Origin of the sequence: Burkholderia sp. BCC1977, from assembly GCF_905339595.1 — a bacterium.
Lineage (GTDB): Bacteria > Pseudomonadota > Gammaproteobacteria > Burkholderiales > Burkholderiaceae > Burkholderia.
This window is the reverse complement of record NZ_CAJPGQ010000001.1, coordinates 1-57,671: the sequence shown is the minus strand read 5'-3', so window position 1 is coordinate 57,671 and position 57,671 is coordinate 1. Positions and strand designations below refer to the sequence as shown.

45 protein-coding genes (1 of these 45 running past the window's edge) are annotated in these 57,671 nt (G+C 68.8%); 22 read left to right on the top strand and 23 right to left on the bottom strand.

What is annotated here, in order from left to right:
* Positions 1–1,018 carry the 3' portion of an autotransporter assembly complex family protein gene (locus U5771_RS00225; RefSeq protein ID WP_322022110.1) on the top strand. 797 nt of this gene lie to the left of the window's left edge, so 1,018 of the gene's 1,815 nt are visible here — the last part of the coding sequence; its start codon lies beyond the left edge, outside the window; it ends in the stop codon at positions 1,016–1,018.
* Between the two features lie 28 nt (positions 1,019–1,046).
* Entirely contained in the window at positions 1,047–5,099 is a 4,053-nt protein-coding gene (locus tag U5771_RS00220) for a translocation/assembly module TamB domain-containing protein (protein ID WP_322022109.1), read from the top strand.
* Positions 5,100–5,192: 93 nt separating this feature from the next.
* Here U5771_RS00220 and metG read toward each other — a convergent pair whose 3' ends face one another.
* The gene (metG, locus tag U5771_RS00215; protein WP_322022108.1) at positions 5,193–7,346 is read right to left on the bottom strand and encodes a methionine--tRNA ligase; all 2,154 of its coding nucleotides are present in this window, start codon (positions 7,344–7,346) and stop codon (positions 5,193–5,195) included.
* Positions 7,347–7,722: 376 nt separating this feature from the next.
* The gene (locus tag U5771_RS00210; protein ID WP_044847722.1) at positions 7,723–8,364 is read right to left on the bottom strand and encodes an OmpA family protein; all 642 of its coding nucleotides are present in this window, start codon (positions 8,362–8,364) and stop codon (positions 7,723–7,725) included.
* Positions 8,365–8,716: 352 nt separating this feature from the next.
* Between U5771_RS00210 and apbC the strand changes: the two genes are divergently transcribed.
* The 5 genes from apbC (at position 8,717) to U5771_RS00185 (ending at position 14,443) form a co-directional block, all read left to right on the top strand.
* Positions 8,717–9,808, top strand: a complete 1,092-nt coding sequence (apbC, locus tag U5771_RS00205; RefSeq protein ID WP_322022107.1) for an iron-sulfur cluster carrier protein ApbC — start codon at positions 8,717–8,719, stop codon at positions 9,806–9,808.
* 132 nt (positions 9,809–9,940) lie between these two features.
* Entirely contained in the window at positions 9,941–10,477 is a 537-nt protein-coding gene (sodC, locus tag U5771_RS00200; RefSeq protein ID WP_322022106.1) for a superoxide dismutase [Cu-Zn], read from the top strand.
* 193 nt (positions 10,478–10,670) lie between these two features.
* Complete coding sequence (gene dcd / locus U5771_RS00195; RefSeq protein WP_006398615.1) at positions 10,671–11,240, top strand: dCTP deaminase; 570 nt, start codon at positions 10,671–10,673, stop codon at positions 11,238–11,240.
* A gap of 81 nt (positions 11,241–11,321) precedes the next feature.
* Positions 11,322–13,601, top strand: a complete 2,280-nt coding sequence (locus tag U5771_RS00190) for an arginine/lysine/ornithine decarboxylase (protein WP_124613500.1) — start codon at positions 11,322–11,324, stop codon at positions 13,599–13,601.
* Positions 13,601–14,443 carry a lysozyme inhibitor LprI family protein gene (locus tag U5771_RS00185; protein ID WP_322022105.1) on the top strand — a complete coding sequence of 281 codons (843 nt, stop codon included), beginning with the start codon at positions 13,601–13,603 and terminating at the stop codon, positions 14,441–14,443. The genes U5771_RS00190 and U5771_RS00185 overlap by 1 nt, the downstream gene beginning before the upstream one ends.
* 87 nt (positions 14,444–14,530) lie before the next feature.
* On the opposite strand, the gene U5771_RS00180 is transcribed toward U5771_RS00185, so the two are convergent.
* The 5 genes from U5771_RS00180 to U5771_RS00160 form a co-directional block, all read right to left on the bottom strand.
* Complete coding sequence (locus U5771_RS00180; protein ID WP_322022104.1) at positions 14,531–15,214, bottom strand: HAD family phosphatase; 684 nt, start codon at positions 15,212–15,214, stop codon at positions 14,531–14,533.
* A gap of 86 nt (positions 15,215–15,300) precedes the next feature.
* A complete protein-coding gene (gene argH, locus U5771_RS00175) occupies positions 15,301–16,710 on the bottom strand; it encodes an argininosuccinate lyase (protein WP_059701917.1) in 1,410 nt (469 codons plus the stop codon).
* A 109-nt stretch (positions 16,711–16,819) separates the two neighbouring features.
* Positions 16,820–19,156: a fimbria/pilus outer membrane usher protein gene (locus tag U5771_RS00170; protein ID WP_322022103.1), complete on the bottom strand. Its 2,337-nt coding sequence runs from the start codon at positions 19,154–19,156 to the stop codon at positions 16,820–16,822.
* Between the two features lie 96 nt (positions 19,157–19,252).
* The gene (locus U5771_RS00165) at positions 19,253–19,966 is read right to left on the bottom strand and encodes a molecular chaperone (protein ID WP_322022102.1); all 714 of its coding nucleotides are present in this window, start codon (positions 19,964–19,966) and stop codon (positions 19,253–19,255) included.
* A gap of 6 nt (positions 19,967–19,972) precedes the next feature.
* Entirely contained in the window at positions 19,973–20,509 is a 537-nt protein-coding gene (locus U5771_RS00160; protein ID WP_322022101.1) for a spore coat U domain-containing protein, read from the bottom strand.
* Between the two features lie 299 nt (positions 20,510–20,808).
* Between U5771_RS00160 and U5771_RS00155 the strand changes: the two genes are divergently transcribed.
* Entirely contained in the window at positions 20,809–21,804 is a 996-nt protein-coding gene (locus tag U5771_RS00155) for a spore coat protein U domain-containing protein (RefSeq protein WP_322022100.1), read from the top strand.
* Between the two features lie 6 nt (positions 21,805–21,810).
* Here the strand turns inward: U5771_RS00155 and U5771_RS00150 are convergent, their stop codons facing one another.
* Positions 21,811–22,620 (bottom strand): helix-turn-helix transcriptional regulator, encoded by an 810-nt coding sequence (locus U5771_RS00150; protein WP_011657642.1) that lies wholly within the window; start codon positions 22,618–22,620, stop codon positions 21,811–21,813.
* 191 nt (positions 22,621–22,811) lie between these two features.
* On the opposite strand from U5771_RS00150, the gene U5771_RS00145 reads away from it, so the two are divergent.
* Complete coding sequence (locus U5771_RS00145) at positions 22,812–23,570, top strand: class I SAM-dependent methyltransferase (RefSeq protein ID WP_322022099.1); 759 nt, start codon at positions 22,812–22,814, stop codon at positions 23,568–23,570.
* A gap of 128 nt (positions 23,571–23,698) precedes the next feature.
* Here U5771_RS00145 and ppc read toward each other — a convergent pair whose 3' ends face one another.
* Positions 23,699–26,704 carry a phosphoenolpyruvate carboxylase gene (gene ppc, locus U5771_RS00140; protein WP_322022098.1) on the bottom strand — a complete coding sequence of 1,002 codons (3,006 nt, stop codon included), beginning with the start codon at positions 26,702–26,704 and terminating at the stop codon, positions 23,699–23,701.
* A 217-nt stretch (positions 26,705–26,921) separates the two neighbouring features.
* Between ppc and hemC the strand changes: the two genes are divergently transcribed.
* From hemC to U5771_RS00125, 3 genes are read left to right on the top strand one after another with little or no spacing between them, the layout of a single operon-like run.
* Positions 26,922–27,908 carry a hydroxymethylbilane synthase gene (hemC, locus tag U5771_RS00135; protein WP_322022097.1) on the top strand — a complete coding sequence of 329 codons (987 nt, stop codon included), beginning with the start codon at positions 26,922–26,924 and terminating at the stop codon, positions 27,906–27,908.
* On the top strand, positions 27,908–29,878 hold the full coding sequence (hemDX, locus tag U5771_RS00130) for a fused uroporphyrinogen-III synthase HemD/membrane protein HemX (RefSeq protein WP_322022096.1): 1,971 nt from the start codon (positions 27,908–27,910) through the stop codon (positions 29,876–29,878). Before hemC ends, hemDX begins: the two co-directional genes overlap by 1 nt.
* Positions 29,879–29,880: 2 nt before the next feature.
* Positions 29,881–31,068: a heme biosynthesis protein HemY gene (locus U5771_RS00125; RefSeq protein WP_322022095.1), complete on the top strand. Its 1,188-nt coding sequence runs from the start codon at positions 29,881–29,883 to the stop codon at positions 31,066–31,068.
* 162 nt (positions 31,069–31,230) lie between these two features.
* Here the strand turns inward: U5771_RS00125 and U5771_RS00120 are convergent, their stop codons facing one another.
* The 3 genes from U5771_RS00120 to U5771_RS00110 form a co-directional block, all read right to left on the bottom strand.
* Positions 31,231–32,535: an MFS transporter gene (locus U5771_RS00120; protein ID WP_322022094.1), complete on the bottom strand. Its 1,305-nt coding sequence runs from the start codon at positions 32,533–32,535 to the stop codon at positions 31,231–31,233.
* 130 nt (positions 32,536–32,665) lie between these two features.
* Complete coding sequence (locus tag U5771_RS00115; protein ID WP_322022093.1) at positions 32,666–33,424, bottom strand: SDR family oxidoreductase; 759 nt, start codon at positions 33,422–33,424, stop codon at positions 32,666–32,668.
* A 75-nt stretch (positions 33,425–33,499) separates the two neighbouring features.
* A complete protein-coding gene (locus U5771_RS00110) occupies positions 33,500–34,939 on the bottom strand; it encodes an aldehyde dehydrogenase family protein (RefSeq protein ID WP_322022092.1) in 1,440 nt (479 codons plus the stop codon).
* 636 nt (positions 34,940–35,575) lie between these two features.
* On the opposite strand from U5771_RS00110, the gene ppa reads away from it, so the two are divergent.
* On the top strand, positions 35,576–36,103 hold the full coding sequence (ppa, locus tag U5771_RS00105; protein ID WP_321804760.1) for an inorganic diphosphatase: 528 nt from the start codon (positions 35,576–35,578) through the stop codon (positions 36,101–36,103).
* Between the two features lie 56 nt (positions 36,104–36,159).
* Here the strand turns inward: ppa and U5771_RS00100 are convergent, their stop codons facing one another.
* Together U5771_RS00100 and U5771_RS00095 are read right to left on the bottom strand one after the other, a co-directional pair.
* Positions 36,160–37,104 carry a GIY-YIG nuclease family protein gene (locus U5771_RS00100; RefSeq protein WP_322022091.1) on the bottom strand — a complete coding sequence of 315 codons (945 nt, stop codon included), beginning with the start codon at positions 37,102–37,104 and terminating at the stop codon, positions 36,160–36,162.
* 49 nt (positions 37,105–37,153) lie between these two features.
* Complete coding sequence (locus U5771_RS00095; protein ID WP_322022090.1) at positions 37,154–38,188, bottom strand: helix-turn-helix transcriptional regulator; 1,035 nt, start codon at positions 38,186–38,188, stop codon at positions 37,154–37,156.
* Positions 38,189–38,339: 151 nt separating this feature from the next.
* Here U5771_RS00095 and U5771_RS00090 point away from each other — a divergent pair, with 151 nt between their 5' ends.
* The gene (locus tag U5771_RS00090; protein WP_322022089.1) at positions 38,340–40,598 is read left to right on the top strand and encodes a glycoside hydrolase family 3 C-terminal domain-containing protein; all 2,259 of its coding nucleotides are present in this window, start codon (positions 38,340–38,342) and stop codon (positions 40,596–40,598) included.
* 106 nt (positions 40,599–40,704) lie between these two features.
* Here the strand turns inward: U5771_RS00090 and U5771_RS00085 are convergent, their stop codons facing one another.
* A complete protein-coding gene (locus tag U5771_RS00085; protein WP_322022088.1) occupies positions 40,705–41,883 on the bottom strand; it encodes a GNAT family N-acetyltransferase in 1,179 nt (392 codons plus the stop codon).
* Between the two features lie 109 nt (positions 41,884–41,992).
* Here U5771_RS00085 and U5771_RS00080 point away from each other — a divergent pair, with 109 nt between their 5' ends.
* Both U5771_RS00080 and U5771_RS00075 read left to right on the top strand, forming a co-directional pair.
* Entirely contained in the window at positions 41,993–43,699 is a 1,707-nt protein-coding gene (locus tag U5771_RS00080; RefSeq protein WP_322022087.1) for an NAD+ synthase, read from the top strand.
* 109 nt (positions 43,700–43,808) lie between these two features.
* Entirely contained in the window at positions 43,809–44,147 is a 339-nt protein-coding gene (locus tag U5771_RS00075; RefSeq protein ID WP_006398637.1) for a P-II family nitrogen regulator, read from the top strand.
* A 168-nt stretch (positions 44,148–44,315) separates the two neighbouring features.
* On the opposite strand, the gene U5771_RS00070 is transcribed toward U5771_RS00075, so the two are convergent.
* Together U5771_RS00070 and U5771_RS00065 are read right to left on the bottom strand one after the other, a co-directional pair.
* Entirely contained in the window at positions 44,316–45,395 is a 1,080-nt protein-coding gene (locus U5771_RS00070; RefSeq protein WP_044847749.1) for a porin, read from the bottom strand.
* A gap of 566 nt (positions 45,396–45,961) precedes the next feature.
* Positions 45,962–46,888: a LysR family transcriptional regulator gene (locus U5771_RS00065; protein ID WP_322022086.1), complete on the bottom strand. Its 927-nt coding sequence runs from the start codon at positions 46,886–46,888 to the stop codon at positions 45,962–45,964.
* A gap of 136 nt (positions 46,889–47,024) precedes the next feature.
* Here U5771_RS00065 and U5771_RS00060 point away from each other — a divergent pair, with 136 nt between their 5' ends.
* On the top strand, positions 47,025–47,522 hold the full coding sequence (locus tag U5771_RS00060) for a GNAT family N-acetyltransferase (protein WP_322022085.1): 498 nt from the start codon (positions 47,025–47,027) through the stop codon (positions 47,520–47,522).
* 48 nt (positions 47,523–47,570) lie between these two features.
* On the opposite strand, the gene U5771_RS00055 is transcribed toward U5771_RS00060, so the two are convergent.
* From U5771_RS00055 to U5771_RS00040, 4 genes are all read right to left on the bottom strand, one after another.
* Positions 47,571–48,350: an ABC transporter ATP-binding protein gene (locus tag U5771_RS00055; protein ID WP_057925998.1), complete on the bottom strand. Its 780-nt coding sequence runs from the start codon at positions 48,348–48,350 to the stop codon at positions 47,571–47,573.
* A gap of 18 nt (positions 48,351–48,368) precedes the next feature.
* On the bottom strand, positions 48,369–49,082 hold the full coding sequence (locus U5771_RS00050; protein ID WP_322022084.1) for an ABC transporter permease: 714 nt from the start codon (positions 49,080–49,082) through the stop codon (positions 48,369–48,371).
* Positions 49,079–49,768, bottom strand: coding sequence for a histidine ABC transporter permease HisQ (locus U5771_RS00045; protein WP_322022083.1), 690 nt, complete (start codon positions 49,766–49,768; stop codon positions 49,079–49,081). The genes U5771_RS00050 and U5771_RS00045 overlap by 4 nt, the downstream gene beginning before the upstream one ends.
* 228 nt (positions 49,769–49,996) lie before the next feature.
* On the bottom strand, positions 49,997–50,773 hold the full coding sequence (locus U5771_RS00040) for an ABC transporter substrate-binding protein (protein WP_322022082.1): 777 nt from the start codon (positions 50,771–50,773) through the stop codon (positions 49,997–49,999).
* A gap of 368 nt (positions 50,774–51,141) precedes the next feature.
* Here U5771_RS00040 and U5771_RS00035 point away from each other — a divergent pair, with 368 nt between their 5' ends.
* Positions 51,142–51,840 carry a pirin family protein gene (locus tag U5771_RS00035; protein ID WP_322022081.1) on the top strand — a complete coding sequence of 233 codons (699 nt, stop codon included), beginning with the start codon at positions 51,142–51,144 and terminating at the stop codon, positions 51,838–51,840.
* A 75-nt stretch (positions 51,841–51,915) separates the two neighbouring features.
* Here the strand turns inward: U5771_RS00035 and U5771_RS00030 are convergent, their stop codons facing one another.
* A complete protein-coding gene (locus U5771_RS00030; protein ID WP_124613477.1) occupies positions 51,916–52,467 on the bottom strand; it encodes a Spy/CpxP family protein refolding chaperone in 552 nt (183 codons plus the stop codon).
* Positions 52,468–52,692: 225 nt separating this feature from the next.
* Here U5771_RS00030 and U5771_RS00025 point away from each other — a divergent pair, with 225 nt between their 5' ends.
* Both U5771_RS00025 and U5771_RS00020 read left to right on the top strand, forming a co-directional pair.
* The gene (locus tag U5771_RS00025; protein WP_009693256.1) at positions 52,693–53,418 is read left to right on the top strand and encodes a response regulator; all 726 of its coding nucleotides are present in this window, start codon (positions 52,693–52,695) and stop codon (positions 53,416–53,418) included.
* Positions 53,402–54,718, top strand: a complete 1,317-nt coding sequence (locus tag U5771_RS00020) for an ATP-binding protein (protein WP_322022080.1) — start codon at positions 53,402–53,404, stop codon at positions 54,716–54,718. The genes U5771_RS00025 and U5771_RS00020 overlap by 17 nt, the downstream gene beginning before the upstream one ends.
* Before the next feature lie 40 nt (positions 54,719–54,758).
* Here the strand turns inward: U5771_RS00020 and U5771_RS00015 are convergent, their stop codons facing one another.
* The gene (locus U5771_RS00015) at positions 54,759–55,025 is read right to left on the bottom strand and encodes a hypothetical protein (protein WP_027786765.1); all 267 of its coding nucleotides are present in this window, start codon (positions 55,023–55,025) and stop codon (positions 54,759–54,761) included.
* Between the two features lie 500 nt (positions 55,026–55,525).
* Between U5771_RS00015 and U5771_RS00010 the strand changes: the two genes are divergently transcribed.
* Both U5771_RS00010 and U5771_RS00005 read left to right on the top strand, forming a co-directional pair.
* Positions 55,526–57,283 carry an ABC transporter permease subunit gene (locus U5771_RS00010; protein WP_322022079.1) on the top strand — a complete coding sequence of 586 codons (1,758 nt, stop codon included), beginning with the start codon at positions 55,526–55,528 and terminating at the stop codon, positions 57,281–57,283.
* A gap of 22 nt (positions 57,284–57,305) precedes the next feature.
* A partial coding sequence (locus tag U5771_RS00005; protein WP_322022078.1) for an ATP-binding cassette domain-containing protein occupies positions 57,306–57,671 on the top strand: 366 nt, incomplete at its 3' end.

The following is a 57,671-nucleotide window of genomic DNA, read 5'->3' as shown; positions in this document are numbered from 1 at the left end:
GCCTTACTACGCGAGCGTCGCGATCGACGTCGGCGACGACACGGCGAAGCCCGAGCGCACGCCCGTGCATGTGAAGGTCAGCGAGTTCCCTTACAACAGCATTCGCGGCGGCGTCGGCTACGCGACCGATACGGGCCCGCACGTGCAGGGCTCCTACACCTACCTCGACACGTTCGGCGCCGCGTGGCCGCTCACCGTGTCTGGCCGGCTCGACCAGATCCAGCAGTACGGCCAGGTCCAGCTGTCGATGCCGCCCGGCGAGAAAGGGTGGACCAACAGCGTGCTCGCGTCGTACACGAACACCAACGTGTCGGATACGCGCATCTACAGCACGCGGGTCGGCGTGCAGCGCACGCGCACCGGTCAGTTCATCGACTACGCGTACTCGCTGATGTACTACCAGGACCGGCTCGACCAGAACGGCGCGGGGCCGACCACGAGCCGCGCGCTGGTGCCGCAGTGGGCCTGGACGCGTCGCAACGTCGACGATCCGCTGTTCCCGCGCTCGGGCAACCTGATCCACGCGGAGGCCGGCTTCGCGATCAAGGGCGTGCTGACCGACCAGACCTTCATTCGCGGATACGCGCGCGGCCAGCAGTACGTGCCGATCGGCAAGCGCGACCTGTTCGTGTTCCGCGCGGAGCTCGGCGGCGTGTTCACGAGCGGCAGCTCGACCGGCGTGCCGGCGTCGCTGCTGTTCCGCGCGGGCGGCTCGAATTCGGTGCGCGGCTACGGCTACCAGAGCATCGGCAACAGTGTCGACGGCTCCGTGCTGCCGACCAAGTACCTGATGACGGGCACGGCCGAATACCAGCACTGGTTCAACCGGGACTGGGGTGCCGCGACCTTCTTCGACATCGGCACCGCGACCGACGCATGGGGCGAGCGCGTGTTCTACCCGGGCGTCGGCATCGGCGCGCGCTGGCGCAGCCCCGTCGGCCCGATCAACGTCGACGTCGCGTACGGACTGCGCAACCATAGCGTGCGCCCGTACCTGACGCTCGGCATCGCTTTCTGACCTTATTGCCCGAGCCACGACGAACCGCATGACGAAGGACCCGCACGACACGCCGCCGCCTCACGATCCGGACTCGCCCGAGCGCGCGCCTGACGCGCCGCCGCGCGCGCCGCGGCGCGGGCGTGCGGGCCGGATCGTCGCGTGGACGCTCGCGACGGTCGTGCTGCTCGTCGTGCTGGCGGCCGGGCTCGTGCTGGCCGCGGCGACGACCGAGCGCGGCACGCGGCTCGCGTGGCAGACGGCCGTGCGCGTGCTGGGCGGCCGGCTGGCAGGCACGCTGGAAGGCGGTGCGCTCGCGACGGGCGTGCGGCTGCGCGGCTTCGCGTGGACGACCCCCGGCGGCGCCGGCACCGAAGTGCGGATCGACCGGCTCGACGGCCGTTGGGCGTTGACCCGCGCGCCGTGGCGGCTGTCCGTTGCCTATCTCCGCGCGGGCACGATCGACGTGCGGATCGCGCCGGGGCCGTCGACACCGGCCACGACGCCGCAGGACCTGAGCCTGCCGCTGCAGGTGCGGATCGACGACCTGCGCGTCGATCGCCTGGCGATCCACGAAGGCGGCTCGACGACGCAGCTCGATCATCTCGCGCTGAGCGGCCACAGCGACGGCCGTCACCATGAACTCGCGCTCGACGGCGTCGACACGCCTTACGGCGCGCTGACCGCGCGCGCGAAGCTCGACGGCGTGAAGCCGTTCGCGCTGACGGGCAACGCGACCTACGTCGGCAAGCTCGCCGACGAACCGGTCAATGCGAGCGCGAACGTATCGGGTTCGCTCGAAGCGCTCGTCGCCGACGTCGCCGCGAGCGGGATGAAGCTGAACGGCCGCGCGCACGTCGAGGCCGCGCCGTTCGGCGCGGTGCCGCTCACGCGCGCGTCGCTCGCGTTCGATCACGTGAACCCGCAGGCGTTCGCGCCGGGCGCGCCGGCCGCCGATCTCGCGGTGCGTGCGGAGCTGGCGCCGGTGGCCGCGCCGGCCGGCGCCGCACCGCAGGGATTCGCGGTGACCGGCCCGGTGTCGATCGTCAACGCGAAACCCGGCACGCTCGGCGAGCACCTGCTGCCGGTCGTCGACGCGCACGCGACCGTCAATCTCGACGCGCACGCGCAGCGGATCGACGGCCTCGCGCTGAAACTGATCCGCGACGGCAGCGTGACCGGCAACGGCACGCTGGCGGGCGGCAAGGGTCGCTTCGACCTGAAGGTCGCGAATCTCGACCTCAATGCCTTCGTCGCCGAGTTGCGGCCGATGCGTCTTGGCGGCCCGCTCGGCGTGACGCTCGCCGGCGACGTGACGACCGTCGACTTCAACCTGAACGATCCGAAGCTCGCGCTCGGCGCGCGTGCGAAGGTCGCGTTGACGCCGCAGCAGACGGTGCTGACCGATGCGCGCGTGACGGCGGGCAAGGGCCGTATCGACCTGACCGGCGTGTTCCGTCACGACGCGCATTCGAGCTACGACGCGAAGGCGACGCTGACCGCGTTCGATCCGCTGCTGCTCGCGGCGATGCGCGCGCCGGGCGCGGGCGGCGGCAAGCCGGCCGCAAAAACGGCGAAGACGGCGGCCAAGGCCCCGGCCACGCGCGGCGAGACGCGCGTGTCGGGCACGCTGACGGCATCCGGCGCGTTCGCGCCGCAGGTGTCGACCAAGGCGACCTTCAAGCTCGGCGACAGCCTGTACGACGGCGTGCCGCTGACCGGCGCCGGCGTCGTGCAGCTCGCGGGCACGCGGATCCTGCCGAGCAATGCGAACCTGTCGATCGCGGGTAACCACGTCGACCTGCGCGGCAGTTTCGGCGCGCCGGGCGACCGGCTGCGCTTCGTCGTCGACGCGCCGGAGCTCGACCGGCTCGGCTTCGGCGTGCAGGGGCTGGTGCAGGCGCAGGGCGAGTTGACCGGCAGCTTCGCGCATCCGAACGTGACGGCCACCTACAAGGCCCAGCACGTCGTGGTCGGCTCGAACCGGATCGGTGCCGCGCAGGGCCGCGCCGACATTCGCGACGGCGCACACGGTGCGCTCGTGTTCACGGCCGACGCGACCGACATCGCGCTGGGCACGCTGCAACTGAAATCGCTGCGCGCGAACCTCGACGGCACGCGAGCGAAGCACACGCTCGACGCATCGGCAACCGGGACGGCCGGCGGCCGCGTGATCGACCTGACGCTCGCGGCGAACGGCGGCGTGGTCGAGAGCCGCGACGGGATGCGCTGGGACGGCACCGTCACGCGTCTCGCGAACCGCGGCACGCCGGCGGTGGCGCTGCAGGCGCCGCTCACCGTGTCGGCCGGCGCCGGCCGCGTGACGCTCGGCGCGACGCGGCTCACGCTCGAAGGCGCGGCGATCGACCTGAAGTCGTTCGTGTTCGATCACGGCCAGATGCGCTCGACAGGCGCCGTGCGCGACGCGTCGGTCGCACGTTTCCTCGAGATTCGCCAGGAGCTGACGGGCCAGCGGCCGCCGGTGCGCACCGACGTCGTGCTCGATGCCGACTGGGACTTCTCGCTCGGCGCGAACGCGACGGGCTACGTGCAGGTGAAGCGGCGCGGCGGCGACGTGACGATCGAGACCGGGCGCGGCATCGCGTCGCTCGGGCTGACCGACCTGTCCGCGCGCGCGAGCTTTGCACCCGGCAACCGGCTCAACGTGGTGGCGCTCGCGAAGGCGAATCGCGTCGGCACGCTCGACGCGAACGTCACCGTGCCGTTCGCGCTGCGCGACGGTGTGTTCGGCGTCGTCGACGACGGCCGGTTGTCGGGCCGCATCGACGCCGCGATCCCGTCGCTGAAGGCGACCGGCAACCTGTTCGGGCCGAGCTACCTGCTCGGCGGGCGCGCGGCGCTGAACCTGACGATCGCGGGCACGCCGGTGAAGCCGAACGTGTCGGGGATGCTGACGGGCGACGATCTGTCCGCGACGCTCGTCGACCAGGGCGTGCAGCTGAAGGACGGCATCGTGCGCGTGAAGCTCGCGGAGAACCTCGTCGAATTCCAGCAGGTCGAGTTCCACGGCGGCGACGGCACGCTGCGCGCGATCGGCCGCGTGCGTCTCGACGGCGAAGCGCCGGACCTGACCGCGAGCATCGTCGCGGACAAGCTCGAACTGTTCGCGGCGCCGGACCGCAAGCTGTCGCTGTCGGGCAAGGCGACCGTCGCGAACGACGGGCCGCGCGGCGCGCTGTCGATCGACGGCAAGTTCGTCGTCGACCGCGCGCTGTTCGATCTGCCGGAGGACGCGGCGCCGCACCTGTCCGACGATGTCGTCGTGATGCGGCCGGACGGCACGGTGCGCGGCGAGACACCGACCGGCACGGCGGTCGCGAAGCCGCAGAAGGCCGTGGACAAGCCGGCGCCGTCGCTCGCGCCGCGCGCGAACATCGACATCGGCCTCGGCAACAACTTCCGCTTCAAGGGCCACGGCGCCGACCTCGGGCTGCGCGGCACGATCACCGTGACGAGCGCGCCGGGCGTGCCGCTGCGCGCGGTCGGCAACGTGCGCGTGACGGAAGGGTCGACGTATACGTCGTTCGGCCGCAAGCTCGCGGTCGAGAACGGTTTCTTCACGTTCAATGGCCCCGTGTCGAACCCGGGCGTGAACATCCTCGCGATGCGGCGCAATCAGGAAGTCGAGGCAGGGGTGCAGGTCACCGGCACGATCCAGTCGCTGACGGTCAAGCTGGTGTCGGAGCCGAACGTCACGGACAACGAAAAGCTGTCGTGGCTGCTGTTCGGGCACGGCACCGACCAGGGCAACAACGTCGGCCAGCAGGGCACGATGACGGCGGCGCTCGCGCTGCTGGGCAGCGTGACCGGCAAGCGTGTCGCGCAGACCTTCGGCCTCGACGAATTCTCGATCGGCCGCAGCGACGTCGGGCTGACCGATCCGCAGGTCATCCAGGTCTCGAAGGCGATCAACGAGCGCTTCGTGCTCGGCTTCGAGCAGGGGCTGCAGTCGGCGAGCAACGCGTTCAAGGCGACGATCAACCTGACGCGCTTCTGGTCGGTGTCCGCGTATGGCGGCACGTTCCAGGGTGTCGACCTGAACTACACGCGGCGCTTCGATCGCTGGTTCAGCCAGCGGTGACGGTGACGCGCTCCGTCGCGCGAGCGTAAAAAAGCCCCGCACGATGCGTGCGGGGCTTTCTTGCTCAGCTCAGGCGAAGGCGTGTCGTGCTGCTTACTTCACGCGCATGCCGGGCTTCGCGCCGCTGTGCGGCTCGAGGATGTAGAGGCCCGGCTCGGCCTTCTCGTCGGCAGCCGACGCGGCGAGCACCATCCCTTCGGACAGCCCGAACTTCATCTTGCGCGGCGCGAGATTCGCGACCATCACCGTCAGCTTGCCGACGAGCTGCTCGGGCTGGTACGCGGACTTGATGCCCGAGAACACGTTGCGGGTCTTTTCCTCGCCGATGTCGAGCGTGAGCTGCAGCAGCTTGTCCGAGCCCTCGACGGCCTGGCACGCGACGATCTTCGCGATGCGCAGGTCGACCTTCGCGAAATCGTCGATCGAGATCGGACCGTCGTCGGCGCCGTTCGCCGCAGCCACCTTCGCGTTCGCCTTGGCGTTCTTCGCGGCGTTCGCGGCGGCGGCCCCCGCGGCAGCGGCGCCGGCGGCCTCGGCCTGCAGCGACTCGCGGTTCGCGGCGAGCAGCGCGTCGAGCTGCTTCGGATCGACCCGCGTCATCAGGTGCTGGTATGCCTTGATCGGCTGCGCGGACGACAGCGGCTTCGCGGCGTCGGCCCATGCGAGCGGCGCGATTCCGAAGAAGCTCTCGACGGCTTCGGCCACGCGCGGCATCACCGGCTTCAGCGCGAGCGACAGCAGGCGGAACGCCTCGAGGCTCACGCTGCAGGTTTCGTGCAGCGCGACCGCGTTGGCCGGATCCTTCGCGAGCTCCCACGGCTTCGCGCCGTCGACGTACGCGTTCACTTCGTCCGCGAGCTCCATCGTCTGGCGCAGCGCGCGGCTGTATTCGCGCGCTTCGTAGTGCGCGGCGATCGCCGGAATCGCGTCGCGCAGCGTCGCGACGAGCGGATGGTTCATCGCGCTGTCCTGCACGCGGCCGTCGAAACGCTTGATCAGGAAGCCGGCCGCGCGGCTCGCGATGTTCACGTACTTGCCGACGAGGTCGCTGTTCACGCGCGCCTGGAAATCGTCGAGGTTCAGGTCGATGTCTTCCATCGTCGCGTTCAGCTTCGCGGCGAAGTAGTAGCGCAGCCATTCCGGGTTCAGGCCCGTGTCGATGTAGCTCTGCGCGGTGATGAACGTGCCGCGCGACTTCGACATCTTCGCGCCGTCGACCGTCAGGAAGCCGTGCGCGAACACGTTGGTCGGCGTGCGATGGCCCGAGAACTCGAGCATCGCCGGCCAGAACAGCGTGTGGAAATACAGGATGTCCTTGCCGATGAAGTGGTACTGCTCGGTGCTCGAGCTCGCGCGGATCCACGCGTCGAAGTCGATGCCCTTGCGGTCGCAGAGATTCTTGAAGCTCGCGTAGTAACCGACCGGCGCATCGAGCCACACGTAGAAGTACTTGCCGGGCGCGCCCGGGATCTCGAAGCCGAAGTACGGCGCGTCGCGCGAGATGTCCCAGTCGGCGAGCCTGGCTTCACCGGCATCGCCGAGCCATTCGCGCATCTTGTTGGTGGCTTCGGGCTGCGCGAGGCCGCTGACCCATTCGCGCAGGAACGACTCGCAGCGCGGGTCCGACAGGCGGAAGAAGTAGTGCGTCGAGGTCTTGCGCACCGGCGTCGCGCCGGACACGACGGAGTACGGGTTCAGCAGTTCGGTCGGCAGGTAGGTCGAACCGCACACTTCGCAGTTGTCGCCGTACTGGTCCTTCGCGTGGCACTTCGGGCATTCGCCCTTGATGAAGCGGTCCGGCAGGAACATTTCCTTGACGGGGTCGTACGCCTGCTCGATCTCGCGCTCGGCGATCAGGTCGTTTTCCTTCAGCGCGAGGTAGATCTTCTCGCTCAGCACGCGGTTCTCGTCCGAATCGGTCGAGTAGAAGTTGTCGAACGACACGCCGAAGCTGTCGAAGTCGCGCTTGTGCTCGGTCCACACGCGGTCGATCAGCTGCTTCGGCGTGAGGCCTTCCTTCTCCGCGCGCAGCATGACCGGCGTGCCGTGCGTGTCGTCGGCGCCGATGTAGTAGACCTCGTGACCGTGCATTCGCAGCGTCCGCACCCAGATGTCGGTCTGGATGTACTCGACCAGGTGGCCGATATGGATCTGCCCGTTGGCATAGGGCAGTGCGGACGTAACGAGGATCTGGCGGCTGCCTTGCGGCGCCGCGGCCTGCACGGAAGTGAGGTCGGTTGCGGACATAGGGTCTGTAGAAGAACGGCGGAAACGACGGAAACTGCGATTCTAGCAGGGGCGCGGGCAGGTCAGTCGGGGCGGGCGCCGTGGAGCGGGCGCCGGAAGGGACGGGGCCGCCGGGGCGGCATGCCAGGCGGTGCGATGCTGCGACGCAGCATGCCAATTCCAGGCAAAAAAAACCGGGGCGAATTCGGCCCCGGAGCAACAACGACAAGAGGAGAATGGTGACGCGCCGGCAGCGCCAGCCGCGTACCGTAAAGACAGACCGCAGGCCGCGACGGAAGTTCGAAATTTTTTTCGATTTGTTACGGATCCCGCTGGAAGCCTTGTGCGACGGGGTCGCGCGCCGGGCGCGCGGCCCCGTTTCCTCTCGTGGCGATGCTTACTGCTGTGCTGCGCGCAGGTAGATCTCGACGCGGCGGTTTTGCGCGCGGCCGGCTTCGGTCGCGTTGTCCGCGATCGGGTTCGACGGGCCCATGCCCTGTGCCGCCAGGCGGCCGCCGGCGACGCCGCGCTGCACGAGCGCGTTCACGACGCTCTGCGCACGGTTCTGCGACAGCGTCTGGTTCAGCTGCTGCGAACCCGTGCTGTCCGTGTAGCCGACGACCGATGCCGTCACTTGCGGGTTCTGGTTCAGCGTCGTCGCCAGGTCGTTCAGCAGCGGCGTGAAGGCCGGCGTGATCGCGTACTGGTTGGTCGCGAACGTCACTGAGCTCGGCACGTTCAGCTTCAGCGAGCCGTCCGGCTGCTCGGTCACCTGCGTACCCGTCTTGGCTGCCGACGGCGCGAGCTTGTTCTTGATCGCCTGCCAGTTGTAGCCCGTCACGCCGCCGACCAGCGCGCCGACGCCCGCGCCGATCGCCGCGCCCTTGCCGCCGCCCGCCAGCGCGCCGATGCCTGCGCCGAGCGCCGCGCCCGTGCCGGTACCGACGGCCGTGTTGTTGCCTTGCTGCGTGGCGCAGCCTGCCAGCAGTGCGCCGGCCAATGCGAAGACGGACAGGCGGGTCGCGATTTTCATGTTCATCTTGGATTCCTCTCTGGGTTGAACGAGTCGACAACGATGACAAACTACAGTTACGGCTCCCAGCACGGACGCCCGAAAAAGGCGGGCAGGCCCGTGCTCGCGGCAGCCGCCGAGACGGCCGCATGCCCTGTTCGCCAGCGTGGCTGTTCCGGACAGGGTGACGCGTCAGCCTCTACAATATAGGCGGTTCGTGGCCGATTTGGCCCCATAGCATGCCGCACGCGAAGATTGCTCCGACGCGCGCGTTCGCGCAATGGCGTGCAACAGATTCTTTCACTTTTCCCGATTTTCGCAGCGTTATTTGATATTTCTTGACGTTTGCGCGAGAGAAAAACGTTTTCACGGAGTTTCGATGAGCATTGACCGGGCACAAGTCGACGCCGCACTGGCGGCTGTCGTCGACCCCAATACCGGCCGTCCGTACGCGGCGAACAAGGGCGTGCGCAACGTCGCGATCGACGGCGATGCCGTGGCGCTCGACGTGGTGCTCGGCTATCCCGCGCGCAGCCAGCACGACGACGTGCGCGCACGCATCGCCGATGCGCTGAAGGCCGTGCCGGGCGTGCGCGACGCGCGCGTCGCGGTGTCGCAGGAGATCGTCGCGCACACGGTGCAGCGCGGCGTGAAGCTGCTGCCGAACGTGAAGAACATCGTCGCGGTCGCGTCGGGCAAGGGCGGGGTCGGCAAGAGCACGACGGCCGTCAACCTCGCGCTCGCGCTCGCCGCGGAAGGCGCGTCGGTCGGCATTCTCGACGCCGACATCTACGGCCCGTCGCTGCCGACCATGCTCGGCATTCACGGCCAGCGCCCCGAGTCGCCGGACAACCAGTCGATGAACCCGCTGGTCGGCCACGGGCTGCAGGCGAACTCGATCGGCTTCCTGATCGAGGAAGACAACCCGATGGTATGGCGCGGCCCGATGGCGACGTCGGCGCTCGAGCAGCTGCTGCGCCAGACCAACTGGCGCGAGCTCGACTACCTGATCGTCGACATGCCGCCGGGCACGGGCGACATCCAGCTCACGCTCGCGCAGCGCGTGCCGGTGACGGGCGCCGTGATCGTGACGACGCCGCAGGACATCGCGCTGCTCGACGCGAAGAAGGGCCTGAAGATGTTCGAGAAGGTCGGGATTCCGATCCTCGGCATCGTCGAGAACATGAGCATCCACATCTGCTCGAACTGCGGCCATGAAGAGCACATCTTCGGCGCGGGCGGCGCCGAGCGGATGGCGCAGGACTACGGCGTGAACGTGCTCGGCAGCCTGCCGCTCGACATCGCGATCCGCGAGCGCGCCGACAGCGGCACGCCGACGGTCGTGGCCGAACCGGACGGCGCGCTGGCGCGGCGCTACCGCGACATCGCGCGCGGGGTCGCGCTGGCGATCGCCGAGCGCGCGCGCGACATGACGTCGAAGTTCCCGTCGATCGTTGTTCAAAATACGTAAAACCCTTGCGGGGCGGGGCCTCACGCTGTTTACGGCGCCGCGAGGCGCGGTATCATGGCGACTTTTCCCGGGTCCCTTTACCCGCCCGGCATGGCCGCCGTGTCAACGGCCGCCAGCCGGCATGAGGATCGAATGAACCAACGACATCACGGCGTGCGCGCCGGCCGCGCGCGGCGCGCGCTGCTGGCGGCCGCCGCGCTGGGCCTTCTGGCCGGCTGTACCTCTTTTTCCTCGTCGCACGAAAAGCGTGCCGACGCGCAACTGCAGCCGACCGTCGGCTCGCAGGCACGCGGCGCGATGACGTTCGTCGAACGCCCGGACGGCGTCCAGGTCACGTACAACCTGGCCGGCCTGCCGCCGAACAGCGATCACGCGCTGCAGGTGCACGAGCGCGGCGACTGCAACGCAGGCGACGGCTCGAGCGCCGGCCAGGTGTTCGCGCCGGCCGCCGACCGGCTGCGCGCGGGCGCGCGCGTCGCCGGCGATCTCGGCAACATCCATGCGGATGCGAACGGCGTCGCGGCCGGTTTCATCGTCGCGCCCGATCTGGCCCTCGACGGTGTGCGCTCCGCGCTGAACCGCGCGGTGCTGGTGCACCGCGACCCGAGCGATCCGGCCTTTCCGCAGCATGGCGCGGGGCCCGCGCTCGCCTGCGGCGTGATCCGTTGACGGCCGCCGCGTGCGCGAGCCGATGATCGCGTAAAATGTCCGCCTTTCCGGGTCGCCGCGTCGCGAGCGGCCCTTCCTGACTGTTACGCAGCGTTTCCTGGCGCCCCGATATGAAACGACCCCAACGCTCACTTCGTTCGCTGTCCCCCGAGGGGACGGCCAACCTCCTTGGGACGGCCCGGCGGAGGCTGGCATGAGCATCAAGTCCGACAAGTGGATTCGGCGCATGGCCGAAGAGCACAAGATGATCGAGCCGTTCGTGCCCGATCAGGTTCGCGCGTCCGAGGACGGCCGCAGGATCGTCAGCTACGGCACGTCGAGCTACGGCTACGACATCCGCTGCGCGGACGAATTCAAGATCTTCACGAATATCAACTCGACGATCGTCGATCCGAAGAACTTCGACGAGGGTTCGTTTGTCGATTTCAAGGGCGACGTGTGCATCATCCCGCCGAACTCGTTCGCGCTGGCCCGCACCGTCGAATATTTCCGCATCCCGCGCACCGTGCTGACGGTCTGCCTCGGCAAGTCGACGTACGCGCGCTGCGGGATCATCGTCAACGTGACGCCGTTCGAACCCGAGTGGGAAGGCTACGTCACGCTGGAATTCTCGAATACCACGCCGCTGCCCGCGAAGATCTACGCGAACGAAGGTGTCGCGCAGGTGCTGTTCTTCGAAAGCGACGAGGTGTGCGACGTGTCGTACGCCGATCGCGGCGGCAAGTATCAGGGTCAGCGCGGTGTCACGCTGCCGAAAACCTGATCTGGTTGCATAACGTCTCACCGGTTTCCGGGTGACCGCTGCGTGTGACGCGCCGCGGTCGTTCTTTTTGGAGAATCGCCCATGAAGTTTCGTTTTCCCGTCGTCATCATCGACGAAGATTTCCGCTCCGAGAACATCTCGGGCTCCGGCATCCGGGCGTTGGCCGAAGCGATCGAGAAGGAGGGCGTCGAAGTCCTCGGCCTCACGAGCTACGGCGATCTGACGTCGTTCGCGCAGCAGTCGAGCCGCGCGTCGTGCTTCATCCTGTCGATCGACGACGACGAACTCATGCTCGGCGAAACGGGCCCGGACGGCGAGCTGCCCGAACTCGCGACCGCGATCATCGAGCTGCGCGCGTTCGTGACCGAAGTGCGCCGCCGCAACGCGGACATCCCGATCTTCCTGTACGGCGAGACGCGTACGTCGCGGCACCTGCCGAACGACATCCTGCGCGAACTGCACGGCTTCATCCACATGTTCGAGGACACGCCGGAGTTCGTCGCGCGCCACATCATCCGCGAGGCGAAGGTCTATCTCGACTCGCTCGCGCCGCCGTTCTTCAAGGAACTGGTGAAATACGCGGACGAAGGTTCGTACTCGTGGCACTGCCCGGGCCACTCGGGCGGCGTCGCGTTCCTGAAGAACCCGCTCGGCCAGATGTTCCACCAGTTCTTCGGCGAGAACATGCTGCGCGCCGACGTCTGCAATGCGGTCGACGAACTCGGCCAGCTGCTCGATCACACGGGTCCGGTCGCGGCGTCCGAGCGCAACGCGGCGCGCATCTTCAGCGCCGACCACCTGTTCTTCGTGACCAACGGCACGTCGACGTCGAACAAGATCGTCTGGCACGCGACGGTAGCTCCTGGCGACATCGTGCTGGTCGACCGCAACTGCCACAAGTCGATCCTGCACGCGATCACGATGACGGGCGCGATTCCGGTGTTCCTCACGCCGACGCGCAACCACTTCGGCATCATCGGGCCGATCCCGCGCGACGAATTCAAGCCGGAGAACATCCGCAAGAAGATCGAGGCGAACCCGTTCGCGCGCGAGGCGATGCGCCAGAACCCGGAGATGAAGCCGCGCATCCTGACGATCACGCAGAGCACGTACGACGGCGTCGTCTACAACGTCGAGATGATCAAGGACCTGCTCGGCGACCTGCTCGACACGCTGCACTTCGACGAAGCGTGGCTGCCGCATGCGACGTTCCACGACTTCTACCGCGACATGCACGCGATCGGCGACGGCCGTCCGCGCACGGGCGCGCTCGTGTTCGCGACGCACTCGACGCACAAGCTGCTCGCGGGCATCTCGCAGGCGTCGCAGATCGTCGTGCAGGATTCGGAGAACCGCACGTTCGACAAGCACCGCTTCAACGAGGCGTACCTGATGCACACGTCGACGAGCCCGCAGTACGCGATCATCGCGTCGTGCGACGTCGCGGCCGCGATGATGGAGCCGCCGGGCGGCACCGCGCTCGTCGAGGAATCGATCGCCGAGGCGATCGACTTCCGCCGCGCGATGCGCAAGGTCGACGCCGAGTACGGCGACGACTGGTTCTTCAGCGTGTGGGGTCCGGACGACCTGTCGGAAGAGGGCATCGGCTCGCGCGACGACTGGATGCTGAAGCCGAACGACCACTGGCACGGCTTCGGCCCGCTGGCGGAAGGCTTCAACATGCTCGACCCGATCAAGGCGACGATCATCACGCCGGGGCTCGACGTCGACGGCGAGTTCGGCGAGACGGGCATTCCGGCCGCGATCGTCACGAAGTACCTGGCCGAGCACGGGATCATCGTCGAGAAGACCGGCCTGTACTCGTTCTTCATCATGTTCACGATCGGCATCACGAAGGGCCGCTGGAACTCGATGGTGACCGAGCTGCAGCAGTTCAAGGACGACTACGACAACAACCAGCCGCTGTGGCGCGTGCTGCCGGAATTCGTCGCGCAGCATCCGCGCTACGAGCGCGTCGGCCTGCGCGACCTGTGCACGCAGATCCACGACGTGTACCGTGCGAACGACATCGCGCGCCTGACGACGGAGATGTACCTGTCGGACATGGAGCCGGCGATGAAGCCGTCGGACGCATTCGCGAAGCTCGCGCACCGCAAGATCGACCGCGTGCCGCTCGACGAGCTCGAAGGCCGCGTGACGAGCATCCTGCTGACGCCGTACCCGCCGGGCATTCCGCTGCTGATCCCGGGCGAGCGCTTCAACAAGACGATCGTGAACTACCTGCGGTTCGCGCGCGACTTCAACGAGCGCTTCCCGGGCTTCCACACCGACATCCACGGCCTCGTCGCGGAAGAGGTGAACGGCCGCGTCGAGTACTTCGTCGACTGCGTGCGCGACTGATGGCGACGCAGGGACGAAACCGGACGATGCGCGCGGCGCTGGCCGCGCTCGTCGTCTGGGCGAGCGGCGCGGCAGGGCTGGCCGGGCTGAACGTCGCGCATGCGGAAGTGGCGGCGGCCGACCCGATCGACGTCGCGATGCGGCAGTGTCTCGCGCGGCGCGACCGGTCGTCGACGGCCGGCCAGATCCAGTGCATGGGCGAGGCGCAGCAGCAGTGGCAGACGGTGATGGACGGCGCGTACCAGCGCCTGTCGAGCGACGCGCCGGCCGACGCGAAGCGCGGCTGGCAGGACAGCCAGCGCCACTGGGTCACGTGGCGCAAGGATGAAATTCATCTGCTGAAGGCCGTGTACGACACGACGCGCGGCACGTCGTACGCGATGTCGAGCGCCGACATGCAGCTGCAGCCGGTGCGCGATCGCGCGTTGGCGCTGCGCGCGGCGGCCGACCGCTATGCGCCGCCGCCTGCCGCCGTGCCGGTGGCGGCCACGAGCGGTTCCCAGGGTGGTACCCCGGGTGGTGCGGTCGCGGCGCCGGGCGCTGCCGCGGCAGCCGGCGGCAAGCCGGCGAACGCGCCGCGCGATCCGGCGATCCGCCGCGTGCGGCCGTGCGTGCAGGATGCCGCGTGCGAGCACGCGCTGTTCGATTTGAACCGCTATTACCAGAAGCTGCGTCGCAAGATGCCCGCGCATTCGGCCGCGACGCTCGTGCGCGCGCAACGCGCGTGGGTCGCGTTCCGCGATGCGACGGCGCCGCTCGTCGGCGAGGACGGACGCGTCGACCTGATCGGCGCGCGCATCGCGACGATGAAGCGGCTGTCGGAGACGGCCGGCAACCAGTAAGGATCGCCGGGCCGCCGGTCATGCGGCGCGGCAACGCAAAACGGGCACCCTCGGGTGCCCGTTTGCATGTGGCGCGCCGCGTGGCGCTTACGCGGGCTGCTGCGTGTCCGGACGGCCGAACCACGACGGCACGAGCGCGACCGCATCGTCGAGCGACGCGAGCACGTGCAGGCTCAGCGCGACGATCTCGGGCGTCGGGGCCTTCAGGTCGGGCACGGTGACGACCGATGCGCCGGCGCCGGCGGCCGACTGCGCGCCGAAGTCGCTGTCCTCGAACGCGACGCACGCATGCGCCGGCACGCCGAGGCGTTCGGCCGCGAGCCGGTACACGGCCGGGTCGGGCTTGCCGCGCGCGACTTCGTCGCCGCCCGCGAGCGCGCGGAAGAACGGCAGCACGCCGACCGCGTCGAGCCGCGCACGGATTACGTCGCGCGCGGACGACGACGCGACCGCGCACGGAATGCCGGCCTGCGCGAGCGCCTCGAGCAGCGCCAGTGCGCCGGATTTCAGCGGAAACTTCGGATGGGGTTCGGGCGCGGCGAGCCGTTCGCGCACGCGGGTGCGCACGGCGTCGAACGTGTCCGTGTCGCCGATCAGCCGCGCGAGAATCACCTGGCCTTCGGCGAACGAGCGGCCGACGATCTGCAGGTAGTCGATCTCGGTCAGCACGACGCCGTGTGCGTTCGACACGTCGATCCACGTGTTCATGATGGTCCGCTCGGAATCGACAAGCAGGCCGTCCATGTCGAAGAGCGCGGCGGAGAAAGTCATCGGCGGTATCCGGGAAGCGATGGGCGGCGAGATGGCCGCCCCAAATGAAAAACGGACGCCGAAGGCGTCCGTCCGTGACGACAGGCTTACTTGCCGAGCGCGGCGCGGGCGGCCTTGACCGCCGCACGCACTTGATCGGGCGCGGTGCCGCCCGGGTGGTTGCGGCTGGCCACCGAACCTTCGAGCGTCAGGTAGCCGAACACGTCGTCGCCGATCAGGTGCGCGACGTTCGGCAGTTCCTGCTTCATTTCGTCGAGCGTCAGGTCGGCGAGGTCGATCCCGCGGTCGTCGCAGATCCGCACCGCGTGCGCGACGGCTTCGTGCGCATCGCGGAACGGCAGCCCGCGCTTCACGAGGTAGTCGGCGAGGTCGGTGGCGGTCGAGAAGCCCTGCAGCGCGGCCGCGCGCATCGCGTCCGGCTTCACGGTGATGCCCGCGACCATCTCGGCGAAGATCCGCAGCGTGTCGGCGACGGTGTCGACCGTGTCGAACAGCGGTTCCTTGTCTTCCTGGTTGTCCTTGTTGTACGCGAGCGGCTGGCCCTTCATCAGCGTGAGGAGCGCCATCAGGTGGCCGTTCACGCGGCCCGTCTTGCCGCGCGCGAGCTCGGGCACGTCCGGGTTCTTCTTCTGCGGCATGATCGAGCTGCCGGTGCAGAAGCGGTCGGCGATGTCGATGAAGCCGACGCGCGGGCTCATCCACAGCACGAGCTCTTCGGAGAAGCGCGACACGTGCGTCATCACGAGCGCGGATGCCGCCGTGAATTCGATCGCGAAGTCGCGATCCGACACCGCGTCGAGCGAGTTCGCGCAGATGCCGTCGAAGCCGAGCGTCTTCGCCACGGCGTGACGGTCGATCGGGTAGCTGGTGCCGGCGAGCGCGGCCGCGCCGAGCGGCAGGCGGTTCACGCGGGTGCGGCAGTCGCGCATGCGCTCGGCGTCGCGCGTGAACATCTCGACGTACGCGAGCAGGTGGTGGCCGAACGTGACCGGCTGCGCGACCTGCAGGTGCGTGAAGCCCGGCATGATCGTGTCCGCGTTCTGCTCCGCGAGGTCGATCAGCGCGCCGCGCAGGTCGTTCAGGAGGCCGCCGATGCGGTCGATCTCGCCGCGCAGCCACAGACGGATGTCGGTCGCGACCTGGTCGTTGCGCGAGCGGCCCGTGTGCAGGCGCTTGCCGGCGTCGCCGATCAGCGCGGTCAGGCGCGCCTCGATGTTCAGGTGGACGTCCTCGAGATCCAGCTGCCATTCGAATTCGCCGCGCTCGATCTCGCCCTTGATCTGCGTCATCCCGCGCTCGATCGCGGCGAGGTCGTCGGCGCTGATGATCTTCTGCGCCGCGAGCATGCTCGCGTGCGCGAGCGAGCCGGCGATGTCGACGAGCGCGAGGCGCTTGTCGAAAAACACCGACGACGTGTAGCGCTTGACCAGCTCCGACATCGGTTCCGAGAAGCGGGCCGACCAGGCCTCGCCCTTTTTGTGCAGTTGGGACGTCATGGCGATTCTTCGAAGGGGAGTTGGGCGGCGTGCGCCGCCGAGGGAATCCCGCAATTCTAGCATTCGCGGGGCGGGCGGCCGGCGCGCGTCGGCCGCGAACGGGCGCGGGCTACCGGGGGCTGCAGGTCAGCGGGCCGATCCGCGGCAGCGTGCCGTCGTCCGGGCGCCGGTACGCGAACGCGGCGGTGCAATCGCGGCCGCCGCCGGAGATTTCCAGGTGATTGTTCGCGACGAGGCCGTCGACGAAGGTCAGGCCGTCGTAGCCGACGATCGTGCGCTGGCCGCTTTCGACGTGGCGAACCTCGAGCCCGGGCGGCAGCGGCGTGCCGTCCGGCGTGCGCAGCGCGATCGACGCGGCGCTGTAGCGGGTCACGGCGAAGCGCGCGAGCACGCCGGAGCGCGCCTGCGGCACGACGTCGAGCGTCGTGTCGGCGATCCGTGCGTCCGCGGGCAGCGTGGTGCCGTCGATCGCGACGCGATTGCTCTGGTACGCATTCAGGTCGGGCACGAGCAGGTAGCCGGCCCGGTCCGTCTCGCCGATCAGCCGGTTCTGGTGCAGCACGGGGACGTGCCCGGTGTCGGTCGAGACGAGCGCGAAACCGTCGTCGACGCGGCGCGCCGTCATCAGCCGGCCGTCCATCAGCACGAACGCGCCCGTGACGTCGACCGACGCGTTGCCGCGCCCGTCGAACGATTGCGTGAGCAGCGTGACCTGGCCGGCGCGGCCGAGATACTGCAACTGCCCCTGCGCATACCGGATGCCCGCGTTGGCGCCCGCCTGCACGTTCCAGCCGACGCCGCCGCCGTAGTCGGGCGGCCGTGCCGCGTTCAGCGTGTAGGTCGAGTCGCCGTTCTGCCGCCCGGCGTTCGCCGAGACCGACGTGTTGCCGCCGAGCCCGACGCTCAGGCTCACGAAGAAGCCGCGTGCGTCGTGCTGCCGGAAATCCTGGAAGCCGCTGAACGTGATCGAGGTCAGCCCGCCGAGATTGACCAGGTACGCGATCGAGCCGATACGCGACGGGGCGACGCCCGGATACTTGAGGGCGAGATAGCTGAACGACAGGGTTTGCGTGCGCAGGAACGGGAACGAGACCGTGACGCGGTCGGTGGCGCGCGATACCGGCACGCCTTCGCGGCTGCCGAGGTCGCGGTAGTCGCCGAAGGCGCGCAGCGTCTGCGCATCGATCGAGAAGCGCGGCGTCACGTACTGGTAGCCGACGCCGGCCTGCACGCCCGTGCGGCCGGGCGCGCTGACCGCCAGCGACGCGTTCGCCACGCCGCGTTCGCCGAGGCGTGCGAGCGCGCCGGCGCCGGTGTTGTACACGCCGGCCGTCGCTTCCGCGTGCGCCTCGACGGTCAGCCGCTCGCTGATGCCGTAGCGCAGCGAACCGCTCGCCGCCGGCGTGCGCGCGTAGCCGAACGAATCGTCGCCATAGGCGCGGCGCAGGAACCCGGCTTCCGCCGAATAGCTGGCGAGGCCGGGCGCGAGCAGGCGCGTGTCGACGTACAGCGGAATGGACATCGCGATCGAGCGGCCGAGCGCATCGCGCGTGACGACCGTCGCGTTGCCCGCGCCGGTGATCCCGGGCACGCTGTTGATCACGAACGGTCCGCTCGGTACGTCGCCGCTGAACTGGCGCACGTTGTTCACGTAGAGGTCGACCGAAGTCGGCACGACCGCGCTGCCGGACAGCGCAGGCACCGGAAACGTGACCAGGTCGGGGCGCAGGCCGAAATTGCTGCGCCACTGCACGCCGCCGAGGCGCAGCGAGCGGGTCCATGACAGCGACGACGAGATCGTGTCGCCGATCTGGGTCGTCGTGAGCGTGCCGGGGTTCGAGTGGCTCCACGACGTGTCGTAGCGCACGTAGCGCCGGCGGTCGTCGTACAGGTACGCGATGCCGGTGCTGCTGAATACGCCGGACGGATCGAAATAGCGCGCCTCGCTCCAGACCGCGAGCGGTGCATGGGCGATGGTCTGCGCGTAGGCGTCGTAGTTCAGCACGAAGCCGCGGCCGGACGTGGCGGGCGGCGCGGCCGCGAGCGCGCGCGTATCGAACGTGTGCGGAATGCGCAGCGCATCGGGCACGCGCAGGTCGAGCGTCTGCCGGCCCGCGTCGTAGTCGTAGCGCAGCCCCGCGAGCGAGTCGAGTGCGACGAGCGGGTTCGACGGCGCGTGCGCCCGGTCGCCGGTCGCGATGCCCAGGTCGTTCAGGTCGGCGGACGCCGCGTACAGCCGGCCGTCGATGTGCTGGAAGCGTGCGATCCGGTGCGTCGGTTCACCGTTGAGCGACACGTCGAGAAACAGTACGTCGGGTGCAGGTGCGGGAGCGGGAGCAGGTGCAGGTGCAGGTGCGGGAGCGGGAGCGGGAGCGGGAGCGCCTGCCGCCTGCACCGGCGCCGTCTGTGCACATCCGGCGCCTGCGTGCAGCGCCAGTGCCAGCATCGCGGCGGCGGGCCGGGCATGGCGCGCGGGGCAGGCAGCCCGGAGGGCCGTGCTCGTCGTTGGAACGGGCAACGTCGTGCGATCCTCCGGCGTGGATCAGGGCGATGTCAGCCGGGCTTCGACCGGCTGCGCGTTGACGGTCGCCAGGATCCTGACGAATGCCGCCGCGCCCGCATCCAGCTTGAGCGGCCAGCGTCGCGTGCTGCCCGCGAGCGCATAGCCGAGCAGGCCGCGCGTGACGTCATGCACGGTGCCGCGCGCGTCGACGAGCCGAACCGCGGAAATCTGCGCACGGCGTGCGCCGCGGTTGTCGACCGCGAGCCGCGTGCCGGCCCCGTCGCGCTCGACGCGCCAGTCGAGGCGCGGCGATGCCGGTGCGCCATCGGGCTCGACGAATACGGGCACGGAATAGCGCAGCCGGATCGTGACGCCGTTCTCGACCGGCGTACCGGGCGCGGGCAGTTCGTCGATCAGCACGCGATAGCTCTCCTCGGCGGCCGGCGCGCCGCGTCCCGTGCGCACGAGCCGGATCAACTGCTCGGCGTTCGCGCCGATCTGCAGCAGCGGCGGCGAGGCGGCGAGCACATCGGTCGGCGTCATCACGTCGTCGCCGTTTTCCTGCGTCCAGCGATAGGTGCGGACCTGGCCGAAAATCGGCCGCCCGCCCGGATTGCTGAGCGTCATGCTCGCGGCGGCCGCCGACGGCGGCAGCTCGATCGTCACGGGCGAGATCTGCAGCGTGGCGGCGCAGGCGGCCGCGGACGCCGACGCGAGGCACAGCGCGGCCAGGGCACGCGGGAACGATGCCACGGCGCGTCAGAAGTACACGGTGGCGGTGACGGAGGCCTGATAGGTGTCGGGCTTCGGCGTCGCTTGCGTGGGCACCTGGCCGTACACGTTCAGCACTTGCGCGGAGCCGGTGCCGGTGCCGCCGACCGTGTCGGTGCCTTGCGTGTTGCCCCAGATCGTCGAGTGGCCCGCGTCCTGGTAGAGCTGGTAGCCGACCGTCGTGCTGGTATTCCCGCTCGTGGTTCCGCTCATCAGCCGGCTCGCGACCGTCGAGCCGCTTACCGTGCCGCCGTCGAGCCCGATGTTGTACGGCGTCGAGTTCGTGCAGGTGACGGACACCGTGGTTTGCTGGTTGAGCGCCGCCGCGAGCACGCCGGACGTGCCGAATGCAAGCGGGTTCGCGGCGATCGTGCAGTTGGCCTGGATCGTGAGCGTGACGTTGAACTGGGTGGTGGCGGTGCCGTTCGAATAGACTGCCGCAACGGTGACGGGCTGCAGCGCGGGCGCGAATGCGAAGGTGGCCGCGAGCATGGCTGAAAGAACACGACGTCGGGAATCGTTCATTATGATTGTCTCCTGCCGTTCATTGGGGTCGCCCGGCCGCGGAGTGCCATCCGCGTGGTCTGTCGCCGGTCGCCGTAACCGCTCTGTCGTTGGTGGAAGACTACCCCACGGTTTCGGTCGCGCGCAATGGAGAAAACGCTGACCCGGGGTGCATTGTCCGGGGTTCCGGATGGATCGCCATCGGCCGATTTGATCTGGATCAAGTAACAGTGCGAACGATCGGTGCGCCGACGGATACCATGGGGGCGCTGCCCGGGCCGGAAGCCGGGGCGCGCGGACGAGCCTTTTCGGGGGAATGCATGGCGGAGGACGGATTCGACATGGCGCGCCGCTGGCTGCGCGCGCTCTCGTGCCTGTTGCTGGCCGCGCTGCTCGGCATGCCGTGGACGGCGGCGCGCGCGGACACGTGTTCGGTGACGCCGCCGGTGCCGAGCTTCGGCTCGGTCAGTCCGATCACGCTGCAGGCCTATACGACGAACAGCACGATGACCGTGAGTTGCACGTGGGACGCGCTGAGCCTGAACACCGGCGTGCTGGTTTGCGTGAACCTCGGCGGCACGAGCCCGCGCTACCTGGCCAACGGCACGAACCAGATGCAGTACGACCTGTATCAGGACTCGGGCTATTCGCAGCCCTGGGGCGCCGTCGGCACCGGCACGACGCCGATATCCGTCTCGTTGACGAAGCCGCTGCTCGGCACGTCCGCGAGTACGAACGTGACCATCTATGGCCGCATCGCGTCGAACCAGCCCACCGTGCCGACCGTCAACGATGCCAGCACGGTCTATACGCAGAGTTTCAGCGGCAACCAGGCCGCCTACAGCTTCAGTTTTTCGCTGCTCGGCGTGCTGCCGACGCCGTGCGCGTCGCAGTCGACGGCCGGCACGATGACCGTTACCGCGACCGCCACCGTCATCAACAACTGCATCATCAGTGCGACCGGCGTTGCGTTTCCGGCGGCGGGCGTGCTGGCGTCGGCGCTGACCGCGAGCGGCTCGATCAGTGCGCGGTGCACGAACGGCGATGCCTTCCAGATCGCGTTGAACGGCGGCGCCAGCGGCAGTGTCGCTGCACGCACGATGCAGCGCTCGGGCGGCGGCTCGGTGAGCTATCAGCTCTATCAGGACAGCGGCTTCACGAAGCCGTGGGGCGACGGCAGCAGCGGCACGTCGATGGCGACGGGGACGGGCAGCGGGTTCGCGCAGGCGATCGCGATATACGGCCGCGTACCCGCGCAGGCGACCCCGGCGCCCGGCAACTACAGCGACACGATCACCGCGACGATCAGCTTCTGAGCCGCATCAATCGCGCACGAGCACGACCAGCTTCAGGTCCTCGCGGTGCGCGGGCTTCAGCGTGATCTGCTGATACACGAGGCGGCCGTCGGCCGGATGATCGAACTCGCGCAGGCCGCCTTCGCGCTCGAACACGTCCTGCGATGCCCAGTACTGCGCGAATGCATCGCTGCCGGCCATCAGCGCGTCGATCAGTGCGCGGGTCGGCGCATCGGCGAGGTGGCGGATCGAGTCCGCGCGGAATTCGGCCGCGAGGCGGCGCGCACGGGTTTCCCAGTCGACGATCAGCGTGCGCGCGGCCGGCGCCATGAACGTGAAGCGCAGCAGGTTGCGGTCGTGCTCGCCGTCGAGCCAGCCCGTGAACAGCGCGGCGGCCGGCGCATTCCACGCGAGCGCGTTCCATTGCCGGTCGAGCACGTATGCGGGCGTGGCGATCGCGGCGACGGTTGCCGCGAGCGTCGGCGGCAGGTCGCCGGCCGCGACGTCGGGCTCGGCCGGGTCGCGCTGGGCGGCCAGCTCGAACAGGTACGCACGTTCGGCCTTCGACAACTGCAGCGCGACGGCGATCCGCGCGAGCGCATCGGCCGACGCCGACACCGGGCGGCCCTGCTCGATCCACGTGTACCAGGTCGGGCTGACGCCGCACAGCTGCGCGACTTCCTCGCGCCGCAGCCCCGGCGTGCGGCGACGCGGGCCGGGCGGCAGGCCGACGGCCTGCGGCGACAGCCGTTCGCGGTGCGCGCGGATGAATTCGCCGAGTGCGCGGGCGGGCGTCGCGTCGAGGGGCGGGGTGGGGGCGGAGGACGGCTGGTTCATGCGGAGACGGCGGAAGCGACTGAATCGAGGAAAAGGGGGCGCCGGGGCGCGACGAAGATCGGGGCAGCGATCAGGCAGGTGTAACAAATACCAGAATAACTGCTTAACTTGTACTGGTACAAGCGCGGCCCTATTGTAGCGACTCGCACGCTGACAGGCAGCGAGCGCCCCACCCCAAGAAGGAGCGAACGATGAAACACCACGACCAGGTCGCCGACGCATTCGGCACGACAGCCGCCGCCTACCTGACGAGCACGGTCCACGCGACGGGCGCCGATCTGCAGGCGCTGGCCGACGCCGTGCGCGCGACGCCCGAAGCCGCGGTGCTCGATCTCGGTTGCGGTGCGGGCCACGCGAGCTTCGCGGTCGCGCCGCACGTGCGCGACGTGGTCGCGTACGATCTCGCCGCGCCGATGCTCGCGACCGTCGACGCCGCCGCGCGCGAGCGCGGGCTCGCGAACATCCGCACGCAGCAGGGCCCGGCCGAGCGGCTGCCGTTCGACGCCGGCACCTTCGACCGGGTGGTCAGCCGGATGAGCGCGCACCACTGGCACGACGTGCGCGCGGCGCTCGCCGAGGTGCGCCGCGTGCTGAAGCCGGGCGGCCGCGTGCTGATGATCGACATCGCGGGCAACGACCATCCGCTGCTCGACACGTATCTGCAGGCCGCGGAAGTGCTGCGCGACGCGTCGCACGTGCGCGACTACCGCGCCGACGAGTGGCTGGCGATGTTCCGCGGCGCCGGGTTCGACGCGCACGTGCAGAGCCGCTGGCGCCTGCCGATCGATTTCGATACCTGGGTCGAGCGGATCCGCACGCCGGCCGACAGCGTCGCGGGCATCCGCGCGCTGTGGGCGCATGCGCCCGACGAGGTGCGCGGCTACTACGCGGTGCAGCCGGACGGGTCGTTCGAGCACGACGCGTTGCTGATCGACGCGCAATGCGCATGAGGGACGGCACGGCGGCTGGCGCCGTCGTGCCGTTCGATGAAAAAAGCCGCGATACGCGGGGTTGCGTGGTCGCGGCTTTCGTTTCGCGATGGCGGCGCGGCGCAGGGCCGCGCCGCGCCGCGCGTGGATCAGCCGGTGTTGCGCAGGCCGGCCGCGATCCCGTTGATGGTCAGGTGAATCCCGCGGCGCAGCCGCGCGTTCGTGTCGCCCGCGCGGTGACGCTTGATCAGCTCGACCTGCAGGTGGTTCAGCGGATCGAGATACGGGAAGCGGTTCTTGATCGAGCGCGCGAGCAGCGGATTGGTCGCGAGGCGGCCTTCGTGCCCGGTGATTTCCGCGAGCGCCTGCGACGTGCGCTCCCATTCCGCGACGATCCGCTCGAACACGTGCTTGCGCAGCTTGCGGTCGGCGACCAGCTGCGCGTAGCGCGACGCGACCGCGAGATCGGTCTTCGCGAGCACCATGTCCATGTTCGACAGCAGGTTCGCGAAGAACGGCCAGGTCTTGTTCATCTTCTTGAGCAGCGCGACGCGCTTCGTGCGCTCGGCCGCGTCCTGCGCGCCGTCGAGATACGCGCTCACCGCGCTGCCGAAGCCGTACCAGCCCGTCAGCAGCAGCCGGCACTGGCCCCACGAGAAGCCCCACGGAATCGCGCGGAGATCTTCGATCTTGCGTTGCTTCGGATCCTGCAGCTTGCGCGAGGCCGGGCGGCTGCCGATGTTCAGCTCGGCGATCTCGGTGATCGGCGTCGACGAGAAGAAGTAGTCGGTGAAGCCGGGCGTTTCATAGACGAGCGCGCGATACGACGCCATCGCGGCGTCGGACAGCGTCTGCATCGTGGCTTCGAACGCCGGCAACTGCGCGGGCGCGTTCGATTGCGGCAGCAGCGACGCCTCGAGCGTCGCGGCGACCACCGTCTCGAGGTTGCGCCGGCCGATCTCGGGGTTCGCGAACTTGCTCGCGATCACCTCGCCCTGTTCGGTCAGGCGGATCTGGCCGTTCACGGTGCCCGGCGGCTGCGACAGGATCGCCTGGTAGGTCGGGCCGCCCCCGCGGCCGACCGTGCCGCCGCGGCCGTGGAACAGCCGCAGCGTGATCTTGCGTTCGCGGAACAGGTCGACGAGCGCGAGTTCCGCGCGATACAGCTCCCAGTTCGACGTCAGGAAGCCGCCGTCCTTGTTGCTGTCCGAGTAGCCGAGCATCACTTCCTGCTCGGCACCCTGGTGCGCGATCACCGCGTCGACGCCCGGCAGTGCGAAGTATTCGCGCATGATGCGCGCGGCGTCGCGCAGGTCGGGAATCGTCTCGAACAGCGGAATCACCATCAGGCCGTGCTTCGCATGGTGGCCGAGCACGCCTTCGAGCAGGCCCGTTTCCTTCTGCAGCAGCAACACCTCGACGAGGTCGCTGACGGTTTCCGTGTGCGAGATGATGTAGTTGCGCACCGCCCGCGCGCCGAACTGCGCGCGCACCTCGCGGGCCTTCTCGAACACGCCGAGCTCGCTCTGCGCGAGCGCCGAGTATTCGAGGTACGGCGAGCGCAGCGGACGTGCGTCGGCGAGCGCGGCCAGCAGCACGCGCAGCTTGTCTTCCTCGGCGAGCGCCGCGTAGTCGGCTTCGACGCCGGCGCGCGCGAACAGCTCGGCGACCACGGCTTCGTGGATGTCGGAGCTCTGGCGCAGGTCGATGCTCGCGAGATGGAAGCCGAACACTTCGGCCGCGCGCACGAGCGGCGCGAGGCGCGGGGCGGCGAGCGACGTGCCGTGGTGTTCGTCGAGCGACGCGGTCAGCACCTTCAGGTCGGCGACGAACGCTTCGGAATCGGCGTACGGCACCGCGCGCACCGGCGGCGCGCCGCGGCCGGCGCTGCGCACCGGCACCGTGCCTTCGCCGAGCCGCACGCGCGCGCTCGCGGCGAGCCGCGTGTAGATGCCGATCAGCGCACGGCGATACGGTTCGTCGACGCGGTGCGGCGACTGGTCGGGCGACGCGGCCGCGAGCGCCTTCACCGCGTCGTTCGCGCCGACCAGCAGGTTCGACACCGACAGCTCGGCGCCGAGCTTGTGCACCTGTTCGAGATAGTGTTCGAGGATCACCGCGGACTGGCGGTTGATCGCTTCGTCGAGCGTCGGGGCGGTCACGTTCGGGTTGCCGTCGCGATCGCCGCCGATCCAGCTGCCCATCTGGAAGAACGCCGGCACGCGCGCGGACAGGCCGTGCTCGGCGAGCGCGGCCTCGATGTCGCCGTACAGCGCGGGCAGTTCGTCGAGGAACGTCGCGCGGTAGTACGACAGCGCGTTCTCGATCTCGTCGCCGACCGTCAGGCGCGCGTCGCGCAGCATGCGGGTCTGCCACAGCGCGGTCACGCGCGCGCGCAGCATCGATTCGTTGTACGCGCGTTCGCGCGTCGTCAGCGGCTGGTCGCGCTCGGCGAGCAGGCGCGCGATGTCGTGCTGCGCGTCGAGGATGCTCTTGCGTTGCACTTCGGTCGGGTGCGCGGTCAGCACCGGCACGATCAGCGCATCGTCGAAGAAGCGCTGCAGCAGGCGCTTCGACGCGTTGCCGGTCGTCTTCAACTGCTCGAGCGCGTACGCGACGGTGCCGGGCTGCGGCGCGGAGCCGGCCAGCGCGTGGATGCGGCGGCGGCGGTTGTGGTGGCGGTCTTCCGCGATGTTCGCGAGGTGCGAGAAATAGCTGAACGCGCGCACGACGCTCACCGTCTGCTCCGGCGTCAGCTTGCGCAGCTTCTTCTCCAGCGTTTGCGCGGCCTCGCTGTCGTCCTCGCGGCGAAACTTCACCGCCGTCTGGCGAATGGTCTCGACGACGTCGAACACGGTGTCGCCTTCCTGTTCGCGCACCACGTCGCCGAGCAGGCGGCCGAGGTAGCGGATGTCCTCGAACAGCGGGCCGTCCTTGTCGTCGCGCGTGCGGGCGCCGGGCTTCGCCGCGCCGGCCTTGCGGGCAGCCGGGCCGGCGGCCTTGATCGCGCGTTTTGTCTGACGTATCGGGTCTTTCGGTTTCGTTGCCGTTTTCGCACGGCCGTTCGCGGCGGTGGCGAGGGTGCCCGTCTGGGCGTCGGAGGAGGGCAAGGCAGCATTGCGGCGCGCCGTGCGCGCCGATCCGGAAGACTTCACGATGGGTTTCCTTGGGAAAGCTCGAGTCAAAAGGGACTGCGGGGACTGCGGAAACTACGGGAACTGCGGTCAAGCAACCAGCTACGTGCGGCACATCCGCGCATCGGTGTCGCCGCCTGCGCCGAAGCGCGGCGGACGCAGGCTCCGGGCCCGGGCGGCCGGGGGCGTGCGTGCTACCATTGTTCGATCTTCAATCCCGTCCTTCGATGTTCCAGCAATGAATTCCGAGACTCCTGCGGCACCAGCCCCCGCGACGCTGACGATCGCTTCGCGCGAGAGCCGCCTGGCGATGTGGCAAGCCGAACATGTGCGTGATGCGCTGCGCAAATTATATCCAGCTTGTGACGTGAAAATCCTCGGGATGACGACCCGTGGCGATCAGATTCTCGATCGTACGCTGTCGAAGGTCGGCGGCAAGGGCCTGTTCGTGAAGGAGCTGGAGAATGCGCTCGCCGACGGCCGCGCCGACCTGGCCGTGCATTCGCTGAAGGACGTGCCGATGGCGCTGCCCGACGGCTTCGCGCTGACCGCGATCATGGAGCGCGAGGATCCGCGCGACGCATTCGTGTCGAACGACTACGCGTCGCTCGACGCGCTGCCGGCCGGCGCGGTCGTCGGCACGTCGAGCCTGCGCCGCGAGGCGATGCTGCGCGCGCGCTATCCGCACCTGGATGTGCTGCCGCTGCGCGGCAACCTCGACACGCGCCTGTCGAAGCTCGATCGCGGCGACTACGCGGCGATCATCCTCGCGGCCGCGGGCCTGAAGCGCCTCGGCCTCGAAGCGCGGATCCGCGCGCTGATCGACGTCGAGGACAGCCCGCCGGCCGCCGGCCAGGGCGCGCTCGGCATCGAAATCGCCGCGCACCGCACCGATGTCGCCGGATGGCTCGCGCCGCTGCACGACCCGCGGACCGCGCTCGCGGTCGAGGCCGAGCGGATGGTGTCGCGCGCGCTCGGCGGCAGTTGCGAGGTGCCGCTCGCCGCGCACGCGGTGTGGCGCGCGGGCGAGCTGTACCTGACGGGCCGCGTATCGACGACCGACGGCCGGCGCGTGCTGACCGCGGAGGAGTGCGGCGCCGTCATGACCGTCGCCGATGCGCTCGCGCTCGGCCGCGCGGTGTCCGACGAGCTCGAGGCGCAGGGCGCGCTCGACATCGTCAACGCACTGCTCGCCGGCTCGCAGGCCGGCAAGGGCGACGCCTGATGGCGGGCGGCGCGCGCGCGTTCACCGCCGTCCTGACGCGCCCGGACGGCCAGTCGGCCGCGCTCGCGGCCCAGCTGGCCGAGGCCGGTTGCGACGTGCTCGAATTCCCGCTGATCGACATCGCGCCGGTCGACGATCCGGCGCCGCTCGACGCCGCGTTCGCGGCGCTCGCCGACTACGCGCTCGTGATCTTCGTGTCGCCGAACGCGATCGACCGCGCGCTCGCGCAGTACGGCGCGATCTGGCCGAATGCGCTGCCGGTCGGCGTCGTCGGCCCCGGCAGCGTCGCGGCGCTCGAGCGTCACGGCATCGCGGCGCCCGCGCATCGCGTGATCGCGCCGCAGGCGCCCGCCGACGGCGGCGTCCCCCATTACGATTCGGAAAGCCTGTTCGCGAGCATCGAGACCGCGTTCGGCGGCGCGCAGGCGCTCGCCGGCAAACGCGTGCTGATCGTGCGCGGCGACGGCGGGCGCGAATGGCTCGCCGAGCGGCTGCGCGAAGCCGGCGCGGACGTCACGCTGGTCGCCGCGTACCGGCGCGTCGTGCCCGAGCCGCGCGTGGGCGCGTGGGAACGCGTGCATGCGCTGCTCGCCGGCGCGCCGCACGCATGGCTCGTCACGAGCTCGGAAGGCGTGCGCAACCTGCACGATCTCGCGCGCACGCACCTGAACGACGCCGAGATCGACGCGCTGAAGCATGCGCCGCTCGTGGCGCCGCACCCGCGCATCGAGCAGACCGCGCGCGCACTGGGTTTTGATAGGATTACGCTGACCGGCGCGGGCGATGAGCGCATCGTCCGCGCGTTTCGAACGATGGCCGACGAGGCCGTCCAACCGGCGACAGCCGCACCGGTGACTAAACGCATGACAGATACCAACGATTCCAAAAGCGTCGCTTCCCAGCCGGCCGCTGCATCCGCACCGCCGTCCCGTCCCGCCTATATGGCGTCCGAACCGCATGCGCGTCGCGGCGGCAGCGCGGCGCTGTGGTTCGTCGTCGTCGTGCTCGGCTGCGCGGCGGGTGTCGGCGGCTATGCGCTGAACCGCAAGGTCGACCGGCTCGACGATTCGTTCGTCGCGCGCCAGAAAGCGCTCGATGCGCAGACGGCCGAGACCCGCATGAAGACCGAGCAGGCGCTCGCGAGCACGCACCAGGTCGATACGCAGCTCGCGCAGCTCGACGGCAAGCTCGCCGACGCGCAGACCGCGCAGCAGGCGCTGCAGCAGCAATACCAGGACCTGTCGCGCAACCGCGACGCATGGATGCTCGAGGAAGTCGACCAGATGCTGTCGAGCGCGAGCCAGCAGCTGCAGCTCACCGGCAACACGCAGCTCGCGCTGATCGCGCTGCAGAATGCCGATGCGCGCCTCGCGACGTCGCAGAGCGCGCAGGCCGTCACGGTGCGCAAGGCGCTCGCGCTGGACATCGAGAAGCTGAAGGCCGCACCGTCGGCCGACCTCACGGGCCTCGCGATCAAGCTCGACGACGCGATCGCGAAGATCGACGCGCTGCCGCTGTCGGGCGAGGCGATCGTCCCGCACGCGGCGCCGAAGGCCGCGCCGGCCGACGCCGCGTCGCCGGTGGCCGCCGACACGCCGCGCTGGAAGGTGTGGTGGCATGACTTCTCGGCCGGGCTCGGCCAGCAGTTGAAGGGCCTCGTGCAGGTGCGCCGGATCGACAATGCCGACGCGATGCTCGCGTCGCCCGACCAGGGCTACTTCGTGCGCGAGAACGTGAAGCTGCGCCTGCTCACGGCGCGACTGTCGCTGCTCGCGCGCAACGACGGCGCGATGAAGGCCGACCTGCACGCCGCGCAGGCGTCGCTCGGCAAGTATTTCGACCAGGCATCGAAGGACACGCAATCCGTCGAGGGTCTGCTCAAGCAGGTCGACGGCGCGTCGCTGACGGTCGCGGTGCCGAACCTGAACACGAGCCTGAACGCCGTTCAGCAGTTCAAGAGCCGGGGGTAACGATGACGCTTCGAGGAATCGTCTGGCTCGCGATCCTGTTCGCGATCGCCGCGGCACTCGCCACCGTCGGCCATTTCGACGCGGGGCAGGTGCTGCTCGTCTATCCGCCGTACCGGATCGACGTGTCGCTGAACCTGTTCGTGCTCGCCATCGTCGTGCTGTTCGTCGTCGTGTACGCGCTGCTGCGCATCGTGCGCAACATCTGGCGCATGCCGCAGCGGGTCGCCGCGTATCGTGCGCGTTCGCGCAACGAGAAGGCCCAGGCGTCGCTGCGCGATGCGATCGCGAACCTGTACGCGGGCCGCTTCTCGCGCGCCGAGAAGGCCGCGCGCGACGCGCTCGCGGTCGATGCGAACCAGGGCGCCGCGAGTCTCGTCGCGGCCACCGCCGCGCACCGGATGCACGAGTACACGCGCCGCGACGACTGGCTGTCGAAGGTCGACGCGCCGGAATGGCAGGATGCACGGCTGCTCGCCGCGGCCGACATGCGCGCGGATGCACGCGATGCCGACGGTGCGCTCGCCGCACTGGCCGATCTGCAGGCGGGCGGCAAGCGCATCCACGCGCAACAGGTCGCACTGCGCGCGCAGCAGCAGTTGAAGAACTGGGCCGAGGTGCTGAAGCTCGCGAAGGCGCTCGAAAAGCGCGAGGCGCTGCATCCGGCCGCGGCCGTGCGGCTGCGCCAGCAGGCGGCCGAAAATCTGCTGCGCGAACGCCGGCACGATCCGGACGCGCTGCTCGAGGTGTGGCAGTCGCTGTCGCCGCTCGAGCGCCAGTCGCCGCGCCTGGCCGATCTCGCGGCCGACCTGCTGGTGACGCTCGAGCGCCGCACCGAAGCGCGCCGCATCGTCGAGGACGCGCTCGCGCACAACTGGGATGCGCGCCTGCTGCGCCGCTATCCGGACACGGCCGGCGGCGATGCGCTGCCGCTGATCCAGAAGGCCGAAGGGTGGAAGAAGGATCACCCGGAAGATCCCGACCTGCTGTTCGCGCTCGGCCGTCTCTGCCAGCAGCAGCAGCTGTGGGGCAAGGCGCAGTCGTTCCTCGAAGCCGCGCTGAAGCAGGCCGACAACGAGGCGCTGAAGGTGCGGGCGCACCGTGCGCTCGCCCGCCTGTTCGAGCATCTCGGCGAAACCGACAAGGCGGCGAAGCACTACCGCGAAAGCGCGCTCGCGATCACCGTGGTCTGACGCGGCGGCGCTCGCCTGCCGCGCGCAATAAAGCCCCGAACGCCGGAAGGCCTTCGGGGCTTTTCTTATTCGGTCCCGGCTCGCCGGACCGGACGCGCTACGCGCGGAGCTGGGGCGGCAAGGCGTCCTCGCTCGCGACGAGCCGCATCGCGGCGCGCCGCGTCACTTGTCGACGAGCCGCTTCGGCACCGACAGCGCGAGCAGCCCACCGAGTACGAGAAACCCGGCGAGCATGACCATGCCCACGTCGTTGGCGCCCGTCGCCTGCTTGAGCCAGCCCATCATGTACGGGCTCAGGAAGCCCGCGAGGTTGCCGATCGAGTTGATCATCGCGATGCCTGCCGCGGCTGCCGTGCCGCCGAGGAACGCGGTCGGCAGGCTCCAGAACAGCGGCAGCGTCGTCAGGATGCCCATCGTCGCGAGCGTGAGGCCGAGCATCGCGAGCGCCGTCTGGTGCGCCCAGATCACCGACAGCACGAGCCCGAGCGCGCCGAACGCGGCCGGAATCGCAAGGTGCCAGCGTCGTTCGCGGTGCTTGTCCGCGCTGCGCGCGATCAGGATCATCGCGACCACCGCCGCCGCATACGGAATCGCCGACAGCAGGCCGATCATGAACGTGTCGGTCACGCCGGTCGCCTTGATGATCGTCGGCAGCCAGAAGCCGACGCCGTACAGCCCCATCACGAACGAGAAGTAGATGAGCGCCATCAGCCACACGCGCGGGCTCGCCATCACCGTGCCGAGCGGCAGGTCTTCCTTGGTCGCTTCCTCCGCGTCGACGTTGCGCGCGAGCAGCGCCTTTTCGTCGTCGGTGAGCCATTTGGCCTTCGCGATCCGGTCGTCGAGCGCGAAGAACACGAGCACGCCGGCCAGCACCGACGGGATCCCTTCGAGCAGGAACAGCCATTGCCAGCCGTGCCAGCCGCTTACGCCGTTGAACGCCTTCAGGATGAAGCCGGAGATCGGCCCGCCGATCACGCCGGACAAGGCGACTGCCGTCATGAAGAACGTCGTCATCCGGCCGCGCCGGTGCGCGGGGTACCAGTAGGTGAGGTACAGGATCACGCCGGGGAAGAAGCCGGCTTCGGCGACGCCGAGCAGGAAGCGCATCACGTAGAACATCGCGGGCGTCGTGACGAACATCGTCAGGATCGAGATCACGCCCCACGTCGCCATGATGCGCGCGATCCAGACGCGCGCGCCGACCTTGTGCAGGATGATGTTGCTCGGGACTTCGAACAGGAAGTAGCCGAAGAAGAAGATCCCGGCGCCGAGCCCGTAGACCGTGTCGCTGAGATTCAGGTCGCTCGCCATCTGCAGCTTCGCGAAGCCGACGTTCACGCGGTCGAGATACGCGACCACGTAGCACAGCAGCAGGAGCGGCGTGAGCCGCCAGGACACCTTGCGGTAGGTTGCTTCCTCGAATGCGCCGGACGAGCCCGGCAGCGACTGCGTCGATGTTGCCATGTTGTCTCCTGTGCTTATAGTAGGCCGGAGCCGGCGCAACGCGCCCGATCCGGTGTCGTGCGAAGCCATGACGATGCGTGGCTGCGGCGCCGGCCGGCGATGCCGGCGCGGCGCAATCACGGCCATGCGGCTAGATGCAGCGCCCGCCGTCGACTTCGAGACACACGCCGGTGATGAACTCGGCTTCGTCGGAGGCGAGGTACAGGGCCGCGTTCGCGATGTCCTGCGGCGTCGAGAAGCGGCCGAGCGGAATCGTCGCCAGGAACCGGCGGCGATTCTCCGGCGTGTCCTCGCAGCCCATGAACTCGGTCATCAGGGCCGTCTCGCCGAGCACCGGGTTGATGCAGTTCACGCGGATCCGGTCGACGCCGAGCTCGGCCGCGAGGGACTTGCTCGCGGTGATCATCGCACCCTTCGTGCTGTTGTACCAGACGAGGCCCGGGCGCGGCCGCACGCCGGCCGTCGACGCGACGTTCACGAACACGCCGCCGCCCTGCGTGCGGAAATACGGAACGAAGGTCTGCACGCTCCAGAACAGGCTCTTCATGTTGACGGCGTACACGCGGTCGAACTCGGCTTCCGTCACGTCGAGCACCGGCTTGTTGCGGTGCGTGGTGCCGGCGTTGTTCACGACGATCTGCACCGAATGGAAATCGTCGAGCGCGGCCTGCAGCAGCGCGCGCCAGTCGGCGTCCTTCGACACGTCGCCCGCGACCGCGATCGCCTTGCCGCCCGCCAGCGCGATCTCGCTCGCGACGCGCTCGGCCGCCGCACCGTTCAGGTCGTTGACGACGACGTTCGCGCCTTCGCGCGCGTAGGTCTTCGCGATGCCTTCGCCGAAGCCCGAACCGCCGCCCGTGACGAGGGCCGTCTTGCCGCTCAACCGCATGATGTGTCTCCTGTGCTGGATGCGTGCATGGTGTTGCGCTGCGCGGCCGGTCGTTGCCGGCCGGGTTCGCCCGGTTCAGCCGTGCCGGATCGCGATCGTCTTCAGCGTCGTGAAGCCGTACAGCGCCTCGAAGCCCTTTTCTCGGCCGTGACCCGAGTGGCCGACGCCGCCGAACGGCAGCTCGACGCCGCCGCCCGCGCCATAGTTGTTGATGAACACCTGTCCGGCACGCAGGCGCCGCGCGAGACGCAGCTGGCGTGCGCCGTCGCGGGTCCAGATCCCCGCGACGAGGCCGTACGGCGTGCCGTTCGCGAGTGCGACCGCTTCGTCTTCGTCGACGAACCGCATCGCGGCGAGCACCGGGCCGAACACTTCCTCCTGCGCGAGCCGGTGCGACGACGGCACGTCGCGCAGCAGCGCGGGGGCCTGGTAGAAGCCGCTTTCGGGTGCATCGGCGACGACCTGGCCGTGCCCGGCCATCGGAATGCCGTCGTGCTGCGCGTCGGACAGGAAATCCCACACGCGCTGTTGCTGCTTCGCGTTGATCAGCGGGCCGCAGTCGAGATCCGCGCGGCTCGGGCCGACCCGCAGCCCGTTGAAGGCGGTGGCGAGCCGTTCGACGAGCGGTTCGTACACCGCGCGCTCGATCAGCACGCGGCTGCCGGCCGAGCAGGTCTGCCCGCCGTTCTGCACGATCGCCGACACGAGCACGGGCAGCGCCGCGTCGAGGTCGGCGTCGGCGAACACGATCTGCGGCGACTTGCCGCCGAGCTCGAGCGTGACGGGCACGTGGTTCTCGGCGGCCATCTGCGTGACCAGCTTGCCGGTCGCGGGCGAGCCGGTGAACGAGATGTGGTCGATGCCGGGATGGCGCGCGAGCGCGGCGCCGGCTTCATGGCCGTAGCCGGTGACGACGTTCAGCGCACCGGCCGGCAGCCCGGCTTCGGCGGCCAGTTCGGCCACGCGCAGCACCGACAGGCACGCATCCTCGGCGGGCTTCACGACGCACGCGTTGCCGGCCGCGAGCGCCGCGCCGACGCTGCGCCCGAAGATCTGCATCGGGTAGTTCCACGGCACGATGTGACCGGTGACGCCGTGCGGCTCGCGCACCGTCAGCACAGTGTAGCCGGTCTGATAGGGGAGGGTTTCGCCGTGCAGCTTGTCGGCGGCACCCGCGTAGAACTCGAAATAGCGCGCGAGCGCGGCGGCGTCGGCACGCGCTTGCTTGAGCGGCTTGCCGGTGTCGCGCGCCTCGATCGCGGCGAGTTCCTCGAGATGGTCGGCGACGCGCGCGGACAGCCGCATCAGCACGCGGCCGCGCTCGGCGGCGCTCGCCGCGCCCCACGGGCCCGCGAACGCGTCGCGGGCCGCGGCGACCGCGCGTTCGACGTCCGGCGCCGTGCCGCGCGCGATCGTCGCGAACGGCTGGCCGTCGGATGGGTCGACGACCGGAATTGTCTCCAGTTGCGCGGGCAACGTCCATTCGCCCGCGATGAAGTGCTTCGCTTCTTCCATGGCTGCTCCTGTCGACCCGAGTTAGCGCTTCAGCGCTTACTCGGGTCCCATGCTTCGCGGTCGACCCGATGTCGACCGGACTTGGCGCTTCAGCGCTTAGTCCGGTCCCATGCAAAGCTGTTAGCGCTTCGGCGCTTACTCGGGTCCCATGCTTCGCGGTCGACCCGATGTCGACCGGACTTGGTGCTTCAGCACTTAGTCCGGTCCCATGCAAAGCTGTTAGCGCTTCAGCGCTTACTCGGGTCCCATGCTTCGCGGTCGACCCGATGTCGACCGGACTTGGTGCTTCAGCACTTAGTCCGGTCCCATGCAAAGCTGTTAGCGCTTCGGCGCTTACCCGGGTCTTATGCTTCGCGGTCGACCCGACGTCGACCGGACTTGGCGCTTCAGCACTTAGTCCGGTCCCATGCAAAGCTGACGGTACTTCAGCGCTTACCCGGACCGCATGCTTCGCGGCCGACATACGACGTCGCCCGTGGTTCGGTGGCCGGACATCCGGAACGATTATCGCGCCGATCGTCATCCGGACGCCACCGGTCGATTGGCTATAATGGCGCATTCCCTGCGGGGACGCCCGCGGCGGTGCATCGGCCGCGGCGCCCTGTCCCGAATTCCCATCGACCAACAGAGAGCGCTATGAGCTTCAATCATGTTCCGGCCGGCAAGGACCTGCCGCACGATTTCAACGTGATCATCGAGATCCCCGCGCAAAGCGATCCGGTGAAGTACGAGGCGGACAAGGAGCTGGGTCTCCTCGTCGTCGACCGCTTCATCGGTACCGGCATGCGCTATCCGGTCAACTACGGCTACATCCCGCAGACGCTGTCGGGCGACGGCGATCCGGTCGACGTGCTGGTGATCACGCCGTTCCCGCTGCTGGCCGGCTCGATCGTGCGTTCGCGCGTGCTCGGCATGCTGCAGATGACCGACGAGTCGGGCGTCGACGCGAAGCTGGTCGCCGTGCCGCACGACAAGGTCTGCCCGATGACGGCGAACCTGAAGTCGATCGACGACGTGCCCGAGTACCTGAAGGACCAGATCAAGCATTTCTTCGAGCAATACAAGGCGCTCGAGAAGGGCAAGTGGGTGAAGGTCGAAGGCTGGGCCGGCATCGACGCCGCGCACAAGGAAATCGCCGACGGCGCCGCGAACTACACGAAGTAAGCCGGCTGGCCGGCCTCGCGGCCGGTTCGTTCGGAACGCAAACCGCGCGTGTCTCCTCAGGAGGCCGCGCGGTTTTGTTTTGTGCGCGGGTTGGCGCGGGCGGCGGCTTTGTTGCGGGCGGGAGCGGGCAGGGTGCCCGCACTCGGCGCGGCCTTCGCACGTTTCGCGCCCGTTGCGCGGCGCGCGGGGGCAACGGGGGCCTCGATGACTTCGGCGGCGGCCTTCCTTGCCGACACACGGCCGCGTGCCGGCGCGGATGCGGCCGGTTCGTTCGCGGCGGACTTGCCGCCGGTTGCCGGCGCTTTCCCTTTCCGTTTCGGCGCCGCGTGTGTGGCCGGCTTGTCCCGTTTTGCCGGCGTGCCGCGCGAGGCGGTCTTGTTCCGTTCCGCGTCGTCCGCGATTCCGGCACGCATCGAGGCGGCAGGCGCGGCCTTGGCCGGCTTGGATGCCGTTGCGGTTCGTCCGGGCTTCGCTGATTTCGTGGGCTTCGCTGGCCTCGCGGGCTTCGTGGGCTTCGTGGACTTCGCTGGCTTCGTGGGCTTCGTGGGCTTCGTGGGCTTCGCGGCCCCGGACTTTTTCCCGGCAGTTCCGGTCTTCGCGGCTTTCCCGCCGGCCTCTTCGGTGCCGGCCGGCCGCGTCGCAAGGTCGGCGCGCTTCGCCTTCACCTTCTTCCTTCCGCGCGTGCCGTCCTGCAGCCCGTCCGCATCGACGTTCCCGTCGATCGACATCCCGGCCGGCAACACCGATTCCAGCGTCCGGATCCCGGCCGCCAGCTCGCGTTTCTGCGCGGCCGTGAGCCGCTTCACCCAGTACTCGGCACGCGATGCGATCGAACGGTCGGGCAGCGGGAACGACGCGAGCACCGCGCGCGGCTTGCGCGAGCGCGTATAGCGCGCGCCCTTGCCGGCGGCGTGCTCGTCGAAGCGCGCGGCGACGTCGGTCGTGATGCCCGTATAGACGCTGTCGTCGGCACACTCGATCAGATACAGAAACCAGGACATGGGAAGGCGGCGGGATGCGAAGCCGTCAGTGTCTCAGAAATGGCGTGCGTCAACGCCACCGATCGCCGTGACCGTCGCGGAAGCGGCTGGGCGCGGCGCCGAGTTCGCGCGTGAAGAAGCGCGTAAACGCGCTCGTCGAACGGAACCCGACGCGCACGCCGATCTCGCCGATCGGCAATTGCGTATTCAGCAGCAGGTCGCGCGCCTCGCCGAGCCGTGCCTGTGCGACGAGCGCGTGAAAGCCGACGGCTTCGCGATGCAGCCGCCGGCGCAGCGTCCAGCGCGACATCGCGAAGCGCGTGCATACGTGCTGCATCAGCGTGTCGGTCGGCACGTCGACGTCGTCGGCGGTACGCAGCCAGTCGCGTACGCATTGCGCGACCGACGAGCCGAAGGTCGAGCGCATGCGCACGCGATCGCGCGCGGTGTCGGCTGCGTGACGCTGGATCTCCGCGAGCGGCGCGTTGTAGCGCTCGAACGGCGTATCCCAATGCGCGGAGCGCAGCACGATGCGATTGCGCGCGGCATCGAATGCTACCTGCGTGCCGAGCGTGTCGCGCAGCGCGGCCGCGGGCGCGAACGCGCGGCCGGCGAATTCGGCGTCGTCGACGCGCACCTGCGGATCGTACAGGCTCGCGAGCGAGGCGAGGATCGCGAGGTTCGCGAACGCGCTGCTCCCGTGCCGGCCGTCCCCTTCGTTCACGTATTCGAACGCGATCGCATCGTCGTGCTCGCGCGCGAGCACCCAGTCGACGTTGCCGATCAGCTCGCGATAGTGCAGGAAACCGTGCAGCGCGTCGCGCAGCGTTGCCGCGTTGCAGGTGACGCCGGCGAGCTCGGGAAACGGCACGAGCCACGACACGGCCTGCCGTGGCGGGCGATGCCAGGACAGCGGCCAGCCGCTCGTCAGCCGCATCGCGGCGACGTGGCGGTCGCCGGCGATGCGGCGCGTGTCGTCGGCGAGCTCGGCCGGCCCGATGCCGAGCGTTTCGTAAAGCGGGGCGAGCTCGATGCCGTTCGCGCGCGCGTCTTCGCACAGCGCGCGGTAGATCCGGACGGATACCGATTTCTGTCGCAACTCCATGTCTGTCTCCCTGTCGTCATGCCGTTCGGGTTTGTCCCCGCTGCGAGAGGTCAACGCATGCTCCTGCCGGTCAAGCATGGTGGCCGGTCGATTTTTAGACTCGGACGCTGGAGTGTGGCGACAAGTACAACAGATCGATTCAGGAGGATCAATGAAAACTTCGCTGTTCCGGTGTTCGACGATTGCGTCCGCGTGTGCGCTCACGGTGCTGCTCGCCTCGTGCGGCGGCGACGACATCCACGCGGATCCGGCCGCGCCGGCCGACCTCGATGCCGCGGCCGACCAGCGCGCGGCCGCGCTCGTCGCGCAACTGACGACCGACGAGAAACTGCAGCTCGTGCACGGCACCGGCATGCCCGCGCTCGACCTCGGCGGCCCGTTTCCGGCCGATGCGCTGAACGGCGCGAGCTACATCCCCGGCGTGCCGCGGCTCGGCATTCCGGCCGTCAGCAGTGCCGATTCGGCCGGTGGCGTGAACGTGAAGAACGCGCGCGTGACCGCGCTGCCCGCTCCGGTCGCGCTCGCGGCGACGTGGGATCCGGCGCTCGCGGGCACCTACGGCACGCGCATCGCGCTCGAATTGCGCGCGCTCGGTTTCGCGGAAGGGCTCGGCGGCGGCGTGAACCTCGCGCGCGAGCCGCGCAACGGCCGCACGTTCGAATACATGGGCGAGGATCCGGTGCTCGCGGGCACGCTGAGCGCCGCGCGCACGCAGGGCACGCAGGCGCAGAAGGTGATCGCGACGATCAAGCATTTCGCATTCAACGACCAGGAAACCAACCGGATGACGATCGATTCGGTCGTCGACGAGCGGACCATGCGCGAGGCCGAGCTGCTCGCGTTCGAGATCGGCGTGAAGGACGGCCAGCCGGGCAACGTGATGTGTTCGTACAACAAGCTGAACGGCGTGTATGCGTGCGAGAACCCGTACCTGCTGACGACGGTGCTGAAGAACGAATGGGGCTTCAAGGGCGTCGTGCAGTCGGACTGGGGCGCGACGCACTCGACGGTCGCGGCCGTGCAGGCGGGGCTCGACGAGGAACAGCCGGGCGCGGCCGACGACGGCAACGCGCCGCTCGGCTCGTACTTCAATACGAAGCTGCGCGCGGCGCTGCAGGCCGGCAGCGTGTCGGTCGCGCGGCTGAACGACATGGTGCAGCGCAAGCTGCGCACGCTGATCCGCATCGGCGTGATGGATGCGCCGCCGAAGCCGGGCGGCGCGATCGACGAAGCCGCCGGCAACGCCGACGCGCTCGCGATCGCGCGGCAATCGGCGGTGCTGCTGAAGAACGCGGCCGCGCCGGGCGATGCGCAGCCCGTGCTGCCGCTCGCGGCCGGCGCACTCAAGTCGGTCGTCGTGATCGGCGGGCACGCGGACGCGGGCGTGCTGTCGGGCGGCGGCTCGGGCGCGGTGCCGGCGATCGACGGCAATGCGGTGACGACCTGCCAGCAGCCGGCCGACATGCTGTTCGGCGGCTGCGCGACCTGGTACAAGTCCGCGCCGCTCGCGGCGATCCGCGCGAAGGCGCCGAACGCGTCGGTCAGCTATTTCGACGGGACGGACGCGACCGCCGCCGCGTCCGCGGCCGCGCAGGCCGATGTCGCGATCGTGTTCGCGACGCAGTGGCAGACGGAAGGGCTCGACCTCGCGAGCCTGGCGCTGCCGGACGCGAAGGCCGATGCGTACAACCAGCAATACGACCAGAACGCGCTGATCGCGGCGGTGGCGGCGAAGGCGAAGCGCGTGATCGTGGTGCTCGAGAACGGCAGCCCCGTGCTGATGCCGTGGCTCGCGAACGTGCACGGCGTGCTCGACGCATGGTATCCGGGCGCGCAGGGCGGCCAGGCGATCGGCGACCTGCTGTTCGGCGACGCGAATCCGTCGGGCCGGCTGCCGCTGACGTTCCCGAAGCAGGAGGCCGACCTGCCGCAGCCGACGATCGATCCGTCGAACCCGCGGAACGTCTATGCGGAAGGGCTCGCGTACGGCTATCGCTGGTTCGATGCGAAGGCGATCGAGCCGCTGTTCCCGTTCGGCTACGGGTTGTCGTACACGACGTATGCGCTGTCGGCGATGACCGCGCGGGCCGACGCATCGGGCAACGTGACGGTCGGCGTGACGGTGACGAATACGGGCGCGCGGGCCGGCACGCAAACGGTGCAGATCTACGCGGCGCTGCCCGCAGCGCTCGGCGAGCCGCCGAAGCGGCTCGTCGGCTGGACGAAGGTCGCGCTGCAGCCGGGCGAGGCGCGCGCGGTCAGCATCGCGGTGCCGGCGCAGCGCCTTGCGGTCTGGGATGCGGAGGCGCACGCATGGCGGATCGGTGCAGGCAGCTACGGGCTGTCGGCGGCCGCGTCGTCGCGCGACCCGCAGGCGTTGTCGCAGACGGTGACGCTCGCCGCGCACTGAAGCTGGCGGCACTCGGCACTCGGCACTCGGCACGCGGCACGCGGCACGCGGCACGCGGCGGGGCGGTTCGACCCTCGCCGTGTGCCGGTGTGCCGGCAGACCGACGTTATCCGCCGCGCCGGAACGGATCGTGTTCGCGCAACTCGTCGACGTACGCGTGGATGTGCTCGGTCTCGCGTTCCAGAAAGCGCGCGACCGCGTCGGAGAACGCCGGGTGCGCGAGCCAGTGCGCGGAATGCGTGACGGTCGGCAGGAAGCCGCGCGCGAGCTTGTGCTCGCCTTGCGCACCGCCCTCGAACGTGTCGAGCCCGGCCTCGATGCAGAACTCGAGCAACTGGTAGTACGACGTTTCGAAATGCAGGCAGGGCACGTGTTCGAGCGCGCCCCAGTAGCGGCCGTACAGCGTGCCGCCGCTGCCGTTCGCGCCGCGCCGGTAGACGGCGAGCGCGCTCGCGATCGGCTGCCCGTCCGCTTCGGCGATCACGAGCAGCAGGTTCTCCGGCATCGTCGCGCCGATCGCGCGGAAGAAGTCGAGATTCAGGTACGGGCTCGAGTAGTGCTCGCGGTAGGTCTGCCGGTAGCAGCGCGAGAAGAAGCGCCAGTCGGCGTCGGTGATCCGGTCGCCGGTGAGCCGCCGGAACGTGACGCCGGCATCGCGCACCTTGCGCCGTTCCGCGCGGATGTTCTTGCGCTTCTTCTGCTCGAGCGTGCCGAGGAAGTCGTCGAAGTCGCGGTAGCCGTCGTTGAGCCAGTGGAACTGCACGCCTTCGCGCAGCATCATCCCCATCGACCCGAGCAGCCGCGCTTCGTCTTCGGTCGGGAACAGCACGTGCAGCGACGACACGTCGCTCTGCTCGGCGAACGCAAGCAGCGTGGCCGCGAGTTGGCGCCGCGCGTCGTCGTCGGCCGCGAGCAGGCGCGTGCCCTGCACGGGCGTGAACGGCACCGCGCACAGCAGCTTCGGGTAGTAGGGCAGGTCGTTGCGCTGGTACGCGTCGGCCCACGCCCAGTCGAACACGTATTCGCCGTACGAATGCTGCTTCGCGTAGACGGGCGCGGCGGCCGCGAGCCGGCCCGTGCGCGCGTCGGTCAGCGTGACGAAGTGCGGCGACCAGCCGGTGCCGTCGACCGCGCAGCGCGCGACGTGCAGCGCGTCGAGGAATTCGTGGCGCAGGAACGGCGTCGGCTGCGCGTCGCGCTCGAGCAGCGCGTTCCATTCGTCGGCCGGCACCTCCGCGGGGGACGACAGGATGCCCGTGCGATAATCGATGCGTTCGTGTTTCAAGCGTGAATCCGTACTGTTGGATGCCGCCGGATGCGTGCCGCCGTGGCCCGCGTCCGGGACGATTTCGTCAGCCGTTCAGGGCGCGCCGCCGGGCTGCGCCGATCCCGTCATGAAGACCCGACTCGCTCTCGCCCAGATCAACGTCACCGTCGGCGACTTCGCCGGCAACGTCGCGCGGATCGTCGCGGCCGCCCGCGCCGCGCACAACGATGGTGCGCAGCTGATGATCGCGCCCGAACTCGCGCTGTCCGGCTATCCGCCGGAAGACCTGCTGCTGCGGCCCGCGTTCTACACGGCGGCGGCGGCCGCGCTCGACGCGCTCGCCGACGCGCTGCGTGAGTTCGACGGGCTCGCGGTGCTGGTCGGCCATCCGTTGCGGAGCGCGGGCGCTGATCCGCACGCGCCAGCCGTCGATGGTAATGCAAACCGCCCGATCGAGCGCGGCGTGCCGCCGGCCGACACCTACAACGCGGTGTCGCTGATCGTCGGCGGCGAGATCGTCGGGTCGTACCGCAAGCAGGATCTGCCGAACGCCGACGTGTTCGACGAGAAGCGCTACTTCGCGACCGACACCGAGCCGCTCGTGTTCGAGCTCGACGGCGTCAAATACGGCGTGATCATCTGCGAGGACGCATGGCATGCGTCGGCCGCGCAGATCGCGAAGGCCGCCGGCGCGCAGGTGCTGCTGATCCCGAACGGTTCGCCGTACCACATGAACAAGGAGGCGCTGCGCATCGACATCCTGCGCGCGCGGATCCGCGAAACCGGGCTGCCGATGGTGTACGTGAACCTCGTCGGCGGCCAGGACGAGCTCGTGTTCGACGGCGGCTCGTTCGTGCTCGACGCGCAGGGCACGCTCGTCGCGAAGATGCCGCAGTTCGACGAAGGGCACGCGATCGTCGAATTCGACCGAGCGCGACCGCTGCCCGGCACGATCGCGCCCGAGCTGCCGGTCGACGCTCAGGTCTATCGCGCGCTCGTGACCGGCGTGCGCGACTACATCGGCAAGAACGGATTTCCCGGCGTGCTGATCGGGCTGTCGGGCGGCGTCGATTCGGCGCTGGTGCTCGCGGTCGCCTGCGACGCGCTCGGGCCCGAGCGCGTGCGCGCGGTGATGATGCCGTCGCGCTACACGGCCGACATCTCGACCACCGACGCGGCGGAGATGGCGCGGCGCGTCGGCGTGCGCTACGACGAGATCGCGATCGCGCCGATGTTCGACGCGTTCCGGGCCGCGCTCGCGGGCGAATTCGCGGGCCGCGCGGAGGATGCGACGGAAGAGAACATCCAGGCGCGCATCCGCGGCACGCTGCTGATGGCGCTGTCGAACAAGTTCGGCTCGATCGTGCTGACGACCGGCAACAAGAGCGAGATGGCGGTCGGCTACTGCACGCTGTACGGCGACATGGCCGGCGGCTTCGCGGTGATCAAGGACATCGCGAAAACGCTGGTCTACCGGCTGTGCCGCTATCGCAACGCCACTGCCGACTACGGGCGGCGCGACGTGATCCCCGAGCGGATCCTGACGCGCGCGCCGTCGGCCGAGCTGCGCGAGAACCAGACCGACCAGGACAGCCTGCCGCCGTACGACGTGCTCGACGCGATCATGCGGATGTACATGGAGGAAGACCGGCCGCTCGCGGAGATCGTCGCGGCCGGTTATGCGGAGGCCGACGTCGCGCGCGTGACGCGGCTCATCAAGATCAACGAATACAAGCGCCGCCAGGCGCCGATCGGCATTCGCGTCACGCATCGCGCGTTCGGGCGCGACTGGCGCTATCCGATCACGTCACGCTTTACCGAACGTCTCGACTGAGCCGTGCCGTACGCGGCTGGCCGGCTCAGGGCTGACATTAAGGCTCATGTTAAGACTTACAATCGGGATCGCGATTTTTCATCCAAACGAGCATTGAGGGACAACCATCATGAAACGCATCACCGCCATCATCAAGCCGTTCAAGCTGGACGAAGTCCGTGAAGCGCTCGCCGAAGTGGGCCTCACCGGCCTGACCGTGACGGAAGTGAAGGGCTTCGGCCGCCAGAAGGGGCACACCGAGCTGTATCGCGGCGCCGAATACGTGGTCGACTTCCTGCCGAAGATGAAGATCGAGGTGGTCGTCGCGGAAGCGCAGGTCGACCAGGTGATCGACGCGGTGATCGGCGCGGCGCGCACGGGCAAGATCGGCGACGGCAAGATCTTCGTGTCGGACGTCGAGCGCGTGATCCGCATCCGCACCGGCGAAGAGAACGAAGCGGCGGTCTGAGCGCCGCACCCGGCCCGTTCGGCCCGTTCGGCTGATCGGGCCGCGGATCGCACGATCCCGGCTCGCCAATAAAAAACGGTGCGGATACCCGGGTGGGTACCGCACCGATACGCGCCTCTCGCAGCAGCGTGGAAAGTGTTGTCGAATCGTTCTCTGGACGGCGCCTGATCAGAACAGGTGCTGGATGCCGGCGTAGACGCCGGTCTGGCTGCCGCCCGGATGCGGGTTGCCCGTCGACACGGCGGTGCCTGCACCGTTCGCGTTCAGGCCGAAGTTGGCCGTCGAGCTGTTGCGCACCGTCGCGACCTGCACGTCGAACAACGTGCGCTTCGAAATGTTGTACGAACCGCCGACCGTGTAGATGTTCGCGTTGCCGCCGCCGTGGTTGGCGTTCACGTGATACACGGCCGCGATCAGCGCTGCCGCCGGCGTTGCCTGCCACGTCACGCCGCCCCAGACCTGCTGGGTGCCGGTGATGCCGTTGTTGACGGCCGGGCCGCCGCTGCCGTCCGCGTGCGACGACTGATAGGCCGCTTGCAGCTTGAACTGGCCGAGGAACACATTCAGGCCCGCGAAATATTCACGCGAGTAGTTGAACACGTCCGAGAAGCGGCCGTTGCTGTCGCGCGTTTCGTCGTAGATGCCGCGCAACTGGAACAGCGAGTTCGTGTACGTGACCTGTGCGCCGGCTGCACGGCCCGGCTGGCCGGCCGTCGTGTTGCCGTTGAAGCTGGTCGAGTTCGAGAACGCGAACTGGCCGTAGAAGTCGAGGCCGTAGAACTGCGGCGACTGGTACGACACGTTGTTGCTGGTCTTGTTCCAGTTGCGGCCGCGCACGAGCGATGCCGACGACCAGCTCGACTGGCCCAGCGGATCGAAGTCCCACACGCCGTTCGCGATCGCGAGTTCGCGACCCAGCAGCAGCGTACCGTAGCGGTCGTTGGAGATGCCGACGGTCGCGAAACGATCCCAGATCGAGCCGCTGAAGCCGCCCGTCATCGTGTTGAACGCGCCTTCGAGGTGGAACAGGACCTTGTTGCCGCCGCCGATGTCCTCGCTACCCTTCAAGCCCCACAGGCTCGTGCCCCAGTCGCCGCTTTCCGCGCGCACTTGGTGGCCGTTCTGCAGGCCGTTCAGGTACTCAAGGCCGGCATCCAGGCGACCATACAGCGTGACGCTGCTCTGCGCGTGCGCCGTAACCACCCCAGCAGCCATCAGCGCGGCCGCGACCAAAGCTTTCTTCATCATCTCCTCCATACCCTGTCAAAAAGTCAACCCAGACTGCACGAGATGCCCGGAGCAGCGAGCGCCGGGCAAAAGCGAAAAGCGGGATAACCAGGGAGACCTCGTGCAGGGCCGGTAAGCGCGGCACGCGGGCATGCGGACGGAAAACCGTTGAGCGGTCCCGCGCGGCCGGGTCGGCTTGCGGGGTCTCCTTGTTGTGTCGTGAAGCTAAACTACATTTCACGAACTTCGTTTTGCTACTTTGGTTACTAATTTAGCAAAAATACAATTTTGTGGCGATGGAAATCGTTGTTTGACTAACACGTGTCGCCAAATTGCCATGCAACACAGTGCGCAGCGGGTGCCCAAGGGGCCGTCGATGCCCGGAAAACCCTTGTCATACAAGGGAGACACGGATTCGGTGCCGATGGGTCAAGGATTGCCACTATTGACGTCGCCGCGGGCGCGAGCGTATGCGCCGGCGGCGTGAAATTGGTAAGTATTTCGTAATGAATTGACGGCGGTCCGCCGTTGCCTGAAACACCTGTCCTGCAGGGTGGGGCACGGCCCGCCGCGCCAGCGCGCCCGGCTCAACCGGGCGCCGGCCGGGCGTCGAGCAGTTGCGCGCGAAGCCACCGGTGCGCGTCGGTGCGCGCGTGCTTCGCGTGCGAGTAGACCTTCACCGTGTAGCGCGGGATCTCGAACGGCGCGGGGAAGATGCGGATCGGCGCCGCGTGGCGCAGCGCCTGCGCGGCACGGTTCGGCACCGTCATCAGGAGTGCCGATTCCGCGATCACGAACGGTGCGGCCAGCACGCTCGGCAACTGCACGGCGACCTGCCGCGCGAGGCCGAGGCGGTCGAGCACGTAGTCGACGACGCCGCGCGACTCGTTCCACGGCGTGACGACCGCGTGGCGTGCCGCGAGGTACTGGTCGAGCGTCAGCCGCCGGCGGAGGTCCGGATGCGTGGCGCTCGCGATCACCACGTAGTCGTCCGAGAACCAGTCGAAATCCTCGATGCCCGGCGCGTCGGCGGTCGCCTCTTCGTGATAGCCGAGCGCGAAGTCGATGCGGCCGGCCGCGAGTTCGTCGATCGAAATCTTCCGGTCGGAGTGGACGACGCGGATCCGCAGCCGCGGCGCGACCTGCTCGATGCGCGCGAGCAACGCCGGCAGCACGGCGAACGCCGTGTAGTCGCTCGCGGCGAACACGAACGTGCGGTCGCTTTGCGCGGGATCGAAGCGGCGTGCGCGGGCGAGCCCCTTCGACATCGTGTCGAGCGCGTCGCCGGCCCAGGTGGCGATGTCGTCGGCGCGCACGGTCGGCTGCATCTCGTTGCCGAGCCGCACGAACAGCGCATCGCCGATCGCTTCGCGCAGCCGCGCGAGCGCGTGGCTCAGCGCGGACGGGCTCATCGCCAGCTCGTGCGCGGCCGCGGCGACCGACCGGTGGCGATACAGCGCGTCGAACGCGAGCAGCAGGTTCAGGTCGAGACGGCGCAGGTCGGGATGCATCATGTTCAGGTCGAGATGAAGAAACTGCACTTCCTGCAGTTGAGCCGTGAACGTAGCATGTCGATCTGTCCGACGCCAGGCGCGCTTGCGCGGGCGCCGCATTCCGTTTTCAGTCCGGGCCGAAGGAGGGCTCCCTACCGTGCAAATCGACATTCGTTCCGCCACCGTCGCCGACGTGCCGCAAATCCTGCGTTTCATCACCGAGCTGGCCGTCTACGAGCAGGCGGAGCATGAAGTGGTCGCGACGCCTGCATCGCTCGAGCGCAGCCTGTTCGGCGAAGGTTCGCCCGCGTGTGCGCTGATCTGCGAGGTCGACGGCGAGCCGGCCGGCTTCGCCGTGTATTTCTTCTCGTATTCGACGTGGCTCGGCCGCCAGGGGCTGTATCTCGAGGATCTGTACGTATCGCCGCGCTTTCGCGGCGCGGGTGCCGGGCTGCGGCTGCTGAAGGCGCTCGCGCGCATCGCGGTGGACACCGGCTGCGGGCGCTTCGAATGGAGTGTGCTCGACTGGAACGAGCCGGCGATCCGCTTCTACGAAAGCGTCGGCGCGGCGCCGCAGAGCGAATGGGTGCGCTACCGGCTCGCGGGCGATGCGCTGCGCGCGTTCGCCGACGGCGCGCCGGTGGACGCCGCGTAAACGCAAAACGGGCGCCGCACGGCGCCCGTTCGCATGTCGTCACGCGCGTTACTTGAGGCTGCCCGACAGGAACCCGCGCAGGCGTTCGCTCTTCGGGTTCGCGAACACCTCGGACGGCACGCCTTCTTCCTCGACGCGCCCCTGGTGCAGGAACATCACGTGATTCGACACGTTGCGCGCGAAGCCCATCTCGTGCGTGACGACGATCATCGTTCGGCCTTCCTCGGCGAGCTTCTGCATCACCTTCAGCACTTCACCGACCAGCTCCGGGTCGAGCGCCGACGTCGGCTCGTCGAACAGCATCACGTCCGGATGCATCGCGAGCGCGCGCGCGATCGCGACACGCTGCTGCTGGCCGCCCGACAGGTGCGACGGATATTGCTTCTCGACGCGCGGCGCGAGGCCGACCTTCTCGAGATATTCGCGCGCGCGATCCTCGGCTTCCTTCTTCGGGATGCCGAGCACGTTGACGGGCGCTTCCATCACGTTCTCGATCACGTTCATGTGCGACCAGAGGTTGAAGTGCTGGAACACCATCGACAGCTTGGTGCGCACGCGCTGCAGCTGCTTCGAATCGGCCGCGCGCAGCGCGCCCGTCTTGTCCGGCGTGGTGCGCACTTCCTCGCCGTCGACGACGATGCGGCCCGCGTTCGGCTGCTCGAGGAAGTTGATACAGCGCAGCATCGTGCTCTTGCCGGAACCGGACGAGCCGATCACGCTGATCACGTCGCCCGAGTTCGCCTTCAGCGACACGCCCTTGAGCACCTCGTTGTCGCCGTACCGCTTGTGCAGATCGTCGACGAAAAGCTTCTGAGTCTGGGAATTCATCAATAGTCCTGCGAAAACTTACTTGCCTTGCGGGCGCAGATACGCGAGCCAGCGACGCTCGGCCTGGCGGAACAGCCACACGAGCGTGAACGAGATCACGAGATAGAGCAGGGCGGCGATCCCGAATGCGTGGAACGACATGTAGGTCGCCGAGTTCACGTCGCGCGCGATCTTCAGGATGTCCGGCACGGTCGCGGTGAACGCCACGGTGGTCGCGTGCAGCATCAGGATCACTTCGTTGCTGTAGAGCGGCAGCGAGCGGCGCAGCGCGGACGGCAGGATCACGCGGCGATACATCGTGAAGGTGGACATCCCGTACGCGCGCGCGGCCTCGATCTCGCCGTACGACGTCGACTTGATCGCGCCCGCGAAGATCTCGGTGGTGTACGCGCAGGTGTTCAGCGTGAACGCGAGCAGCGTGCAGTGCATCCCGTCGCGGAAGAACGCATCGAGCATCGGCGTGCCGCGCACGAACTGCAGGCTGTAGAGGCCGGTGTAGCAGAGCAGCAGCTGCACGTAGAGCGGCGTGCCGCGGAACACGTACGTGTAGAGCCACACGGCGCCCGACAGCCACTTCTTCCTCGACACGCGGGCCACCGCGAGCGGCACCGACAGGCAGAAGCCGAGGCCGATCGACACGACCAGCAGCCACAGCGTGATCGCGACGCCGGTGATCCGGAAGCCGTCGGTGTAGAGGTAGTTGCGCCAGTATTCTTGGATGAGTTCGATCATAGGTCAGCCTTGCGGACACCGGTCGAGTAGCGCTTTTCGAGCCATATCAGCACGAAGTTCGAGATCGTCGTGATGGCGAGGTAGACCGCACCGGCGATCAGCGTGAAGAAGAAGAACCGCAGCGTGCCCTTGCCGGCGTCCTGCGACGCCTTCACGACGTCCGCGAGGCCGATGATCGACACGAGCGCGGTCGACTTCACGAGCACCTGCCAGTTGTTGCCGATGCCCGGCAGCGCGAAGCGCATCATCTGCGGGAACATGATCCGCGTGAACACCTGCCAGTTGCTCATCCCGTACGCGCTGCCGGCCTCGAGCTGGCCGCGCGGCACCGACAGGAACGCGCCGCGGAAGGTCTCGGTGAAGTACGCGCCGTAGATGAAGCCGAGCACGAGCACGCCGGCGAGGAACGGGTCGATGTCGATCTGGTCCCAGCCGAGCGCGTCGGTGGCGGCGTTCAGCCAGATCTGCAGGCTGTAGAACAGCAGCAGCATCAGCACGAGGTCGGGCACGCCGCGGATCAGCGTCGTGTAGACGGTGCCGGCGCCGTTCGTGAAGCGGTTGCGCGACAGCTTCGCGCCCGCGCCGAGCAGGCCCAGCAGGAACGACAGCGCGAGCGAAAGCACCGCCAGTTTGACGGTTTGCCAGGTGCCTGCGAGGATCAGCGGGCCGTAGCCTTGTAGAAACATATGTGGTCCCTGGTGTGGTCCCGGAGTGCGCACGCGGTGCGCCCCGAAAGACGCGCCCGCCAAGCTGCGCGGAATGCCCCGTGCGTATCATGACCGTCCGCCCCGGCAACGGTGCCGGGCCAGCCCGTCGCGCGAGCGGCGGGCGAGGGGGCGGGCGGCGCGTGGTTGACTGCCTGTACCGCCGGACGCGGGGCCGCCCCCGCATCCGCTTCCCGTCATTGTCTGCGCTCAGCGAGCCGAGTAGACGCTGAACGAGAAATACTTGTGCGACAGCCGGTCGTACGTGCCGTCCTTGTGCATGTCGGCCAGCGCCTTGTTGATCTTGAGCTTGAGGTCCGTGTTTTCCTTGCGCAGGCCGATCGCGGTGCCGTCGCCGATCGTCTTCGGATCCTTCACTTCCGGGCCGGCGAACGCGAAGCCCTTGCCGCGCGGCGTGCGCAGGAAGCCGTAGTCGGCCTGCAGTTCGTCCTGCAGCGTCGCGTCGAGGCGGCCCGAGCCGAGATCGGCATAGACCTGGTCCTGGTTCTGGTAAGGAATGATCGTCACGCCTTGCGGTTCCCAGTACGCCTTCGCATAGGATTCCTGCGTCGAGCCCTGTTCGACGCCGACGTGCTTGCCCTTGAGCGACGCGACCGTCGGCAGCAGCGGCGAGCCGGCCTTCGCGATCATCCGTGCGGGCGCGTCGTACACCTTGTCGGAGAAGTCGATCTGCTCGCGGCGCTTGTCCGTGACGGTCAGCGACGACACGATGACGTCGTACTTCTTCGCCTTCAGTGCCGGGATGATCCCGTCGAGATCCTGCGCGACCCACACGCACTTCACGTTGATCCGCTTGCAGATTTCCTTGGTGAGATCGACGTCGAAACCGACGATCTCGCCGCTCGGCGCGGTCGACTCGAACGGCGGGTAGCTGGCATCGACACCGATCCGCACGGTCTTCCACTCTTTCGCGAAGGCGCTGCCCGCCACGAGGGCGAGGGCGGCGCACAGGGCGGCCTTCTTCATTTCCATCCTTTTGTCGCTCACTTCCAGGAGGGCGCTCGCGGCCGGTCGGGCCGGGCGCCGCGGCGTATTCTAGACGGCCAAAATTCGTGTTTCGGCGCGCAGGCAACGGCGCTCGCCGGACGGGCGAACGCCAAAAGGGCGGTATTTTACCCGAACGCGATACCCGGAAAACGGCAATCCGGCGCGACCGATCGATTCTTCGATCCGGGCGTTGCGGCAATCGTGGTATTCGCAACGGGCATTGCGCCGATTGGATTCGTGGGTGCAACGATGCGGTGCGTCGGCGGCGGATTGTGGCGCGCCCGGCGCGCCCCTACAGTGCAGGTAAACCCGAAGAAAGAATATCTGCCTGCCGGAGTGCCCGCCCCATGTTCCAGATCCGCCGCGCCGCCGACCGCTGCCACACGCGCCAAGGCTGGCTCGAATCGAGCCACAGCTTTCCGCTTGCCGGCGACGCCGGGGCCACGCATCCGCCGTTCGGCGCGCTGCGCGTGCTGAGCGAGGACTGGATCGCGCCGACGCGCGGCTTCGGGATGCAGCCGCGCCGCGACCTCGAAATCGTTACCTACGTGCTGGACGGCGCGCTCGCGCATCGCGACAGCCTCGGCAACGGCGCCATCGTGCGGGCCGGCGGCGTCCAGCGGATGAGCGCCGGCACGGGGCTCATGCATAGCGAAACCAATGCGTCGCGCGACCGGGCGCTGCATCTGCTGCAGATCTGGCTGCAGCCGGCCGGGCGCGGCGGGCGGCCCGGCTACGCGGAGCGGCGTTTCGCCGACGACGAGAAGCGCGGCCGCCTGCGGCTGGTCGCGTCGCCGGACGGCGACGACGGCGCGCTGTCGATCGGTGCGGACGCGCGGATCTTCGCGGGGCTGATCGATGGCGACGAGGCGGTGGCATTCGGCGTGCCGGCGGGGCGCAGTACCTATGTGCACGTGGCGCGCGGCGACGTGGAGGTCAACGGCCACGCGCTGGCCGCGGGCGACGGCGCGCGGATCGGCGGGGTGGACGCGGTCGCGTTCGCACGCGGCCGGGCGGCCGAGGTGCTGCTGTTCGACGTCGCCTGAACTGAAATGAAACAGGGGACGCGGGCCGGGTGCCCGCGTCCCCTGCGATGCCGCCCGGGGAGGCGGCCCGCCGGCTCACTGCGCCGGTGCCGACGCGCCCTTGGCCGCGCGGTGCTGCTCCCAGCGTTCCTTCATCTTCTCGTGACGCTGCTCCATCCGCGCGAACTGCTGCTTCAGCGCGGTGCTGACCGTCGTCTTCTGCTGGTCGTTCAGCCCGTTGTAGAACGCGAGCCAGGCGGCCGAGCTCTGCTCGCGCAGCTGCGCATTCTGCTGCTCGGCCTGCTGGCGGGCGGCGTGCATCGCGTTCAGGTCGAGGATCGGCTGGTTCTGCTGCGCCTTGAATTGCTCGCGCATCTGCTCGTGGCTCTTGCGCATCGCTTCATGGTTCTGCTTCATCGTGTTGACGGCCGTCTGCCATTGCTGCTCCTGCGACGCGTTGAGCTTCAACTGGTCGTGCAGCTTCATGATCACGCCGAACGGGCCGCCGTCATGGCCGCCGTGCATCTGGTGCATGCCGGGGCCGCCCGGCGGCGGCATGTCGTTGGGCTGCGCGGCATGCGCGGTGCCGAATGCGAGAGCGAGCACGGTGGCGGCCGCAATGGCCACGCGGGAAGTCTTCTTATACATTTCAGAAACTCCTGTATCCAAAGGGTCCGGCGATGCGGTGCGCGGGGTGACGCGTGTGCCGCATCCGGTAAGACGCAGGTTAGCGGCGCGTGCTCCGGCGGGTGTTACGCGGGGTGGCTGGCGGGTTACGGTGCATTACAGTTCCCTTGCGTCGTAACCCGCAGTAACCCTTTCGTCTCTTTGTTTCGTTCTTCGACTCCGCGCTCGCGCGGTAAACTTCGAGCCATGACTACCCAGATCCTCATCGTCGACGACGACCAAGAACTCCGAGACCTGCTGCGCGACTATCTCGTGCGCCAGGGGATGGAAGTGTCCGTGCTGCACGACGCGGCGACGCTCGAGAAGCGCCTCGAGCGCGAGCGGCCCGACCTGATCGTGCTGGACCTGATGATGCCGGGCGTGGACGGCCTGACCGCGCTGCGCCAGCTGCGCGCGGCCGGCGACGATATCCCCGTGATCATGCTGACCGCGCGCGCGGACGACGTCGATCGCATCGTCGGGCTCGAACTCGGCGCGGACGACTACCTCGGCAAGCCGTTCAACCCGCGCGAGCTGCTCGCGCGCGTGCAGGCCGTGCTGCGCCGCCGCCGCGCGACGCCGTCGGCGGCGGCGCCCGAGCAGCGCGAGCCGTTCGCGTTCGGCCGCTTCGTGCTCGACTTCCAGGCACGCACGCTGTCGGTCGACGGCAAGCCGGCGACGCTGTCGAGCAGCGAATTCGCGCTGCTGAAGATCTTCGTGAACCACGCGCTGCGCACGCTCACGCGCGAGCGGCTGCTCGAGCTGCTGCACGGGCCCGAGTACGACGGCACCGACCGCGGCATCGACGTCCAGGTGTGGCGCCTGCGCCGCATCCTGGAAACGGATCCGTCGACGCCGCGCTTCATCCAGACGGTCCGCGGGCGCGGCTACGTGTTCGTGCCCGACGGCGAGGCTCATGCGCAAACCCATTGATTCGCTGTTCGGTCGGCTGGCGCTGCTGGTCGTCGGCGTTCTGCTCCTGTCGCACTTCGCGTGGTTCTTCGCGATGCGCCTCGAGCGCAGCCAGATGCAGACTCGGTATGCCGTCGAGGAGGCCGCGTTCCTCGTCGACGCCGTGCGCCAGCACGTCGAGCGCACGCCGGACCAGCCGCTGCCGTCGCGGGTGCGGCTGGTGGCGCCGGACAGTCCCGACGTGCCGAAGGACGCCGAGTTGAACCTGGCGGCGCCGCTCAAGCGTTTTCGCGACGACGTCAGCGAGCGGATGCCGCCCGGCACGCTGGTCGAGATCGGCGCGCCGGGCCATCCGCCGGTGCTGTGGGTCAAGGAGCCGACCGACCGCAACTGGATCGTGGTGCCGGTGCAGCCGCTGCGCCCGCCACGCTCGCTCGACCGGATGCTGCTGTGGCTCGGCACGATTTTCTCGGCCGGCGTGATCGCCGCGCTGTTCGCGGCCTGGCAGCTGCAGCAGCCGCTGCGCTCGCTGGCGCGCGCGGTCGCGCGCTTCGGCCGCGGCCAGCCGGTGCCGCCGCTGCGCGAGCGCGGCCCGCGCGAGCTGCGCCAGCTCACGCACGGCTTCAACCAGATGGTGGAACAGGTGTCGCAGGCCGAGAGCGACCGCGCGGTGATGCTGGCCGGCGTCGCGCACGACCTGCGTACGCCGCTCGCGCGGATGCGCCTGCGCGCGGAAATGATGGACGACGCGCGGCTGCGCGACGGCGTGGTGCGCGACGTCGACTCGATGTCGCACATCGTCGACCAGTTCCTCGTGTTCGCGCACGGCGGGGCGGACCGCAGCGAGCCCGTGTCGGTCGACCAGACCTGCGAGCGGATCGCCCGCAGCTATCGCGCGGTCGCACCGAACGCGCCGGCGGTCCAGACGCATCTGGCCGCCGACGAAGGCTTCCGCCTGCCGACCGCGACGCTCGACCGGATCCTGTCGAACCTGCTGGACAACGCGCATGCGTACGGCGCGCCGCCGGTGCTGGTCGAGACGGCGCGTACGCCGGCGGGTTACGTGCTGTCGGTCAGCGACAGCGGCGGCGGGATTGCGCCGCGCGACCTGGCGGCCGCGACGCGGCCGTTCGTGCGGCTCGACCCCGCGCGCGGCGGGAACGGCCACAGCGGGCTCGGGCTCGCGATCGTCGAGCGGCTGGTGTTGAGGCTGGGCGGGGCGTGCGAGATCGGCAATCGTCCCGAGGGCGGCCTGCGCGTGGCGATGACGTTCCCGTTCGACGTGGTGCCGAAGGACGCACTTCACGCACAGGCCGCGTAAGCGGCGCATGCGGCGCCTGCCGGGCAGGCGCCGCGCGGCATCATTCGCCGAACAGCGTGCCGAGCGTCTCGGCGGCGTTGCTGTCGATGGTGTTGTAGGTCACGCTCGTGGCCTCGAAGATATAGACGGTCGTATAGCGGCCGAGGCGCTCCAGGATCTCCTCCTGCAGCGATTCCGGCACGACGTTCATGTTCAGGTACCACGCCGTCGACGACAGCCGGGTCTGGAACGACCCGTACTCCTGCATCAGCTCGTAGAACGCATCGGCGTCCTGATCGCGGCAGACGATCACCAAGTTTCCTGCCATTCCCTTCCTCCCGCTGGTCGGTCGATCCCTGGCGGCTGTGGGTCGACCGACGCCAGGGGCTAGCCCCGATCATACCTGCTTCGCCGCAATCGTCCGCTGACGTCCGGCATGGTTTGCGTCCGTGTGCGGCTGGCGGGTTCCCGGCCGGCCCGGATCACGGCATAATTCGGGGCCTGCACGCCGGCCGGACGACTGCGGCCGGGCTGCTCCGCACCGCACGCCTGCCGTTCGCCCGCGTGCCGGGCACGATCCGTGCGCCGAGCGTCGCGCGGCGTCGCACCGGCCCCGGACGGTTGAACCTGAAATACAGGTTGGTGTAGTGTCGTGCCGTCGCGGCCCGACTCGCCGCGCCGTGGGCGCAGCTTGCACGCACGGCGCCTCGCGCCGGCGTGAGATCGTGAATCAATCGAATTACCGCGTCGAATTACCGCGCCCGTGCGCTTTGCCATGAATCAACATCGTCTGCCGGCTTCGTTCGGCCTTACCGGGGAGGGCGCCTGATGGACGTCGGATTCTTCAATCCGAACCGGACCGCCAACGCGTCCGCGTGGCGCGTCCTGCCGAACCGGTGGGACTTCATCGCGTTCCCGCTGATCATCTGCCTGATCGCGATGGCGGTCGTCGGCTTTCATGAAACGATGGCGCCGATCGGGACCCTTCAGACCCAGAAGATCTCGCTCGATCCGTCGAACCTGCCCGAATACGCGTTGCGCACCACGCTGCGGATGCTCGCGGCGATGGTCGCGTCGCTCGTGTTCACGCTGGTCTACGGCACGCTCGCCGCGAAAAGCCGCCGCGCCGGCATGGTGCTGATCCCGATCCTCGACATCCTGCAGTCGGTGCCGGTGCTCGGCTTCATCTCGTTTACGGTCACGTTCTTCCTCGCGCTGTTCCCGAGCCGCGTGCTCGGCGCCGAGCTCGCGGCGATCTTCGCGATCTTCACGAGCCAGGCGTGGAACATGACGTTCAGCTTCTACCAGTCGCTGCGCACCGTGCCGCGCGATCTGGACGAAGTGTCGCGCGGTTTCCACCTGACGTCGTGGCAGCGCTTCTGGAAGCTCGAGGTGCCGTTCTCGATGCCGGGGCTGATCTGGAACATGATGATGTCGATGTCGGGCGGCTGGTTCTTCGTCGTCGCGTCGGAAGCCATCACCGTCGGCAACCAGACCATTACGCTGCCGGGCATCGGCGCGTATCTCGCGCAGGCGATCTCGGACAAGAACCTCGGCGCGATCGGCTGGGTGATCCTGACGATGACGGTCGTGATCCTCGCGTACGACCAGTTCCTGTTCCGCCCGCTGATCGCGTGGGCCGACAAGTTCCGGATGGAGAACACCGCGTCGGGCGATGCGCCGCAATCCTGGCTGCTCGACCTCGTGCGCCGCACGCGCCTGATTCATCAGCTGCTGGTGCCGGCCGGCTGGTTCTTCGCGAAGGCGGCGCGGATTCCGCTGCGCCTGCCGCTGTCGGGCGCGATGCGCTTCTCGCTGCCGAAAGTCGAGAAGAAGGCGTCGCGCACGGTCGACATCGCGTGGGCGGTGCTCGTGCTGCTCGGCACGGCCTATATCGTGTGGCGTGTCGTCAGCTTCGTGTCGACCGGCGTGACGATGGGCGAGGTCGGCCATGTGCTGGTGCTCGGGCTCATCACGCTGCTGCGCGTGGTCGTGCTGATCTCGATCGCGTCCGTGATCTGGGTGCCGATCGGCGTGTGGGTCGGGCTGCGCCCGAGGCTCGCCGAGAAGCTGCAGCCGCTCGCGCAGTTCCTCGCCGCATTCCCGGCGAACCTGCTGTTCCCGGCGTTCGTGATCGTGATCGCGCGCTTCCACCTGAACCCCGACATCTGGCTGTCGCCGCTGATCGTGCTCGGTACGCAGTGGTATATCCTGTTCAACGTGATCGCCGGCGCGACCTCCTATCCGAACGACTATCGCGAAGCCGCGACGAACTTCCGGATCCGCGGCTGGCAGTGGTGGCGCCAGGCGATCCTGCCCGGCATCTTCCCGTACTACGTGACCGGCGCGATCACCGCATCGGGCGGCGCGTGGAACGCGAGCATCGTGTCGGAAGCGGTGCAGTGGGGCACGACCAAGATCGAGGCGCACGGCCTCGGCGCGTACATCGCGCAGACCACCGCCGCGGGCGATTTCCCGAAGATCATCCTGGGCATCGCCGTGATGTCCCTGTTCGTCACCCTGTTCAACCGCCTGCTGTGGCGCCCGCTGTATGCCTTCGCCGAAGCGAAGCTGCGGCTCGACTGAGACCGATTGAGAGCGAAACGCGATGCACAATCCGAATGCTGTAAACGCCCCCGTCCAGACGTCCCAGCCGCCGCGCCTCGGTGAGGAAATCCTGCGCGTCGATCACGTCTGCCGCGGCTTCAACAAGACGCAGGGCGAACTGCTCGTGCTCGACGACGCGAACCTGTCGCTGCGCGAAGGCGAGATCGTCGGGCTGCTCGGCCGCTCCGGCTCGGGCAAGTCCACGCTGCTGCGGATCATCGCCGGGCTGATCGAGCCGACCGGCGGTGAAGTGACCTACCTCGGCAAGCCGCTGACCGGCCCGGCCGAAGGCGTCGCGATGGTGTTCCAGACCTTCGCGCTGTTCCCGTGGCTGACCGTGCTGCAGAACGTGGAAGCCGGGCTCGAA

Excerpts from the sequence above, each read along its gene's own strand:
- U5771_RS00220 (WP_322022109.1), top strand. The coding sequence starts at position 1,047 with ATGACGAAGGACCCGCACGACACGCCGCCGCCTCACGATCCGGACTCG.
- metG (WP_322022108.1), bottom strand. The coding sequence starts at position 7,346 with ATGTCCGCAACCGACCTCACTTCCGTGCAGGCCGCGGCGCCGCAAGGC.
- U5771_RS00210 (WP_044847722.1), bottom strand. The coding sequence starts at position 8,364 with ATGAACATGAAAATCGCGACCCGCCTGTCCGTCTTCGCATTGGCCGGC.
- apbC (WP_322022107.1), top strand. The coding sequence starts at position 8,717 with ATGAGCATTGACCGGGCACAAGTCGACGCCGCACTGGCGGCTGTCGTC.
- sodC (WP_322022106.1), top strand. The coding sequence starts at position 9,941 with ATGAACCAACGACATCACGGCGTGCGCGCCGGCCGCGCGCGGCGCGCG.
- dcd (WP_006398615.1), top strand. The coding sequence starts at position 10,671 with ATGAGCATCAAGTCCGACAAGTGGATTCGGCGCATGGCCGAAGAGCAC.
- U5771_RS00190 (WP_124613500.1), top strand. The coding sequence starts at position 11,322 with ATGAAGTTTCGTTTTCCCGTCGTCATCATCGACGAAGATTTCCGCTCC.
- U5771_RS00185 (WP_322022105.1), top strand. The coding sequence starts at position 13,601 with ATGGCGACGCAGGGACGAAACCGGACGATGCGCGCGGCGCTGGCCGCG.
- U5771_RS00180 (WP_322022104.1), bottom strand. The coding sequence starts at position 15,214 with ATGACTTTCTCCGCCGCGCTCTTCGACATGGACGGCCTGCTTGTCGAT.
- argH (WP_059701917.1), bottom strand. The coding sequence starts at position 16,710 with ATGACGTCCCAACTGCACAAAAAGGGCGAGGCCTGGTCGGCCCGCTTC.
- U5771_RS00170 (WP_322022103.1), bottom strand. The coding sequence starts at position 19,156 with ATGCTGGCACTGGCGCTGCACGCAGGCGCCGGATGTGCACAGACGGCG.
- U5771_RS00160 (WP_322022101.1), bottom strand. The coding sequence starts at position 20,509 with ATGAACGATTCCCGACGTCGTGTTCTTTCAGCCATGCTCGCGGCCACC.
- U5771_RS00155 (WP_322022100.1), top strand. The coding sequence starts at position 20,809 with ATGGCGGAGGACGGATTCGACATGGCGCGCCGCTGGCTGCGCGCGCTC.
- U5771_RS00150 (WP_011657642.1), bottom strand. The coding sequence starts at position 22,620 with ATGAACCAGCCGTCCTCCGCCCCCACCCCGCCCCTCGACGCGACGCCC.
- U5771_RS00145 (WP_322022099.1), top strand. The coding sequence starts at position 22,812 with ATGAAACACCACGACCAGGTCGCCGACGCATTCGGCACGACAGCCGCC.
- hemC (WP_322022097.1), top strand. The coding sequence starts at position 26,922 with ATGAATTCCGAGACTCCTGCGGCACCAGCCCCCGCGACGCTGACGATC.
- hemDX (WP_322022096.1), top strand. The coding sequence starts at position 27,908 with ATGGCGGGCGGCGCGCGCGCGTTCACCGCCGTCCTGACGCGCCCGGAC.
- U5771_RS00125 (WP_322022095.1), top strand. The coding sequence starts at position 29,881 with ATGACGCTTCGAGGAATCGTCTGGCTCGCGATCCTGTTCGCGATCGCC.
- U5771_RS00120 (WP_322022094.1), bottom strand. The coding sequence starts at position 32,535 with ATGGCAACATCGACGCAGTCGCTGCCGGGCTCGTCCGGCGCATTCGAG.
- U5771_RS00115 (WP_322022093.1), bottom strand. The coding sequence starts at position 33,424 with ATGCGGTTGAGCGGCAAGACGGCCCTCGTCACGGGCGGCGGTTCGGGC.
- U5771_RS00110 (WP_322022092.1), bottom strand. The coding sequence starts at position 34,939 with ATGGAAGAAGCGAAGCACTTCATCGCGGGCGAATGGACGTTGCCCGCG.
- ppa (WP_321804760.1), top strand. The coding sequence starts at position 35,576 with ATGAGCTTCAATCATGTTCCGGCCGGCAAGGACCTGCCGCACGATTTC.
- U5771_RS00100 (WP_322022091.1), bottom strand. The coding sequence starts at position 37,104 with ATGTCCTGGTTTCTGTATCTGATCGAGTGTGCCGACGACAGCGTCTAT.
- U5771_RS00095 (WP_322022090.1), bottom strand. The coding sequence starts at position 38,188 with ATGGAGTTGCGACAGAAATCGGTATCCGTCCGGATCTACCGCGCGCTG.
- U5771_RS00090 (WP_322022089.1), top strand. The coding sequence starts at position 38,340 with ATGAAAACTTCGCTGTTCCGGTGTTCGACGATTGCGTCCGCGTGTGCG.
- U5771_RS00080 (WP_322022087.1), top strand. The coding sequence starts at position 41,993 with ATGAAGACCCGACTCGCTCTCGCCCAGATCAACGTCACCGTCGGCGAC.
- U5771_RS00075 (WP_006398637.1), top strand. The coding sequence starts at position 43,809 with ATGAAACGCATCACCGCCATCATCAAGCCGTTCAAGCTGGACGAAGTC.
- U5771_RS00070 (WP_044847749.1), bottom strand. The coding sequence starts at position 45,395 with ATGATGAAGAAAGCTTTGGTCGCGGCCGCGCTGATGGCTGCTGGGGTG.
- U5771_RS00065 (WP_322022086.1), bottom strand. The coding sequence starts at position 46,888 with ATGATGCATCCCGACCTGCGCCGTCTCGACCTGAACCTGCTGCTCGCG.
- U5771_RS00055 (WP_057925998.1), bottom strand. The coding sequence starts at position 48,350 with ATGAATTCCCAGACTCAGAAGCTTTTCGTCGACGATCTGCACAAGCGG.
- U5771_RS00050 (WP_322022084.1), bottom strand. The coding sequence starts at position 49,082 with ATGATCGAACTCATCCAAGAATACTGGCGCAACTACCTCTACACCGAC.
- U5771_RS00045 (WP_322022083.1), bottom strand. The coding sequence starts at position 49,768 with ATGTTTCTACAAGGCTACGGCCCGCTGATCCTCGCAGGCACCTGGCAA.
- U5771_RS00040 (WP_322022082.1), bottom strand. The coding sequence starts at position 50,773 with ATGAAGAAGGCCGCCCTGTGCGCCGCCCTCGCCCTCGTGGCGGGCAGC.
- U5771_RS00035 (WP_322022081.1), top strand. The coding sequence starts at position 51,142 with ATGTTCCAGATCCGCCGCGCCGCCGACCGCTGCCACACGCGCCAAGGC.
- U5771_RS00030 (WP_124613477.1), bottom strand. The coding sequence starts at position 52,467 with ATGTATAAGAAGACTTCCCGCGTGGCCATTGCGGCCGCCACCGTGCTC.
- U5771_RS00025 (WP_009693256.1), top strand. The coding sequence starts at position 52,693 with ATGACTACCCAGATCCTCATCGTCGACGACGACCAAGAACTCCGAGAC.
- U5771_RS00020 (WP_322022080.1), top strand. The coding sequence starts at position 53,402 with ATGCGCAAACCCATTGATTCGCTGTTCGGTCGGCTGGCGCTGCTGGTC.
- U5771_RS00015 (WP_027786765.1), bottom strand. The coding sequence starts at position 55,025 with ATGGCAGGAAACTTGGTGATCGTCTGCCGCGATCAGGACGCCGATGCG.
- U5771_RS00010 (WP_322022079.1), top strand. The coding sequence starts at position 55,526 with ATGGACGTCGGATTCTTCAATCCGAACCGGACCGCCAACGCGTCCGCG.